This is a genomic window from Candidatus Nanosynbacter sp. TM7-076, assembly GCF_022828325.1.
Taxonomy (GTDB): Bacteria; Patescibacteriota; Saccharimonadia; order Saccharimonadales; family Saccharimonadaceae; genus Nanosynbacter.
The window spans coordinates 1-57671 of record NZ_JAJQJS010000001.1 but is presented as its reverse complement, the minus strand read 5'-3'; the positions used below and the strand labels follow the sequence as shown (position 1 = coordinate 57671).

The 57671-nt window shown below is 43.4% G+C and carries 56 protein-coding genes and 1 tRNA gene (1 of these 57 running past the window's edge); 8 read left to right on the top strand and 49 right to left on the bottom strand.

From position 1 onward, the window contains the following. The 11 genes from LRM47_RS00285 to LRM47_RS00235 all read right to left on the bottom strand — a co-directional run. Positions 1-372, bottom strand: partial view of a type II secretion system protein gene (locus tag LRM47_RS00285; protein WP_243822404.1) — the 5' portion only. It extends 369 nt beyond the left edge of the window; 372 of the gene's 741 nt are visible here — the first part of the coding sequence; it begins with the start codon at positions 370-372; its stop codon lies beyond the left edge, outside the window. Positions 373-404: 32 nt separating this feature from the next. Then, on the bottom strand, positions 405-1286 hold the full coding sequence (locus LRM47_RS00280) for a prepilin peptidase (protein ID WP_243822362.1): 882 nt from the start codon (positions 1284-1286) through the stop codon (positions 405-407). A gap of 72 nt (positions 1287-1358) precedes the next feature. Then, positions 1359-1838 (bottom strand): type II secretion system protein, encoded by a 480-nt coding sequence (locus LRM47_RS00275; RefSeq protein ID WP_129632204.1) that lies wholly within the window; start codon positions 1836-1838, stop codon positions 1359-1361. An 81-nt stretch (positions 1839-1919) separates the two neighbouring features. Continuing rightward, positions 1920-3134 (bottom strand): type II secretion system F family protein, encoded by a 1215-nt coding sequence (locus LRM47_RS00270; RefSeq protein ID WP_243822361.1) that lies wholly within the window; start codon positions 3132-3134, stop codon positions 1920-1922. Between the two features lie 3 nt (positions 3135-3137). Then, complete coding sequence (locus LRM47_RS00265) at positions 3138-4208, bottom strand: type IV pilus twitching motility protein PilT (protein ID WP_243822360.1); 1071 nt, start codon at positions 4206-4208, stop codon at positions 3138-3140. 11 nt (positions 4209-4219) lie between these two features. Continuing rightward, positions 4220-5980, bottom strand: coding sequence for a GspE/PulE family protein (locus LRM47_RS00260; protein ID WP_243822359.1), 1761 nt, complete (start codon positions 5978-5980; stop codon positions 4220-4222). 13 nt (positions 5981-5993) lie between these two features. Beyond that, positions 5994-6224 (bottom strand): hypothetical protein, encoded by a 231-nt coding sequence (locus LRM47_RS00255; RefSeq protein WP_129636905.1) that lies wholly within the window; start codon positions 6222-6224, stop codon positions 5994-5996. Next, the gene (locus tag LRM47_RS00250; RefSeq protein ID WP_243822358.1) at positions 6221-6889 is read right to left on the bottom strand and encodes a hypothetical protein; all 669 of its coding nucleotides are present in this window, start codon (positions 6887-6889) and stop codon (positions 6221-6223) included. The genes LRM47_RS00255 and LRM47_RS00250 overlap by 4 nt, the downstream gene beginning before the upstream one ends. Beyond that, a complete protein-coding gene (locus LRM47_RS00245; protein WP_243818977.1) occupies positions 6889-7614 on the bottom strand; it encodes a PilN domain-containing protein in 726 nt (241 codons plus the stop codon). The genes LRM47_RS00250 and LRM47_RS00245 overlap by 1 nt, the downstream gene beginning before the upstream one ends. Continuing rightward, a complete protein-coding gene (gene pilM / locus LRM47_RS00240) occupies positions 7611-8657 on the bottom strand; it encodes a type IV pilus assembly protein PilM (RefSeq protein WP_243822357.1) in 1047 nt (348 codons plus the stop codon). Before pilM ends, LRM47_RS00245 begins: the two co-directional genes overlap by 4 nt. A gap of 44 nt (positions 8658-8701) precedes the next feature. Next, positions 8702-11677: a hypothetical protein gene (locus LRM47_RS00235; protein ID WP_243822356.1), complete on the bottom strand. Its 2976-nt coding sequence runs from the start codon at positions 11675-11677 to the stop codon at positions 8702-8704. Positions 11678-11721: 44 nt separating this feature from the next. On the opposite strand from LRM47_RS00235, the gene ychF reads away from it, so the two are divergent. Next, positions 11722-12801, top strand: coding sequence for a redox-regulated ATPase YchF (gene ychF / locus LRM47_RS00230; protein ID WP_129634771.1), 1080 nt, complete (start codon positions 11722-11724; stop codon positions 12799-12801). Here ychF and LRM47_RS00225 read toward each other — a convergent pair. The 14 genes from LRM47_RS00225 to pnp form a co-directional block, all read right to left on the bottom strand. Further along, on the bottom strand, positions 12791-13513 hold the full coding sequence (locus tag LRM47_RS00225; RefSeq protein WP_243822355.1) for a TlyA family RNA methyltransferase: 723 nt from the start codon (positions 13511-13513) through the stop codon (positions 12791-12793). The two genes, ychF and LRM47_RS00225, sit on opposite strands and share 11 nt — an antisense overlap. Before the next feature lie 9 nt (positions 13514-13522). Next, positions 13523-14083, bottom strand: a complete 561-nt coding sequence (gene efp / locus LRM47_RS00220; RefSeq protein WP_129632170.1) for an elongation factor P — start codon at positions 14081-14083, stop codon at positions 13523-13525. 73 nt (positions 14084-14156) lie between these two features. Beyond that, positions 14157-14354: a 30S ribosomal protein S18 gene (rpsR, locus tag LRM47_RS00215; RefSeq protein WP_129634767.1), complete on the bottom strand. Its 198-nt coding sequence runs from the start codon at positions 14352-14354 to the stop codon at positions 14157-14159. Between the two features lie 13 nt (positions 14355-14367). Next, positions 14368-14790, bottom strand: a complete 423-nt coding sequence (locus LRM47_RS00210; protein ID WP_129634765.1) for a single-stranded DNA-binding protein — start codon at positions 14788-14790, stop codon at positions 14368-14370. A gap of 35 nt (positions 14791-14825) precedes the next feature. After that, positions 14826-15179, bottom strand: coding sequence for a 30S ribosomal protein S6 (rpsF, locus tag LRM47_RS00205; RefSeq protein WP_164999950.1), 354 nt, complete (start codon positions 15177-15179; stop codon positions 14826-14828). Positions 15180-15251: 72 nt separating this feature from the next. Further along, positions 15252-15869 (bottom strand): hypothetical protein, encoded by a 618-nt coding sequence (locus LRM47_RS00200; RefSeq protein ID WP_129634761.1) that lies wholly within the window; start codon positions 15867-15869, stop codon positions 15252-15254. 22 nt (positions 15870-15891) lie between these two features. Continuing rightward, a complete protein-coding gene (locus LRM47_RS00195; RefSeq protein WP_243822354.1) occupies positions 15892-18105 on the bottom strand; it encodes an FtsK/SpoIIIE family DNA translocase in 2214 nt (737 codons plus the stop codon). Between the two features lie 105 nt (positions 18106-18210). After that, entirely contained in the window at positions 18211-20370 is a 2160-nt protein-coding gene (locus tag LRM47_RS00190; RefSeq protein WP_243822353.1) for a ribonuclease J, read from the bottom strand. 142 nt (positions 20371-20512) lie between these two features. Beyond that, positions 20513-22597 carry a YhgE/Pip family protein gene (locus LRM47_RS00185; RefSeq protein WP_243822352.1) on the bottom strand — a complete coding sequence of 695 codons (2085 nt, stop codon included), beginning with the start codon at positions 22595-22597 and terminating at the stop codon, positions 20513-20515. Further along, complete coding sequence (locus LRM47_RS00180; protein WP_129632149.1) at positions 22590-23024, bottom strand: RrF2 family transcriptional regulator; 435 nt, start codon at positions 23022-23024, stop codon at positions 22590-22592. The genes LRM47_RS00185 and LRM47_RS00180 overlap by 8 nt, the downstream gene beginning before the upstream one ends. 84 nt (positions 23025-23108) lie before the next feature. Continuing rightward, positions 23109-23687, bottom strand: coding sequence for a uracil-DNA glycosylase (locus tag LRM47_RS00175; protein WP_243822351.1), 579 nt, complete (start codon positions 23685-23687; stop codon positions 23109-23111). A 60-nt stretch (positions 23688-23747) separates the two neighbouring features. Continuing rightward, the gene (locus LRM47_RS00170; protein WP_243822350.1) at positions 23748-24674 is read right to left on the bottom strand and encodes a hypothetical protein; all 927 of its coding nucleotides are present in this window, start codon (positions 24672-24674) and stop codon (positions 23748-23750) included. 110 nt (positions 24675-24784) lie between these two features. Further along, positions 24785-25663: a hypothetical protein gene (locus LRM47_RS00165; protein ID WP_243822349.1), complete on the bottom strand. Its 879-nt coding sequence runs from the start codon at positions 25661-25663 to the stop codon at positions 24785-24787. Between the two features lie 39 nt (positions 25664-25702). After that, entirely contained in the window at positions 25703-27820 is a 2118-nt protein-coding gene (gene pnp, locus LRM47_RS00160; protein WP_243822348.1) for a polyribonucleotide nucleotidyltransferase, read from the bottom strand. A 181-nt stretch (positions 27821-28001) separates the two neighbouring features. Between pnp and LRM47_RS00155 the strand changes: the two genes are divergently transcribed. Continuing rightward, entirely contained in the window at positions 28002-28610 is a 609-nt protein-coding gene (locus LRM47_RS00155; protein ID WP_243822347.1) for a sortase, read from the top strand. 58 nt (positions 28611-28668) lie between these two features. On the opposite strand, the gene rpsO is transcribed toward LRM47_RS00155, so the two are convergent. Genes rpsO through LRM47_RS00140 form a run of 3 tightly spaced genes read right to left on the bottom strand, consistent with a single transcriptional unit; the run spans position 28669 to position 31328 of the window. Continuing rightward, positions 28669-28935, bottom strand: a complete 267-nt coding sequence (rpsO, locus tag LRM47_RS00150) for a 30S ribosomal protein S15 (protein ID WP_129632131.1) — start codon at positions 28933-28935, stop codon at positions 28669-28671. A gap of 38 nt (positions 28936-28973) precedes the next feature. Further along, positions 28974-29630, bottom strand: coding sequence for a tRNA pseudouridine(55) synthase TruB (gene truB / locus LRM47_RS00145; RefSeq protein ID WP_243822346.1), 657 nt, complete (start codon positions 29628-29630; stop codon positions 28974-28976). Between the two features lie 3 nt (positions 29631-29633). Beyond that, a complete protein-coding gene (locus tag LRM47_RS00140; RefSeq protein ID WP_243822345.1) occupies positions 29634-31328 on the bottom strand; it encodes a hypothetical protein in 1695 nt (564 codons plus the stop codon). A 159-nt stretch (positions 31329-31487) separates the two neighbouring features. Between LRM47_RS00140 and rpsT the strand changes: the two genes are divergently transcribed. Continuing rightward, complete coding sequence (gene rpsT, locus LRM47_RS00135; RefSeq protein WP_275973388.1) at positions 31488-31838, top strand: 30S ribosomal protein S20; 351 nt, start codon at positions 31488-31490, stop codon at positions 31836-31838. A gap of 46 nt (positions 31839-31884) precedes the next feature. Here the strand turns inward: rpsT and holA are convergent, their stop codons facing one another. The 5 genes from holA to LRM47_RS00110 are packed head-to-tail and all read right to left on the bottom strand — an operon-like array spanning position 31885 to position 37522. Continuing rightward, on the bottom strand, positions 31885-32787 hold the full coding sequence (holA, locus tag LRM47_RS00130) for a DNA polymerase III subunit delta (protein ID WP_243822344.1): 903 nt from the start codon (positions 32785-32787) through the stop codon (positions 31885-31887). Next, positions 32784-33662, bottom strand: a complete 879-nt coding sequence (gene mutM / locus LRM47_RS00125) for a bifunctional DNA-formamidopyrimidine glycosylase/DNA-(apurinic or apyrimidinic site) lyase (protein ID WP_243822343.1) — start codon at positions 33660-33662, stop codon at positions 32784-32786. Before mutM ends, holA begins: the two co-directional genes overlap by 4 nt. A gap of 10 nt (positions 33663-33672) precedes the next feature. After that, a complete protein-coding gene (locus LRM47_RS00120) occupies positions 33673-34320 on the bottom strand; it encodes a hypothetical protein (protein WP_243822342.1) in 648 nt (215 codons plus the stop codon). A 21-nt stretch (positions 34321-34341) separates the two neighbouring features. Further along, the gene (polA, locus tag LRM47_RS00115) at positions 34342-36879 is read right to left on the bottom strand and encodes a DNA polymerase I (protein WP_243822341.1); all 2538 of its coding nucleotides are present in this window, start codon (positions 36877-36879) and stop codon (positions 34342-34344) included. A 16-nt stretch (positions 36880-36895) separates the two neighbouring features. After that, positions 36896-37522, bottom strand: a complete 627-nt coding sequence (locus LRM47_RS00110) for a hypothetical protein (protein ID WP_243822340.1) — start codon at positions 37520-37522, stop codon at positions 36896-36898. Between LRM47_RS00110 and LRM47_RS00105 the strand changes: the two genes are divergently transcribed. Next, positions 37510-38097 (top strand): AAA family ATPase, encoded by a 588-nt coding sequence (locus LRM47_RS00105; RefSeq protein ID WP_129744938.1) that lies wholly within the window; start codon positions 37510-37512, stop codon positions 38095-38097. The two genes, LRM47_RS00110 and LRM47_RS00105, sit on opposite strands and share 13 nt — an antisense overlap. On the opposite strand, the gene rpoD is transcribed toward LRM47_RS00105, so the two are convergent. Together rpoD and dnaG are read right to left on the bottom strand one after the other, a co-directional pair. Next, complete coding sequence (rpoD, locus tag LRM47_RS00100; protein WP_488192372.1) at positions 38098-39048, bottom strand: RNA polymerase sigma factor RpoD; 951 nt, start codon at positions 39046-39048, stop codon at positions 38098-38100. It lies immediately after the preceding gene. Between the two features lie 8 nt (positions 39049-39056). Continuing rightward, complete coding sequence (dnaG, locus tag LRM47_RS00095; RefSeq protein WP_243822339.1) at positions 39057-40790, bottom strand: DNA primase; 1734 nt, start codon at positions 40788-40790, stop codon at positions 39057-39059. A 53-nt stretch (positions 40791-40843) separates the two neighbouring features. Between dnaG and LRM47_RS00090 the strand changes: the two genes are divergently transcribed. Further along, positions 40844-41455 carry a hypothetical protein gene (locus tag LRM47_RS00090; protein WP_243822338.1) on the top strand — a complete coding sequence of 204 codons (612 nt, stop codon included), beginning with the start codon at positions 40844-40846 and terminating at the stop codon, positions 41453-41455. Here the strand turns inward: LRM47_RS00090 and LRM47_RS00085 are convergent. The 4 genes from LRM47_RS00085 to LRM47_RS00070 form a co-directional block, all read right to left on the bottom strand. Next, positions 41452-41790 carry an MmcQ/YjbR family DNA-binding protein gene (locus tag LRM47_RS00085; RefSeq protein WP_243822337.1) on the bottom strand — a complete coding sequence of 113 codons (339 nt, stop codon included), beginning with the start codon at positions 41788-41790 and terminating at the stop codon, positions 41452-41454. The genes LRM47_RS00090 and LRM47_RS00085 overlap by 4 nt on opposite strands. After that, positions 41787-42338: an oligoribonuclease gene (gene orn, locus LRM47_RS00080; protein ID WP_243822336.1), complete on the bottom strand. Its 552-nt coding sequence runs from the start codon at positions 42336-42338 to the stop codon at positions 41787-41789. The genes LRM47_RS00085 and orn overlap by 4 nt, the downstream gene beginning before the upstream one ends. A 12-nt stretch (positions 42339-42350) precedes the next feature. Then, entirely contained in the window at positions 42351-43427 is a 1077-nt protein-coding gene (locus LRM47_RS00075; protein WP_243822335.1) for a hypothetical protein, read from the bottom strand. A gap of 136 nt (positions 43428-43563) precedes the next feature. Continuing rightward, a complete protein-coding gene (locus tag LRM47_RS00070) occupies positions 43564-46110 on the bottom strand; it encodes a helicase-related protein (RefSeq protein WP_243822334.1) in 2547 nt (848 codons plus the stop codon). Between the two features lie 194 nt (positions 46111-46304). Between LRM47_RS00070 and pyrH the strand changes: the two genes are divergently transcribed. Next, positions 46305-47009: a UMP kinase gene (gene pyrH, locus LRM47_RS00065; RefSeq protein WP_243822333.1), complete on the top strand. Its 705-nt coding sequence runs from the start codon at positions 46305-46307 to the stop codon at positions 47007-47009. A gap of 4 nt (positions 47010-47013) precedes the next feature. Here pyrH and LRM47_RS00060 read toward each other — a convergent pair whose 3' ends face one another. The 8 genes from LRM47_RS00060 to LRM47_RS00025 all read right to left on the bottom strand — a co-directional run bounded on the left by LRM47_RS00060 (position 47014) and on the right by LRM47_RS00025 (position 54541). Beyond that, the gene (locus LRM47_RS00060) at positions 47014-47451 is read right to left on the bottom strand and encodes an MscL family protein (protein ID WP_243822332.1); all 438 of its coding nucleotides are present in this window, start codon (positions 47449-47451) and stop codon (positions 47014-47016) included. Positions 47452-47485: 34 nt separating this feature from the next. Further along, positions 47486-49117 carry an arginine--tRNA ligase gene (gene argS / locus LRM47_RS00055; protein ID WP_129632080.1) on the bottom strand — a complete coding sequence of 544 codons (1632 nt, stop codon included), beginning with the start codon at positions 49115-49117 and terminating at the stop codon, positions 47486-47488. A gap of 45 nt (positions 49118-49162) precedes the next feature. Further along, on the bottom strand, positions 49163-49321 hold the full coding sequence (locus LRM47_RS00050; RefSeq protein WP_165000039.1) for a hypothetical protein: 159 nt from the start codon (positions 49319-49321) through the stop codon (positions 49163-49165). Between the two features lie 86 nt (positions 49322-49407). Continuing rightward, positions 49408-50445: a hypothetical protein gene (locus LRM47_RS00045; RefSeq protein WP_243822331.1), complete on the bottom strand. Its 1038-nt coding sequence runs from the start codon at positions 50443-50445 to the stop codon at positions 49408-49410. Between the two features lie 61 nt (positions 50446-50506). After that, on the bottom strand, positions 50507-50680 hold the full coding sequence (locus tag LRM47_RS00040; protein ID WP_165000010.1) for a hypothetical protein: 174 nt from the start codon (positions 50678-50680) through the stop codon (positions 50507-50509). Between the two features lie 57 nt (positions 50681-50737). Next, entirely contained in the window at positions 50738-51133 is a 396-nt protein-coding gene (locus LRM47_RS00035; RefSeq protein WP_243822330.1) for a pyridoxamine 5'-phosphate oxidase family protein, read from the bottom strand. 14 nt (positions 51134-51147) lie between these two features. Then, positions 51148-52125 carry a ribonucleotide-diphosphate reductase subunit beta gene (locus LRM47_RS00030; RefSeq protein WP_039327939.1) on the bottom strand — a complete coding sequence of 326 codons (978 nt, stop codon included), beginning with the start codon at positions 52123-52125 and terminating at the stop codon, positions 51148-51150. Positions 52126-52138: 13 nt separating this feature from the next. Continuing rightward, complete coding sequence (locus LRM47_RS00025; protein ID WP_243822329.1) at positions 52139-54541, bottom strand: ribonucleoside-diphosphate reductase subunit alpha; 2403 nt, start codon at positions 54539-54541, stop codon at positions 52139-52141. 198 nt (positions 54542-54739) lie between these two features. Here LRM47_RS00025 and LRM47_RS00020 point away from each other — a divergent pair, with 198 nt between their 5' ends. Next, on the top strand, positions 54740-55978 hold the full coding sequence (locus LRM47_RS00020) for a bifunctional folylpolyglutamate synthase/dihydrofolate synthase (protein ID WP_243816660.1): 1239 nt from the start codon (positions 54740-54742) through the stop codon (positions 55976-55978). A gap of 4 nt (positions 55979-55982) precedes the next feature. On the opposite strand, the gene LRM47_RS00015 is transcribed toward LRM47_RS00020, so the two are convergent. Beyond that, on the bottom strand, positions 55983-57056 hold the full coding sequence (locus LRM47_RS00015) for a hypothetical protein (RefSeq protein WP_243816661.1): 1074 nt from the start codon (positions 57054-57056) through the stop codon (positions 55983-55985). Positions 57057-57077: 21 nt separating this feature from the next. Further along, a tRNA-Ser gene (locus LRM47_RS00010) sits at positions 57078-57167 on the bottom strand. A gap of 78 nt (positions 57168-57245) precedes the next feature. Between LRM47_RS00010 and LRM47_RS00005 the strand changes: the two genes are divergently transcribed. Further along, a partial coding sequence (locus tag LRM47_RS00005) for an ABC transporter ATP-binding protein (protein WP_243822328.1) occupies positions 57246-57671 on the top strand: 426 nt, incomplete at its 3' end.

Below are 57671 nucleotides of genomic sequence, written 5' to 3'. Positions count from 1 at the left end.
CGCACTACCCTTATCTGGTCTATAGGCATAAACTGGATAAGTTTTGTACAGATTGCCGTCAGTCGAGCCCAAAGAACCTTCAGTGGTAATATAGCGACCGACAATCACACAATCAGATTGGCCGCGTAGAGTTTCAGCTCGACCATCAGAGCCCTCAATTGGACAAGTGCCCTTAGATCGCTCATTCTCAACATTTACCACCTTCGAGTACTCATTTCGCAAAAAACCAGCATATGATTGCACCGAATCGCGATATTGCTGGCGATTAATTGACATACTTACACCGACCATCAGCATAGAGGTCAGCAAGCCAGAAATAGCCACAAACAAAATCACTTCAATTATAGTAAAACCTTTTTGTTTATTGTCCATCACTTCTCCATTATAGCATAAGCGCTTTTTACTTAGACAATAAGAAAGCCCCACTCTAAAATTTGTCGGCTAAAGAACCAAGCGAGTAAAAACCCTACGATAAGCAATGGGCCGAAGCATATCCGTGAAGTTGCTTGCAGTTTTCCTCGCATCATTGATGGCAAGACAAGAAGCGTGCCGATAAGATTTGCGATAAACAACGCAGCAAATGCCAAAAGCCAATTTCCTAAGAACAAACCCAATCCGAGTCCAAGCTTAACATCACCAAAACCGATCCAAGTTTTATCTTCCCCGTAACGATATTTCGAGAATAAATATAGCACCATATATATTCCGCTCAGAATCGCAATCGACCCAAATAACGTCATCAAGCTTTTTGAGAAATCGCCAGATAAACATACTTTTATTCCCGCAAAAATAGCGCCAAGAATGATAAATGGAATATTAATTACATCTGGAAGAAGTAGCCATCTGAGGTCATAGACAAATAAAATCGCCAGTAGCACCAAACTTGCCAACCATAGGACCAGCAACGCGACTTGCCAGATATCCGTCAATGATCCAGGCCAAAAAGCCATAGACGCGACAAACAGTCCAGTCATCACTAGTTCTAGCAAGATTTCCGTCCAACCGATAAATGCTTTGCAATATCTGCACCGCCCCAATCCAGCGACCCAACTTACCACAGGAATCAAATCGTACCACTTAAGCTCATGTCCGCAAGATAAACAGCGAGATCTGTCTTTGGAAATTTTTTTTATCAATGGAGATAATTTCTTTAATTCCTTTTGGTCAACCTTTTCTCCGGCTTTTTTATCTTCCATCAATTGACGAGCTCGCAAGCGCCAAATTTGCGCTCCGGCAAAACTGCCTAAAATAGCCCCTAAAAATCCCACTAGTACAAACTTAATCATACTTCTTATGGTAGCAAAAAACCATAAAAAAATCAGCCCCATACCGAGGCTGATTCGTAATTTATCTATAGATTATACGTCCTGGCAATACAATTGCTTTTGAGAACCGTTATTTTCCAACAGAACTACAACTGCTGCGTTGCGTGAAGATCCGTTTTGCAAAGTTATATTTGCTGGATCGTCAGCAGATGGAGCTGGCGTACTAGAAGGACACTTCTTGCCTCGCATAACCTTGATTTCGTTACTAGCTACTGACATTGAAGCACCAGGTGTAGCAACCTTTAACTCTGAGGACTTGTCGTATTGATCAAGCTTATCGACATACTTGCGTAGAGATTCTTCGTTAAATGTGCCGCCGTTGCGGTTAGCTGAATTCCAATTGGTAATAGCTGCGGCAACTGTTGAAGCGTCGTTCTTCCTTGATTGGTCGCGCTGGCTACGCTGCAAAGCTGGCAATGCGATAAACACCATCGCAAAGATAAGTCCAGCAATAGCCAAGACTAGGACGACCTCGATGATTGTAAATCCTTTTTTATTATCTTTTTTTGTCATTAGATTTCCCACCTTTCTATGGTTTACCTATATTTACGCAAAAATGCTTAAGTTTATAATACACTAAAAATATAAGTCAGTCTAGCGAATATTGATGTTGCCAACCAAACTATAAATTGGAAGCAAGATAGCCGCCACCATCGTACCAGCAACTATAGCTAAGAAGACCATCAGGACTGGCTCTATCATCGTCGACAAAGCGCGAATTTCCTCATCAAGCTCATCTTCGTACACCTGAGCAGTCTTACCCATCATCTCATCAATCTTACCCGATTGCTCACCAATTTTAATCATCTGCGGCACCATTGCTAGGAAATAATCTTCATTAGATAAAGAAGCTGACAAGGCCTTACCGCCCTTTACCTTATCTGACGCACGAAGTATGCTTTCGCTAATAATCACATTATTAACAGCATCAGACGTAATACGAAGCATGTCAAGCATTGGAACGCCAGTACTCAGAAGAACTTGACCAGTCCTGGCAAATCGAGCCATGTACATCTTCCTAAACATCCCTTTGAACATCGGAACGTTAAGCTTAAAGGTGTCTTTAGTCCTAATTCCCTGCTCAGTTTTCAGATATTGTACTATGAAATAACCGCCGATAATCATTGCCAATATAACAAGCCACCAAAGACTACTAAAAAAGTTCGCCACTTTAATCATCATAAGAGTTACAAATGGCAACTCCTTATTTAAGTCACGATACAGACCCTCAACTTGCGGAACAACCGTGAACAACATAAATCCGATAACTAAGATAATCACTACCAAGACAATTGACGGATACATCATAGCACCTCTAATTTTACTCATCATAGCAGCCTCTTTTTCCTGCTGAGCAGCTAACCTCTTAAGCGAATCATCCATCGTACCTGACGTCTCACCAGCCGAAACCAAAGCTACATAAACTTTATTAAAAGCTTCTGGGTGCTTTGCGAACGAATCAGACAAGGATTTACCACCTTCAACGTCAGAGATAATTTCCTGGACTATTTCCTGCATACGCTTATTCGTAGTCTGTTCCTGAACTGTTCGAAGACTTTGCGCCAAAGGCAACCCTGCCCCAATAAGAGTCGCTAGCTGACGAGTAAACACAACCTTATCCTTAGTGGTGATTCTACCAGAAAACCTCGCAAAGAAATTTGTTTTATCGTCTTGTAATTCAATTTTTAACGGCACAAAACCCTGAGCCGTCAAAAGCTTTGCGGCGGCATTTTCGCTATCAGCCTGAACAACCGATTTAACGATTTTATTACTCGCGCTATCTCTGGCTTCGTAATCATATTTTTTCATTTATTACCCCCTCATCAACCTCTCGAATTCCGTCAAATCGACAGCAAATTCACGAGCACTATCATACGTAATCGTACCGTTCTGTACCAAATTGACCAAAGTTCGATCCATCGTCTGCATTCCCTGGTCAGCACCAGTCTGAATCACGGCATCCAATTGGTGAGATTTACCTTCACGAATAATGTTGCGCACCGCTGGATTAGCAATCAAAACCTCTGCCGCCACGACTCGTCCACCACCGATAGATGGAACTAGTCGCTGCGAACAAATTGCCATCAAAATATTACTGAGCTGAGCGCGAATCTGTGGTTGCTGGTGTGGCGGGAACACGTCAATCATACGGTCAATTGATTGTGCTGCGGAGTTCGTGTGCAGCGTTGCAAACACCAAGTGTCCAGTTTCAGCAATCGTAATCGCTGCTGAAATCGTCTCGAGGTCGCGCATCTCACCAATCAACACAACGTCTGGGTCTTGACGAAGACTCGAGCGCAAAGCCGCAGAGAACGAATAGGTATCGTAGTGAACTTCACGCTGAACTACCACTGATTTTTTCGACTTGTGAGTAAACTCGATAGGGTCTTCAATGGTAATAATATGCTGTGAGCGCTCAGAATTGATCTTATCAACCAGCGCCGCCAAAGTCGTTGACTTACCGGAACCAGTTGGACCAGTGACCAACACCAAACCGCGAGGAAAATCCGCAAACGTGTTAACAACTGGTGGCATACCCAGTTCAGACGCCGACTTAATTTCATTTGGAATCAAACGTAGGGCTGCAGCCAAATTGCCACGCTCATGGAAGGCGTTAACTCGGAATCGTCCCAGTGTACCAAACGCAAACGAAAAGTCGAATTCCTTATCTTTTAGCAAAATCTGTCGCTGATCTTCATCAAGAATCTGAAATACCAATCTCTCAACCGCGGGCTCGTCCAATGGTTGAGTTCCGGTAGCCGGCATTAATGAACCGTCAATTCGCAGCATTGGCGGCAAACCAACTTGAATATGAAGGTCCGAAGCTCGCTTCTTAACGACTTCTTCCAGCAAAATCTCAATTCGCAATTCTTGATTATTCATATTTCCTCCTTTTACGCGGTATCCGCCGCTACCCTATTAACTTCTTCTATTGTCGTTATTCCGTTCAACGCCTTCAGATAGCCATCTTGACGCATCGTAATCATACCCTGTTGAATTGCCGTTCGCTGAATTTCCGCTGAGGTCGCGCGCTTAACAATCAAATTCTGAATCTCTTCAGTAATATCCATGACCTCATACAAACCAGCTCGCCCAGCATAACCGCGAGGAGTTTGCGGCGTATCTTTTCCTTTTGCCAAGGCAAACGACGTCTGTGTCGCTAGTGGCAAACTTTCATATCCCAAATCTTGCGCGTATTGAGCGACCTGTTCCCTCGTTTGTGGCAATAATCCACCAACCGCCTCGCGAATTGCCTGCGTTTCCAGTGGTGATGATTGATAAATATCTCGACGACGCGCCACTCGCCTCACCAAACGCTGACCGATGATTGTGTTAACCGTACTAGCGATAAGAAACGGCTCAATTCCCATATCCAACAAACGCGGCAGCACGCCAGCGGCGGAATTTGTGTGAAGTGTCGAGAAAACCAAGTGTCCCGTTAAGGCTGCCTGAATAGCCAAATTTGCTGTTTCGTTATCGCGAATCTCACCAACCATCACAATATCTGGGTCTTGACGTAAAATTGAGCGCAGCCCAGAAGCAAACGTCAAGCCAACTTCCGCGTTCACCTGAATCTGATTGACGCCATCCATCTTATACTCAACCGGATCCTCAAGTGTCACAATATTCACAGTGTCGTCTTTAATCTCCTTAATCAACGCGTACAAACTCGTTGACTTACCAGAACCAGTTGGACCTGACGTCAGAATCATTCCATTTGGTCGCTTAATGCCCTTACGAATCGTCCTTAACGCACGCCCAGCATAGCCCATATCTTCCAGATTAAAAGAACTTCCACTCTTATCAAGCAGACGAATAACCACTTGTTCACCCCAGACAACTGGAGAGATAGCGATACGAAGGTCAACTTCTTTGCCTGCGACGTTAACTGCAAATTGACCGTCCTGAGGAATGCGATGCTCATCAATTTTCAGATTGGAAAGAATCTTAATACGACTGACTAACGCCGGCTCAATGCTCTTTGGGAGCTGCATAATCTCACGCAAAACACCGTCAACACGACAACGAATCTTCAAAGCCTTCTCTAATGGCTCAATATGCACGTCCGATGCGTGACTCTTTACCGCGTATTCCAAAATTGTCGACAGCGCTCGTGATATTGGCGAATCCTGAACAATTGTTTTGATATTGCCAGCTTCCGACAAAGACTCTTCCTGCGAAGCCTGTGCAGCCACATTGACAGATGATAAGTCAGTCTTATATTGATCTAAGACGTGGCGGACACTCTCTTCCGAAGCCATGAATACTTTTATCGGACGCTGGATGCGGTTCGACAAATAGTCTACCGCTTGAACGTTGTTCGCGTCGATCATCGCTACCGCTAATCGGTTCTGAACTTCGGCCAACGGCACAGCCATAAATCTCTCGGCAACGTCGGACGGTAATAGAGATAAAATATCCTGGCTAATAACACTATTCGACAGATTGACATACGGCACGCCCGAAACTTGAGCCACACCATGAACTAATAGTTCATTGTCAAGCAACCCCTCTTCACTAAGCAAACTAAACAGAGGTTTGCCGCTCTCAGAGGCGCGCTTTAAGGCATCATCAATGACAGACTTCTCAATAAGCCCCTCGTTTACGAGCAGCTCGATCAACTTATCTTGGATGTCGTCCGTCAGTAAAGCCATTTACACCCCTTCTCTATTTGGCTGCATCTTGACCTACGAATATTTCAACAGTTGGATTTATTGCATTATTATTAAAAATCGCTGGGTTTGGCTTTTCGACGTCAGGTGATATTTCTCGAATAGTCTGTACTTTTGTACCAGATTCTGGGACTTTTAAGAACGAGATATTAGAAGCGACAATATAGCCGATTGCCACACCCACACCCGCGATCAATATTACCATTGCTATGTCTGTTTTCTTCATGGCTTAACCACCTTATTCTCTAATTGTATTGTTTGTGCTGGCTCGTAATAAGCGACACCTCGAACCACCAAACTCAATCTATCCTCATTTCGCTGGATTTCCACGGTCTTTAGGTCAATGACTCGAATAGACGCCTCTAACTTAGTTAACAATTCTTTCAATTTTTCAGCCGGACCGCTCACTTCCATAGTAAATGATATGGCATTTTCAGACGTTGACTCAGAGCTTTCACTGTCAGATCCAGATTGGGCAACGGTCAGATTTTGAATAGTCACACCAGTAGTCGTGTCAATAAATTTATTCTTCAATGAAGCACCAAGAGCGTCGGCGTTCGCATTATCTGGCAGCGCATCCAGTATCGTCTGAAGAGCATTACTTTCGCTGCTTGATTTTATAGAATTAAGTGCAGTATTCGTGTCTAAAACTCGGATATTCTTTTTTAACTCGTCAACAGACGATAAATTCTTGTCTAAACGAGAAATTGTACTTTGTTTTTCTAAAAGAATCTTTGAATGAAATACAATTTGCTGCACCAAAAATATGCTCACAACAAGCGCAATTCCAGCCAAAAATGCCGCAGAAGCTACAAAAATAAACATAGTCTTTTTTGACGAATCAATCTGTTGACGCTTGCGTATTGCAACTTCTTTATTATCGGTCGCCATTATTTCTTCTCCTGTTTTTTCGAGTTACTCTTAAACAAGCTATCCGGAATTCCCTGACGTGAATCTGTCACATCAACCTTACCAGTCGGCGTCAATACGGAAACTGTGCCGTTATTTGCAGGTGCTAGTAATTCTTCCGCATATTCAAACGAGAACGAGAATTGCAACACCTTTTTACCTTCTGAATTCTCTCCAAAACTAGTATCGCCATCTTTTATCTCCTTAGTCAGACTAACCTCGGAACTTTTATCACCATCAGTAGTCTGAACTTTCGTATTCAAGATGGTTTTCTTTAAAGTCTCTAACGCACTATAGCCATTAACCGCGCTACCCTCCAGAGTAATAGTTTTTGACCCAGGATTGACTTTTATATCCGAAAAACTAACATTATTTGGTGCAACTGGATTAACCGCCGTTACAACATCAAAGATCCTTGAATTAAGCTTCTTTCCAGAGTGCTGCTCATTGATCTTTGTTAATTGATGTTGAATCGTTACAACCTTATTGAGATCTTCGACCGCCATCAATTTATCGTTTCTATCTTTAATAACTCCGTTCTGGACCGCCTCGGCTGCAATTTGGCTGCCCAAAATCAACGCCAAAACAACTACTGCCGCAATCGAAGCACCGCCCACTAAGAACGATATCGAAATAACTCGATTGCGCATAACCCGAGTCTTTAATAGCTCGCGCTTAACGTTTGGGAGAAGATTTATCTCAATCATGATATATTACTCCTTTGTGCCAGACCTACGGCAATAGCGAATTCTGAAGCAATCGGCGCCAATTGCTGTTGATCCGACTGAGAAACTTGAACACGCTGCCACGGATCTGCAGCAATTGACTGGACTCCAGTTTTATTCATCACATATCCATCAAGTTGCGGAATAGCTGAACCAAACCCTGATAACAAAATTCCAGAAACCGCTACGCTTGGGTATCGAGTTTGGAAAAACTTTATAGATTTCACTAGCTCTGAAGAAAAATTGTCGAGAGTTGAATCAATAGCCCTTAACACTTGACCGTCTAATTTATCCGGTGCCAAACCAAATTTCAAAATAAATTGACGAGCTTGATCTTCCTGGACGCTAAGATTCTGAACCGCCGATCGAACCAAAGATGAAAGCCCAGTTGGAATCATACGAATAAGTCGCGGTGCTCCGTTATAAACGACCGCCAAATCCGTTGAATTTTCGCCCATATTGATAATCAAACGCGCATCCTGAGAATCGGTAGCCGATAAAGAGCGAACCATAGCAATAGCGTTTGGCTCTTCGGCAATCACATTGAAGCCAAGATTTTCAACTAATTCCAGACGCTCTTCCGCATAAGACTTCGCTGTACTTGTCAGCAAAATCTCATACTGATTCTGAGCATGCAAACTATCACCCAATAAAGCCCAGTCAACTTCTGCCTCATCCAAAGACATTGGAATATATTGATCAACTTGATATTTCATCATTGCCTTCAATTCCTGCTCAGAAACCTTTGGCACATCAATAATGGTCGAGAATGTCTTATTTGACGGCAACCCAACAGCTACATTAGAGGTTTTAATTCCAGCTTGACCAACAGCAGTCATAATAGCCTCACCCAAGCGTCGCTTAGCCTCTGGAGAATCGCCACTCGTTATCTTAGAATCAACTGGCGTATAACCGTAATGCGACAAACTCCATCCCGTGCCAGTACGAGACAATTGAACCACCCGCACCGCATTCGTATCGATGTCCAGTCCGAAGAATTCGCCCAACCCTTTTGCTAATTTCATAACTAATAGTAATTATATACATTAGCGTTTTAATTTGCAAACTTTTAATATCTTGGCGGCAATTCGCGAACATTCATCGTACTGATCGCGCCAGTGTTTCGATAATTATTGTAAGCCCAAATATAAGTGTCAGCCCTCAAATTGATGATTTCTGCTGGAGTTCCTGGATGCATATTTGGATCATTCTTTGCAGATGAAGCATGCTTTCCACCATATGTTCGCCGCAAGAACAAGCGTCCAGTTTTAATTGGCCCGTTGATTTTCAATTGCTTGCCACAAGAAACATCAGAAACACCACTCAGCCAAGCTACATCGCTAATTACCATGCCACAAGTACTGACATATCCGTCTTTTTGAGTAATCAACCAAGCATTCACTTCCCCAACCGAAGGCTCTATAATAATATTCTTCGCATAGATAATTAGTTGTGGCAATTGGCGCACATCATTCGTGTCTGCGTACAGCAAATCGCCCGAAATCCTGACTACACCCGAGGACTTTATGACTATACTCTTGCCTACACTTAATTTTGACCCCGTTAAGGTTACGTTTCCAGCGTTATATTCACCTGTGGCCAAGCTGTTGACATCCACGTTACCAGAAACACTACCCTTGACGCCACCAACCGACGGTAAAGTAAAATTATCTGGAACTGAACTGGTGCTGCTGAAATTACCAAACTTTGGAATATTGGCAAAAGTTAGCTTATTATAGTCACGCGGCGTCACGCCCGAGCGACCATTAAACGACGATGACAATCCAGCCCCCGAAGCCGAATCCGCCTTGCCATTGGCAATAATTCCATATTCACCCCAAGAACCGTACACATTCTGATTCGTATAGGCCATCTTATACGCCAATGTTATATCCTCGATCAGTAGTCCCATATGTGACGGATTAGATTTTACATAAATATCGATGAAGTTATTATTCTCATATAAAACAGTGCCTGGCTGCGTCTCAGCGGTAAATCGAGAATTTCCAGCATAGCCCGGAAGACCCCAACCAAAATACTGAACTCCTTCAGGTCTGGAGCCGTTATCATTACCCAACGTTTTCATCTCATAACCGTTGATCTTCACCTTAACGAGGTTATCTACAGCTCCACTAAAACCGATCTCCAGACTCTTAGCATCTTTTAACCCTTCTAAATTAATACCCTTCAATCTAAAGACGTATGTATTTGAGCACGGGATAATCTCTACTATAGGACGAGAATTATCATGACAATTTAGATGAGCCGGATCCGGTTTACTATTAGAATGCGTATGTCGACCAAAGCTGTTTATACCAATCCATTTTGCAGAGTCAGATGTTCTCCAAACGCCCCTCTTACAATAATCAGGATTATAGACGAGCGATGCGTCACCAACTATGTCATAATACATGGAATCGGGTTCACACGTAATATAACCATCTTGCAATACATCGCCTCCACCAGGAGCGCGCCACTGTGTCGTTACAATCGTCCTTGCTTGATAGTCGTCTTTTAAGTTGGTCGCATCACCATGACAACTCGGAAGATAATCTGGCTTTCCAGTAGACTTCTTATACGCCCTTTGATTTCCATTACCGCCATACTGATCTTCGGCACAAACTATTGACCAATGTTTATCATCCATATTACCACCCTTATATCCATATTCACCGGGACTAAACGACACTTCATCACCAAGCTTATTACCATCTTTGTCTAAACCTGTACCCCACAGTCCCCTTGCTCGTATAGAGGTCTTATCTAACTCAATGCGACTAAGATTCTCATCAGGAACGTTCACGCTGTTCGATGTCTTGCTAGTAATAACTTCTTTGTCAGTCTTAATATCACCGCCCCAAACCTGAACCTTTGGTCTTTTTGACGACCTAATACACTTAACTGCGTACCTAAAATCCGTAGAAGGAGCCGAACCATTATAATCGCTAACCATAACCACGTAACATAGACTATCGTTAGCACTTAGCTTAACCCTGTCCAAATTATCTATCTGATTTGTAGCCACTGGAGTCTGACCGGTGTTTAATTGACTGCCAGTGTTTTGAACAATTTTTCTACACGCGCCACTATCAATATTTAAGCTATCTCTATATTGTCCTTTAATCAGTCGCACAATTGCGCACGGCCAATCATCATCAGCAGTACCCCCAGGCAACGAAACCACATCGCTCTTACCCGTAAGCCCCGATACTTCAGCCCCTCTTACAACAAACCGAGCAAGTGCATACGAAGAATTTTGAGTCTTTAAAGTCCCTTTGTTATTCAACCCAGCATTTATTCCCTCAATTTTCGTGACATTTTCTGCGTCAATATAATCCGAATTAACACTAACTGAAGGCTCTACGTCATAATCGTACGGAACCTCAGCACAGGCATATGACGAATACACCCAGCCGGTTGGCGCCAAAGAATTACGCCTATCCCAGTAGATTCGCTGACAGATACGCTTACCCATGTCTTCTTTTCGAATAACTCGCGTAAACATAAATTTATTTTCTCCAAGCGGACCACGAACATCCTCTAATCTAGATTTTCCGTTCAATGCCTCCATAGTGGTAGTGTGATAATCCACACCCTCTGGATTGTTCATTCGTTTCCAAGCATAATCCTTCCAATTCGTCATAACGTTAAACCATCGGGATTTTTCATTATGCCAAGCCCCCCTGTCGTTCAGACTGACATCATTATCCATCGGCTGGTTCGATCTAATATCAAATACATCCTGCTGAACGCCAGTTATAACATTATCAGTAGGCCCACCGCTAACAAAAAGACTATGCCACCAGTCAACTGTATCTCCGGGCTTCACATCCTTTAACCTCCCCGGAGCAATAGTCCAGTTAGATCCGAAGTTGGTAGTGTCTTCTCGATTAAATTGCTTAGTAACCCAGGATTTACCAGTTATCGTCCAATTTGGCGAGCTTGGCGCCGCATACGTATAGACAAAAAAAGCTGCTACTGATATAGCCAAAGCCACTACTATTGCCAGCATGCCCACCTTAGGCAATGAGTATTTTCTTCTCATGCTTATAATTATATCAAAGATTACGCAGATGATATAATAAATATATGAGTTTATCTATTGGAATCGTTGGTTTACCAAATGTCGGCAAGTCGACACTTTTTAACGCTTTAACAAATAATGATATTTTAGCGGCTAATTATCCGTTTGCGACAATTGAGCCGAACACAGGAATTGTTCCCGTGCCAGATAATCGCCTGCAAATTTTAGCCGATCTTTATCATGCGCAAAAAATTATTCCAGCCACCGTCACTTTCGTCGATATCGCGGGGCTGGTTGCTGGCGCGTCTAAGGGCGAAGGTTTGGGCAATAAATTTCTACACAATATCAGAGAGTGCGACGCAATTATTCATGTTGTCCGTGCGTTCGAAAATTCAAAAATTTTGCGCCACGATGAAGCGCCAATTGACCCAAAAAAGGATATTGGCATTATCAATACTGAGCTGATTCTGGCTGATCTACAAACTCTTGAAAAACGCCTGCCCCAACTTCAAAAAGAAGCCAAAGCAAACCCAAAAGCTCGCCAAAAAGTTGAATATCTGCAATCTTTAATCGACAATTTACAAAAAGGCGTACCAATTTCCGCCCTGTCAGATGTGGATTTTGAGGCAATTTCCGACCTGCACCTTCTTACCGCCAAGCCAGTAATTTACGCGTTTAATGTCGACGAAGAAGGATTGAACAATTCCGACCTACAGAGTCAATTGACCGAACTCGTAAGTCCCGCAAAAACCGTTTTTGTCTGCGCAAAATTAGAGGAAGAATTGAAGGGCTTATCTGAGAATGACGCCAAAGAGCTATTAGAAAGCTACGGCGTCAAGGAAACTGGACTCGCCAAACTTATTCACGCAGCCTACGATACGCTCGGACTACAAAGCTACTTAACTGCGGGCGAAAAAGAAGTTCGCGCTTGGACAATTCACAAGGGCTGGACTGCACCGCAAGCCGCGGGCGTTATTCATTCGGATTTTGAGCGCGGATTTATTGCCGCACAAATTGTCGATTTTAACGATTTAGTCGCTGCAGGATCAGAAGTTAAGGCTCGTGAAAACGGCAAAATTCGCACCGAAGGAAAAACTTACGTTATGCAACCAAATGACGTCGTTGAATTTAGGTTTAACGTTTAGCTAATTTCAATTTGTAAAATCGCTCGAGATTGCCCTTACTGCCTGCCACTTCACTATCTTTTTTATCTAAGATAACAAAATACTTTTTCGCCCAATCTTCAAAGTCGGATAAAATTTGTCGACGAACTTTATCGTTTTTAATAATTCCCTTATTAACCTGATGCCGTCCCGCCTCAAATTGAGGTTTTGCCATAGCAACCAATATCGTATTTGTATTCATCAAATTTTCTGCCACGTGCGGCAAAATTTCCCTCAGAGATATAAACGACACATCGCCCACAATAATATCAATTGCTTCATCTGCATAAAAATCACGAATATCGGTCTTTTCGTAAAGAACAATTTTTGGATTCGGCCTCAAACTTGGATGAAGTTGATCCGTTCCAACATCAACAGCAAATACCTTTTTGGCGCCATGACGCAACGAATAGTCAGTAAATCCGCCCGTACTCGAGCCAATGTCCAGAACAGTTTTATCCTGAAAATTAAGATGAAAATACTCCGCTACGCTTGCCAACTTTAAGCCAGCTCGCGAAACGTAAGTTTCCTTCTTTTCGAGCTTTATCTCGTCCGAATCAGACACCATAGTCCCTGATTTTTGGACAATTTTCTTATTCAAAAAAACATAGCCCAGACGAATAAAATTATCCGCCTGAGATCTTGTCGTCGCCAAACCGCGCTCTACCAGAGCTTTATCTAACCGCTGTTTCATTAAATATGACTATTTCTTTCGCTCGCGATATTCACCAGTGGATGTGTCAACGCTAATAATATCACCCTGCTTGATAAATGCTGGAACTTTGACAACTAGCCCCGTCTCCAAAGTAGCGTCTTTTAGTACAGATGAAGTCGTATCACCCTTAACCACATCTTCCGTGTAGGTAACTTCCAGATATTTATTCTTTGGCAGTTCAACGTTAATCACTCGACCGTCGAAGAATTGAAGGCTTAATTCGTCGCCTTCTTTCAGGTATTTACTGGCATCGTCCACGATTTCCGCAGCCAGCTCAAATTGCTCAAAGCTAGTCGGATCCATGAAATAGAACTTGTCGCCATCGTTATACAAATATTGCGCAGTTTTATTATTTACTTCCGCAGCTTCGATTCGCTCTTGACCCTTGAAAGTCTTTGGGATGACACTTCCGTCAATTAGGTTTTTCAATTTCACGTTAACAATCGAACCGCCACGACCCATAACTTTTTGGCCGTATTCTACGACGCGATATGGTTTGCCGTCAATTTGACAAACTACGCCTTTTTTCAAATCAGTTGGCTGATACATACTTTCTCCTTTCCAATAAAATATCTCGCTGCCAAATATGTAATAGCAACGAGATATTGCGCATTAAACGTTCCTAGTTGCTGCTAACAAATGGCAACAAAGCCAAGTGGCGAGCACGCTTAATTGCTACTGCCAAGCTTCGCTGTTGCTTTTCGCTCAAACCAGTCTTACTGATTGGCTCGATTTGACCGTAAACATTGATGTAACGTTGCAAAGTTTTTACATCTTTATAGTCAAAAATAATCGGTGGATTTTTCTTCAATTGTGCCATTTTAATCTCCTTATTAGAATGGAATTTCGCTTAGGTCAATTGGCTTATCGTCAATTTCCGTTACGACTTCCTCTTTTTTAGTAGTCTTTGGTGCTGCAGAACCTGAATTGTCGCCGCTTGGACCATCTAAGAACGTTACATCCGAAGCAGTGACTTCAATTCGACTCTGTCTTTTACCGGTATCCTTATCTTCCCAGCTATCCTGTCGCAGTCGTCCTTGGATCAAAACCCGACGACCCTTGCTTAGATATTGCATTACCAAATCACCAAGTTTATCCCAGGCTGTGATATTGAAAAAGTCAGCCTGATCGTCTTGAGATTGTCGATCAACAGCAATGCTGAAACTAACTACGTTCTTGCCAGAAGCGGTTGTTCGCTGTTCTGGATCGCGTGTCAATCTACCCAATAAAATCACTTGATTGATACTTCGTGCCATATTCTATCCCCTCTTTTACCTTACGGCAGTTAGGCTTATTTACTTGATTCGCTTGAATCAGATTCTTCGTTGCGTGCTTTTTGCTCGCTTAATGCTTGACGAGTTTTTTCATCAGTTTTTACCAATAGGTAACGCAAAACTTCATCAGTAATATTAAGTGTGTTTGAAATCTTCAATAAAGCTGGTGCTGGCAATTTAACCTCAAAACAAACGTAAACTGCAAAGTCTTCACGCTTGATTGTGTAGGCCAATTTTTTCTTGCCCCAGTTATCTTCTTTGATAATTTCACCACCGTTAGTAGTGATTAAACCACGTACCTTATCCAACGCTGAATCTAGATTAGCCTCTAAATCCGGGTGAATAAGAACAGTTAGTTCGTATTCGTTCATGTTTCCTCCTCTGGAATCCATTTACGGATGCTTACGCTGTCTCACGTAAGCTTAGGTTAATATTCGCCTATATTATACCCCATTCTGCGATATCATGTCAATGAGCTTATAGATAGTGTCTATATCATCAACACTGAGGGATTGAGCATTATTTCTTATGTCGGTGATTAATCTTCTGGTGTCTTCAGGGTTTCTCAAATCCAGACTTTCTAGATCAAGATTACTTGGACTTATTCGTTGTTCATTTACGGAATATTCGACATTATATTCTCCCTCAAGAGATTTCCCTTTCCAACCTCTAATATTCCAGCTATGTTCTATATAAAGCGGCGGTAAGACACCTGAACGACTTACCACCTCAGTAACGTACAAACCTAATTCAGCAGAACATTGTGCGCCATCTTCCAACATAGATTCTGGTAAATAGCTTATTTCACACTCCTCCGCATGACCGTCCGAAGAAACATGAATGGCTTCTGGTGGAATTGAAAAAATATGATGTACTATTTCTGGCGATAGCTTATATGTAAAAATGTTCGCAGCAGCACTACTATCGTCTATTTTATAGCGACCATTCTCTAGGCCTTCAGCACCCCTCTCCTCAAGAACTTTACCAGCCGCCTGTACTATAGCGACAAGAGTCTCCTGATCAGGAGCTAAGTCATAGTTACCAAGAAAATACTCGCTCATAATGTTTGGTCAATCTTTTATACTATTCCGCCAGCAACTCATCAAGCTCTTCTAGACTAGAAATCAAAACATCACGTGGCTTAGATCCGTTCTGCGGACCAATAATTCCCCGCTCTTCCATCTCTTCAATAATTCGCGCTGCTCGCTGATAACCAATTCCCAGGCGCGTTTGCAGCATACTCGTTGAGGCTTTGCGACGCTCAACCACCACACGAACCGCGTCCTTAAACTTATCGTCACCACCTTCCGACAAGTCCATCACGACACCACCCTTGCCATCCAATTGAACCGGCTGAGCCACCACTTCATCGTTGTATTGCGGAGCCATCTGCATACGCAAATGATCGGCAATTTTATTCACCTCATCATCTGTCACCCAGGCACCCTGAATACGCCTTGGCTTGCTCATACTCGTTACGTAAAATAGCATATCTCCTTGACCCAATAATTTCTCAGCGCCAGATTGGTCTAAGATCGTAATACTATCAACTTGACTAGCCACCGTAAAGGCAATTCGCGCTGGAACGTTCGCCTTAATCAAACCAGTAATCACGTTCACGCTAGGACGCTGCGTTGCCAATACCAAGTGAATACCAACCGCTCGAGACTTCTGTGCCAAGCGAACAATTAACGTCTCAACATCCTTTTTAGCCATCATCATAAGATCAGACATCTCGTCCACCACAATCACGATATATGGCATTGATCCGTCTTCATGCTCCTGAACATTACCATTTTCATCAGCAATCGCAATCTTCTTAGCGCGCGACTGCAGCCTCTTGTTGTATTCCTTAATATTACGGATTTTCTCGCCCGCCAACAACTTATAGCGTCGCTCCATCTCATTCACCGCCCACTTCAAAGCTGAAATGGTCTTTTCCGGCTCGTTAATCACCGGCGTAAGAAGGTGCGGAATATCAGCATACGGTGCCATTTCAACTTGCTTCGGGTCAACCAAAATCAACTTCATATCACTCGGACTATTGCGATACAGCAAGCTACACAGCAAAGTATTAATCATCACAGACTTACCAGAACCCGTTTGTCCAGCAATCAACAAATGCGGCATCTTCCCCAGCTCGCCCACAACAACTTGACCAGATATATCTTTACCAATTCCAAAACTCAAAGGATCACGAGCAGCAGCCCACTGTTTCGACGACAACGTACTTCGTAGGCGAACTTCAGCAGCCTTACGGTTAGGCACTTCAATACCAACTGCTCGCTGACCAGGAATTGGCGCCTCAATCCTTAAACTTTGTGCTGCCAAATTAAGCGCAATGTTAGTTTCCAGCGCCGTAATTCGCGTCAATTTAACCCCACTTGGTGGTCTTAGGGTGTATTGCGTAACTTTTGGACCAACATTAATGTCGCCCATCGCCGCCTCAATATTAAATTCAGCCAGCGTATCGTGAATTATTTGGGCGTTCTGACGTGTATCTCCAGCATCAGCACCGCTTTCGTTCTTCTCTAATAGATCCAAGCTTGGCGCCTCCCAATTTGGATCACGAGTTGCCACCAAAGCCTGCTCTTCATTGACCTTCTCTGGCTTCTCTACTTTCTTTAATAAGCTCTTTTTCTCTTTGGCTGTATCAATTATTGGCACACCAGCGTTTAGTTTAATTTCTCCCAAGTCGGTCTTTTTCTCTTCTTCTGCTGACTGAGCAATTGACGCCTTCTTCATAACAGAACGATTATCATCGTCCTCCTTGGTATTACTCTTAATCATCTCCCAGAGTTTACTGAAAACCGTAAACGGTGACGTTTGAGTAATAAATAGAACTGTTATAAACGCCAAAACCAGATAAATAATCACCGCAATTGCCGAATCTACCATTTTCAGGGTAGCTGTATTCAATATATCGCCCACAAATCCACCAGAATTCGGATGCGAAGCCGTCTTCATTAACCCAAACAATCCAGAAAACCACACAATTTCCAGAATTGCCGCAAATTTCACTACTGCAGGCAATTGATTCTCTTCTGCTCGGAAAGTCTCAACCGCCAAATAAATCAGCAATATCGGCAAGGCGTACGCCGTATAACCAATCGTTTTTACAGTCGCCATATCAATCCATTGTAAAACCGGACCACCGACACCAAACCACGACACGACAAGCAGTAGCGACAAAAGAATAAGCATCACCGCGCCAACTTGCGACCAAAAACCCACCGGCAAACTATGCTGCGGCTTGGCTGGTGCGGATTTTTTCGTGCTCTTTCGTTTTTTTGCCATAATCGTTTTTATTATACACTGATTTTACACTTATTAACAGATGTAAAAATCAATTTAACACGCTTCTATTATAGCACAATTTACCAGTAAAATCAATCCAAAACTCTAGTACGGGCGTACGTTCTGTCGCTCTCTGGCTTTTGTGTCGTTTGCTTCCGTATCTGGTACTTGGCGTTGAGGAAAACGACGACGCGGCGCAGTTGGAAGGGTCATTTTTGACTCACCCGAGGCGGGTCTCTTACCGCGCGCTGGCGATTTTGAAACAGAATGAGCTGACGTAGCTTCCGACTTTACAGACTTCAAGCCACCAACTTCGTTTATCACCGGAATAACAATTGGTGTTCGGCGAGTCTGATCATATAATATGTGCGTAATCTCATCTTTAATTTCTTTTTTGATCACATCCAAATCATATTTGCCAGAAAAACTACGTGCCGCTTTTTGCTTCAAGTATTGGCGAATCATATTCATCAATTCTTCAGAGTCGCGCAAGTAAATAAATCCACGAGAAATAATGTCTGGGCTGGTCAATAATCGGCCCGTACCACGCTGCACCGTCAGCACCACAACAAACATTCCCTCTTGCGACATGTGAATGCGATCTTTCAGTACAACCTCAGAAACAATCGCACCAGTATCATCATACATAACGCCACCAACATGAATTCGCCCAGCTTTCTTTGCTTGCCTTTCAATATCAATTTCAATAATATCTCCAGCATCACACACAAAAATATTCTTACGAGGAATTCCACATTCCTTTTCCGCCAACCGAGCATTATGCACCAACATATGGAATTCGCCGTGAATTGGCATGTAATAAGTTGGGTTAAGCGCGTTGATCAATTTAACGTGATCGTCATAATAGCCGTGACCTGACAAGTGCAACGGACCGATTCCCGTCAAGTGAGTCTTTCCGTTCTGAATAACATCAGAACCCTCACGCATCAGACCGTCAACCGTTCGCACCACGCTTTTTTCATTGCCGGGAATTGGATTTGAGCTAAACACCACAACATCCGAACCCTTAATTTTCATATATTTATGAGCGCCCGTCGCCATGCGATTTAAGACGGCGTTAAATTCACCTTGCGAGCCAGTACAAACTACGGCAATTTGATTATCTGGTAATTTAACAATATCTTCCATCTTCATGATGGTGTCTTTAGGAATCTTAATCGTCCCCGAACGCAACGCCACCTCTAGGTTCTGAATCATCGAGAATCCAGCAAACGCCACCTTACGTCCGTGCTTATGCGCTTCTTCCAAGATTAATTGCAAGCGATGCACCTGCGACGAGAAACAGCTCAAAATTACTCTACTATTACTAAACTTGTCCATCACCTGACCGATGGAATACTGAATATCAAACTCCGTATGTGTGTGCGTACCGGCCGACTCACAGTTGGTCGATTCATTCATAAACATCAAAATGCCTTCTTTTGAAGCCACTTCCGTAAGTCGCTCAAGGTCAAACTTCTGACCGTCAACTGGACTTTCTTCAAATCGCCAGTCACCAGAATCGACAATCACACCCATTGGGGTTCGAATAATCACCGCCGTAGAATCAGGAATTGAGTGGTTAACTCGCACTAACTCGACCGAGAAATGCTTAGAAACTTGAACAATTTCATGACTCAGCGGATCCATCACTCGATAATCCGGCTTAAAATCCACTTCTGAATCGTCCATCGTTCGATCAAGCATGCCAATCGTAAACTTAGAGCCATAAACTGGCGCTGGAATACGATGAATGAAGTGACGGAACGAACCGATGTGATCAAGGTGCCCGTGCGTAAATACGTGCGCCTTAATCTTATGCTTATTCTCTTCCAGCCAAGTAATATCTGGCGTGATGTAATTGATGCCTGGATAATCACTGCCTGGGAACAAAAAGCCCATATCTACGATGATAATCTCATCATCATATTCGATGGCGTTCATATTCTTACCAATTCCCATTTCGCCCACACCACCAATCGGAATAATCCGAAGTTTCGGCTGACCACCGCGAACGGGTTTTGGTTGCATTTTGGCGCTAAATTGCTCACCGCCGTATCCGTTGTAAACTGACTTGTTTACCGGAATATCAATCAAGTGCTGCGAAGCCCTGAGGTTAACGTTCTCGCTTGTTCGTCGCTGAGCTCGGAAAACCTCACCCTTACGAGTAGTTGTGCTATTCAAAACTGCATTGTTGCTTTTCTTTGACTGCGGACGCTTATTGGCGTCGTCTTTTTGCGGTGTTGCTAGTCGCCGCTGACCCATATTGTTATACTCCTTTTTTATTACAATATAATTCAAAAACCAGGTATAGAGGTAAACTGACGTAAATCCCTCTAGTTAGTACTCTTATATTAGCAAACCGCTCATTTTTTGTCAAAGAACAATATTTTATAACAGAGGTCAATTAATCGTCGCCATCCACCGACGTGTGTGCGAATTTACGCTTGCCACGATAAGCGAAGAAGCCGATTGTTAATAAATTAGCCACCAACAAGAATCCAGCCAAAACCCACATACTGCCGCCGTAAAATGCGTTATCTAGCCCGCCCGAAATAGCCTGGCGCAATGCACGAATTGAGTAAGTCATCGGCACTAGCGGATTAATTGCTTGGAAAAATCCGTTGGCAGTTTGGATTGGGAATGTTCCCTCGCTGGAACCCAATTGAAGCACCAAAAGAACCATCGCTAGGAATCGTCCTGGATTGTCCAAAACAATCACCAAAAGCGACACAATCGACATATACGCAAACGACGTCAGATAAATTGCCCCGATAAAATGCGCTGGATGTTCTGGAGTTAGCCCTAAGAAAAACACCATCACCAACATCAAAATCGTTGCTTGCATAAAGGCCGCCACGCCAGCCACCGAAGCTTTGGATAGCCACCAACGAATCGCACTTTCCTGCTCAGAAAAAGTTTTGCGAATCGGATAAATAACATTCAGAACGAGTGCTCCAACGAACAAACTTAGCGACAAAACATACGGCGACAAAGCGTAGCCATAATTCGGAACATTACCCTTTTCGGTCATTTCCGACTTCACTGGATTTGCAATTTGCTGCTGAGTCGTAGTGCCAGTTGGTTGAATTTTTATACGATTAGAAGCGTCCGCCAATTTATTCGCCAGCGTATCTGCGCCGCTTGTTAGTTGTGAAGTTCCATCAATTAACGCGCCCGAGCGACTCTCTAATAAACTCGCGCCATTCGCCAATTTTTGACTGCCCGATTTTGCTTCGCTTAAGCCGTTTGTTAAGCTTGCCGAGCCCGCCAATAATTGATTATTCGCAAATCGCACGCTGTTGTAGCCGTTAAATGCGGTGATCGCGTTTGGTGTCAATTGATTCACGCCGTTATTCAATGCAGAAACTCCAACCTGAAGTTGCGTTTGTTGCGCTGATAATTGTTGAATTAGCGTTTGAAGGTCTTCACGTAGCGTCCCCGTCTGCGCGATAATTGCCTTAGTTTTTGTGAATGCTTGAGAAATATTGCTAATTTGCGACGAACTTATCGTCGTAGAATCGCTACCAGAAGCGGCTGCTTGCGTGCTCAAAGCCTGCAAAGTGCCACCCGCCGTCAACAAGTCGGACTCCGAAGCTCGCATTGTTTGCACCAAAGTTTGCGCGGTCGTTTCTACCTTGTTTTGTTGAGCCACGAGCACTGGCGATGGATTACTCACGCTGGCATTTAACTGATTTATGCCCGATTGCAATTGTTTCATGCCGTCAGATAATTGTGACAATTGCGATTCGGTCGGCAAATTGTTCGACAATTGCCCCAATCCCGCCTGTAGTTTACGAGAACCGTCGCTGAGTTGTGCCAGTCCGCCAGTCAAGGATTGCTGATTTACCGCTAATTGCTTAACGCCGCCAACGTATGCTTGTGTGCCAGATTGCAATCGCCCTAATCCGTCGTGCAAAGTTGACGCGCCGTTAGCTGCCGCATCCAGCCCTATTCCAAGCTTATCCAAATTCTCCAAAATTCCCTTAGCGTACGCCTGAGTGATTTGCTCAGACACCGAAGATTTGACCTTGGCGGCAGCTTGATTGCTGACTAGCGAACCGATATAGTTTTTTGCTGGCGTGGTCGTAAAATTAATAACCGCCTGCTGAGGTTCAGATTTGGTAATTGACGCCGCTTTCTGTGAAAAGTCGGACGGAATAGTTACCACTGCATAAAAATGCCCGCTATTCACGCCTTCGTCTGCTTGTTGTTTGCTGACAAACTCCCAGCCCAAATCGTGATTATCCTTCAGTTTTTTCTCTACAGATTCGCCGACATTCAGCACTTTACCGTTTAAGCTGGCGCCCTTATCTTCGTTCACAAACGCCACCGGCAAGTTTTTTGTCTGCCCGTACGGATCCCAAATTGAGCCTAGGAAAAATCCACTATACAAAATCGGGATAAACGAAATCACAGCCATGGATATCAGCAATATTTTATTATTAAACAAATGCTTCCACTCGGCTTGTAACATCTTATTTTTAATCATGTGCGACCTCCTTTGCGACATCTTCCAACGTCACAGTTTTCAAATATTCACTCCACTTTTCCTGCGCTTCAGAAAAAACCTTTTCTATCATATTCATGCCAATTTCCACCTGGCGAGGACGTGATTGAAAAACTCTCTCAACAATTCCCTGAGGTTGGAAAAATGGCGATTCTCCTTCAATTGCAAGGACAACATCATGCAACGTAACTTCGTTCATTTTTCTCGCTAAAATAAATCCGCCGCCAGTTCCCTGCGTTGAAGTGATCAGCTTTGCTATTACCAATTTCCGACTAATTTTCTTCAAGTACGTCGGCGAAACCAGCATCTTTTCCGCCAGCGCATCATTAGTTACCGGCGTCGTCCTTTTCGGATCCGCCAGAATTGCCATAATACAGCACGCCTGTTCAACAGCTCCCGATAATCTCATACAAATCCTTTCTTGACTTAGATATAATAGATATCGACTATCCACTATACTACGTCTGATAAACTTTTGCAAGTAATCACCTGATTAAGCGCCGCTATTTTTCACAAATTCTACAGCCTGAATAAAATCGTCAATTAAAGTCTGACGCATGCCGCCGTTATAAAGCGCAGCCGCCGGATGATATAACGGAATCACTACGAATTCGAGCTCGTGCAGACGCACTTTACGTGGACGACCGTGTTCTTTACTGATCTGCAATCCCGGAATAAATCCGCCGCCACTGTGCCGCCCTAAGGTCAAAATGGCCTTTGGCTGAATGATTTCTAATTGCCTGAGTAAATATGGCCAAAATTGTCGCTTTTCCTCTGGCAATGGGTCACGATTGTTCGGTGGTCGATATTTAACAATGTTGGTAATATATACATCTGACCGTTGTAAATTGGCAGACTTTAGCATTTCATCAAGGAATTTTCCCGCAGCACCGACAAACGGCTTGCCCTGCAAATCTTCATTCTTCCCTGGCGCTTCGCCAATAAAAACGATATCAGCATCAGGATTTCCATCGCCCATAACTAACTGCGTCGCCTGATCCGCCAAATCCGAACAAATCCTCTCTTTTACAATTTCTTCCGCCAACGCGTCCAATTTAGCTTGCTTGTCCATATATTTATTCTATCAAAAAACGCCCCGTAAGAAACGAGGCGCTTCTGATATTTAGTAAAACTATTTATTTACCTTGTTTACCAGTATAGTTCCTAGGTTATTTAATTCATCGCGAATTTCACCCTCTTCTGCCAACTTCTGTATTCCTGATGTCCATTCATTAATAGGCTTCTGAATCGCAGTAAGACTGTCATAAAATTCACTCATGTAATTGGAGTCATACTTTTTATAATCACTCTTCATTTCTACAACCTTCGGTAGCATCTCTTCGACTTTTTCTAGCTTGGTAGTGAAATCTCTAATAAACTTTTTATTAGTTTCGTTCTTAGCGTCAACATTCTTAAGATTCTGTCGAGCCTTCCTAATTGTGCTTTCTACGCTAGAAAAGTTAGAGCTATTTCTGCCGTCAGAAAATTCAATTATCACCGGCATAATCTTCTCGTATACTTCTCCAAAAGCATCTACGGCTGTATTGAACTTTTCTAGTTTGCTCTTTAGAGCCTCATACTTTTCGCGAACCTCTTTGTCACCAGTGACGGCCTTCATCTTACCTATCTCTGTCAATCTGTCATTAATTTCGCTCTTTGTTTTAGTGAGCTTATCACGATTGGATTTCAATGAAGTCTCAGTTTCTGAAGTGGAGATGTACGAAAGCGACGAGGCTGCCTTATTGTATATCTCGATTGTATCGTTCACTTTGTCTACAGCAGCTTTATAATCTGCCTTACTTGGACCACTTAGCAACAAGACAGCTAGGACTACACCAAGGATAATTACAACTAGTCCAATTATTCCGCCGATGATTCCCCACTTGGCACCTTTACTCATTTTCTTTTTTGGCGGCATTTGGTATGGAGTTCCCATGACTGGTTGTTGTGGGAATTGTTGTTGTGGCTGAGGCTGCTGAGCCTGAGGTTGTTGTGGAGCCTGCTGGAATTGTGGCTGGGGCGGCACTTGAGGCTGTGGTTTATTGTTGTTGTCGTCCATAAATAGTAGTCTCCTGACTTTTATACTTTTTGTCATTATATCGCTATAGCTTAGTTATAGTCAAATAAAAACACCCCGATTTCTCAGGGTGCTTTATTTTTAGCTACAGATTATTTATTAGCTTTTTCTTCCAAAACCTTCTCAAAATCATCAATAGCCTTTTTCCATTTTTCTACAGCGTCAGTATTGAAATCTGTCTTTGGAGTCTTTGGTGCTTTTGGTAGCGATGATCTTGATTTTGTATTTTTAGCATATTCTACAATTGCCACATAATACTGCTTCATTTCTGTGTAATAATTCTTCCAGTCCTTACCATATTTGGAGGCTAGCTTATTTTCAGATTTTGACATCTTATCCAAATAATCTATACAGTCTTTTGTCTCGGAATCCAGACGCTTCTCGAAATTTTCTTTAGATTCTCGGAGGTATTTACTTATATCAGGAGATTTGCACTTTTCATAAGTCTTGTCTTCTGTAAGAATAACCAGAAACTCTAGATACTCTCTCGCGCCATTATTCCAACTATCCACATACCTATCATACGCCGCCTTCACATCCTTATCGCGAAGCGCTTTATGAGAGCTCATTTTCTTATTAAGATTATTGATTTTATCGATGGCTTTATATATTTTATCTTTTGTGTTTTTAGTGCCAGCACCATTCTCACTTATAAAAGCATCTCCTATGTCAAGACCAGTAAATTGTGAAAGCAAGTCTTTATAATCCGCCTTGCTTGGACCACTTAGCAGTAAGACAGCCAGGACTACACCAACGATAATTACGACTAGTCCAATTATTCCGCCGATTATTCCCCATAAAGCACCTTTACTCATTTTCTTTTTTGGTGGCATTTGGTATGGAGTTCCCATAACTGGCCGTTGTGGGAATTGTTGTTGTGGCTGAGGCTGCTGAGCCTGAGGTTGTTGTGGAGCCTGCTGGAATTGTGGCTGGGGCGGTGTTTGAGGTTTATTGTTGTTACTATTGTCCATAAATTTTCCTCCTAAAATTACGCTTTCGCTATTATATATTTACAAACCAATCATCGTCAAATTGATCTTACCGCGCTCGTCAATTCCAGTAATTTTCACGCGAACAGTTTGCCCTTCTTTCACGACATCAGTCACTTTTTCAACTCGACGTTCTGCCAATTTCGAAATATGAACCATTCCGTCAATGCCAGGAAGTATATTCACAAACGCGCCAAAATCTTTAATACCGACAACTTTGCCTTCGTAAATCTTGCCAACTTCTGGCTCCTCAACCAGACCCTTAATCCAGTTCATAGCCTTTTCAATCGACGCGCCGTCTGGGCTAGCCACAGTAATCAAACCATCTTCCTTAATATCAATTTCAGCACCAGTTTCTGAAGTAATCTTATTGATCGTCTCGCCGCCCTTACCAATAATCACGCCAATCTTATCTGGGTCAATCTTAATCTTCTCAATTCGTGGCGCATACGGACTGAGCGACTCACGAGGTCCTGGAAGCACACTAAGCATATGTTCCAAAATGTGCGCACGCCCCGCCTTACTCTGCTCAATCGCTTGACGCAATACCGCCACTGGCAAACCATGAACCTTCATATCCATTTGAAGAGCCGTAATACCCTTTGAAGTTCCAGTTACCTTAAAGTCCATATCACCAGCAAAGTCCTCGGCATCAGCGATATCGCTCAACACATACGGAGTATCGCCGTCCATCATTAGACCCATCGCAATTCCACTCACGGGAGCCGAAATTGGCACGCCAGCATCCATCAACGCCAAGCAGCTAGAACAAGTCGCCGCCATTGAAGTTGAACCGTTCTGACTCATAATTTCTGTCACCGAGCGAATAGCGTATGGAAAATCTTCTTCAGTTGGCAAAACTGGAAGCAAAGCGCGTTCCGCCAAGTATCCGTGACCAATTTCACGTCGACCTGGACTGCCCATTCGCTTGACCTCACCAACCGTATAGCCCGGCGCATTGTAATGATGCATATAACGTCGCTCACCATCGGTAATTTCCATAGTGTCAATCAATTGCGAATAACTAAGCGGTGCCAAAGTTACAATATTCATACCCTGAGTCACGCCACGCGTAAACAAGCTGGAGCCGTGAGCACGCGGCAAGAATCCAACTTCCGAACTGAGCGGACGAATCTCGGTCAATTGTCGACCGTCGGGACGAACTCGTTCGGTGACAATTCCCCGACGAACATCTTTATGCAAAGCCAAAGTGAACGCTTCATCATAATCGCTACGAACTTCGCTATATTCTTCCTCGTCCAGTCCCAATTTTTCCGCCATCGCCTCATGGAACTCGGCGCGAATTTCGCTTATCATTTCATTGCGCTCTGGATATGGTCGACGGATTTTCTCACCAAATTTCCCATCAACCCACGCGTTAACTGTTTGCTGAATTGATTCGTCTGGCAAAATTAGATCATATTCCTGCTGCGCTGGCGCAACTTTTTCTGCCAATTCGCGTTGCAAGGCAATTGCTGGCTGCATCATCTGGTGAGCCCACGCCATCGCATCAACAATAATGTCCTCCGAAACTTCTTTGGCGCCAGCCTCGACCATTGTTATACCACTTTCAATACCAGCCACGACCAAATCGAGATCTGACTTTTCGCGTTCTTCCGGAGTCAAAAACGCCTTAAATTCGCCGTTCACTCGACCCACGCGCAAACCAGCCACTGGACCATCAAACGGCGTGCCAGTTAACATTAACGCACTAGACGCAGCGATCATCGCAATTACATCTGGACGGAAACTCGGATCCATACTCAAAACAGTCGCGACGACTTGAATTTCCTGTCGATAGCCTTTCGGAAAAAGCGGACGAATCGGACGGTCAATCAATCGACCAATCAGCACAGCTTCATCGCTCGGGCGACCTTCGCGCTTGATAAATCGGCTGCCAGAAATCTTACCTGCAGCATAAAACTTTTCTTCGTAATCAATCGACAATGGAAAATAATCCAATTGTACCGGACGCGGACTAACCTGAGCACTGCCCAAAACTACAGTGTCGCCATAACACACCAAAACACTACCAGTCGTCCTAAAGCCGACGCGATTCACTTCTAAAGTCAGCGGCCGACCACAAAAATCAGTGGTAACACTAAAAATCTCCTTGCCGCTTGGATTGATAATACTCATAAAGAGCTCCTTTCTTGCGGTAGTAACAGGGATGAAATTACTTGGCAACTTAGTCGTCTCATCTCTATCACTTCCGCGTTACAAATTGCTCCTTATATTATACTAAAACCTCAGCCCAAACACCAGCCGCGAGCGCGCTTAGCATGACCTTATTAACAGACGAGTGTGCTATAATTTATTCATGTCACTTCAGCTAGATTCAGTAAAAAATCGCCAGAAAAGCTGGAAAAGCTATATCTTAACTATAATCGCATTCTTAATGATTCTTGGCGGAGTTTATTTGCTTGTTCTCATCAGCACGCCCCTTATTTTATCGCAAAACATCAACCCAAAAGATAACCACACCACTCAGCTCATCACTAAAACTGAGAATAAAATTACCGAAAATCGACTTTACATACCAAAAATCGACATAAATTTGCCTTATAGTACTGGCGGCGCCGAGACAATGGAACATGGTGCGTGGTGGCGCAAACCAGAAAACGGCAACCCAAAGGATGGTGGCAATTTTGTCTTATCTGCGCACCGTTTTATTATGGGATTAACTCCTCAGCAGACGCTTAGAAAATCACCTTTTTATAATATCGATAAATTGACTGTCGGCGATGAAATTATCATTGATTATAACGGCGCGCGTTACAATTACGTCATCAGCGAAAAACAAAGCGTTAAACCAGATGCCGTGAAAATCGAACAGCGCACAGATCAGCCGCAATTAACTCTTTATTCCTGCACTTTGGGCGGCGCAAATGACGGACGAGATGTGATTATCGCCAAATTGAAAAAATAGCCAGAACAACAAAAATCCCCTTTTCGTCAAAGGGGATTTAAGCAGTTTCTAACGTAAATTATTTACGCAAACCTAACTTGGCAACAACTGCTTTGTAACTCTCAAAATCAGTTCGCTCCAAATATTTCAGCAAACGCTTGCGCTTACCAACCATTTGGATCAAGCCGCGACGAGCCATGAAATCGTGCTTATTCGCCTTCAAATGCTCCGTGACTTCTTTGATACGAGCCGTCAAAACTGACACCTGAGCTTGTGGGCTACCGACGTCGTTTTTATTGACCTGAGTCAAAGCAATTGCTTTCGCTTTATTTTCTTTGCTAATCATAGCTCTGTAATTATACCAAGCTTCTCTGTTTTTTGCAATTAACTAGTAATTCCAAAGTCCGCCAGAGTCTTTGCCTGATCAATAGAATAGTCGGCAATTTTCGTACGACGCAAATTCTCACAATACGCGCCCGTCCCTAATTTCTCGCCAATATCCACCGCCAATGTTCGAATATAAGTTCCGCTTGAAACGTGAGTTCTGATCTTTAATTTGGGATATTCGTATGCCAATAATTCCAATGAGTAAATTTCTATCACACGCTTAGGAATCTCAACTTGTTTACCTTCGCGCGCCAATTTATACGCTCTTTCACCGTTAATTTTTATTGCGCTAAAAATCGGCGGCGTCTGCTCAATTTTTCCCACAAATTGACTAATCACCCGCTGAACTTCTTCCAAACTCGGTTCATGATCAGACACATCAGTAATTTCGCCTTCTGGGTCGCCCGTCGAGCTATTCTTGCCCAGAATAATTTCCGCCTCGTACCACTTATCTAACTTAGTGAAAGTTTCAGCTTCGCGACATTTCTTTCCAGTCACAATAATCATTAGCCCCGTAGCGAACGGATCAAGCGTACCCGTGTGACCAACCTTCACTTTCTTTCCCGCCTGATTAGATAAAACTCGTCGCAAGCGCGCTACCACTCCAAAGCTAGTCATTCCCTGAGGCTTGTCTATGAGAATTACTTCGTCCATCAACTATTGTCCTGGAATGTGGAATTGCGCTGGATTGAAATCTGCGTTTTGAGCTGGCTGAGTTGGCATCGCGGTGATCGGCGCAGGCGCTGGAGCTTGCGGAGCAGCTGCTGGTTCAGGAGCCACTCCTAGCGGTGCAATCTGTGGCAATCCATTTACATCAACACCTGTAGGCGCTGGCGGCATTGGTGGCAAAGCGCCGAAATCTGGCATCGCTGGTGGCATTGGCAAATCAAAACCTGGAATGCTATTCTCAGGATTTGTTATTGCTGGCTCAATTGGCACAATCGGCTGACTCGGAGCTGGCGCTACTGGATTATTCAATTGATTTGTGTCGTTGGTAATTGCCGAAATAATTGACTCTTCAGATTGCGGCGCAACAGGTATCGTCGACAATTTTTGCTCAGCGGCGTTAGTTGTCGCGAACGGATCAATCTTTGGTGGTTCATCAGACGCGCCCATAGCTGCATTTAACGGAGTATCGCCAAACGACGGCGTGTTATCACCCACATATTTACCGTGCGTTAAGATGGTTTTATTTTGATCGCTAGCCAATTCCCTAATCTTATCCTCGGCAGCCTGTGTAGTCGTTGCGTTCAGAGTGCCACCCATCAGCGGAGTTTCCTCAAAAGAAAGTTCGCCCTTTGAAACTATTTTTTCACTCGGCTTTTCTTCCTCGACTTGCAGTTCTTCCTTTATCGGCTCAATTTTAGCCAATTTCTCTTCGGCAATCCTAGCAGATTCTTCTTGCTTTTCCTTTGCTGTTTGTTCGGCTACTTCATCAACATCGCCCTTCTTTTCGTGACTAATTGACAAAGTTCCGTCTGCGTGTACAGCTTCCTCATCTTTCTCCGCTTCTTCAGTTTTATCCTCTGAAGCTTCTTCTTTTTCTGGAGATTTTTCTTCGATCTTTTCAATCTTCTGCGGCTCATCTTCTACTTCGCTCTCTGCGATCTTTGAAACCACCAATTGCTGATTTGCGCCCGCCGCCATAAGTTCTGCAGCTGTAGTCATAACCTTTGATGACGTATTGCCGTTACTAAACCTCTCAGTTACCGCCACAATTCCCGTAAGCAAAGCCGTCGCCATCTGCTCGTCCAACGTCACCTTTGGCGTTTTCAGGTCGTCAAGCAATTCCACAACCATTTCACTCACGCCACTAGCATTAGATTCGTGCCAATCAACAGAACCCAGACCGCTCTTTACATCGCCCGCTGTTATAGACACAACCGTAGCATCGTGCAAAATCTTACCGTGCGCAGTCAAAGCCGTGTCAATACTTTCACTATTTTCAACATTTAGCGCCAAAACTAGCTCAACGTTATAATCGCCCTGTGAAAATTCCAAATCTTTATCGGTAATTGTCGTACGATATGGCGTAATAAAAATCTTCACCGCGTCATCAACAACTTTATAGCGCAAATGATCAGCCTTTTCTTTATCCAAGGCGATAATAAAATCACGTAAAGAATCTGCGGTCTGCTCAAACGTTTTATCAGGGTTCAAGAACGTAATTGCTGGCGGAATGTCGCCGCTAAACACAGCCGTAGCGTGCTTCCCTAGTTTATTGAGGAAAATCGTCAACCCTAATGCTGCCGACAATTCGTCGACTGACGGACTAGAACTCACCGTCACTAAAATATTAGTTACATCCTTGATGCTCTGGATTACTTTTTGCTTTGCTGATCCGTTTGACATGATTTTTCCTATGTTTGTTTTTTGTAATTACGCTTGGCATCACTATACCATAAGCAGTACCATAAAGTCAATATCTAAGCCACCTCTTTACAATTTATGCTATTTTCTGTATAATTCTTCCTGATTAGCGATACAAATCTATAGAGGTAAAGGAGAAACATGCCAATCATCAAATCCGCCATCAAGCGTGCTAAACAAACTCTAAAGCGCCGCGAGCGAAACATCAGCATTAAAAAAGACATTAAGACTGCTGTTAAAGCTTTCTCTGCAGAACCAAGCGCAAAAACTCTTGCTGCAGCACAAAGCGAAATTGACACCGCTGTTAAAAAAGGCTTGATTAAGAAAAACACTGCCGCTCGCCGAAAGAGCGTATTGAGCAAAATTGCTAAAAAAGCAGGCGTTACATTAGAAGCCGCTGCTAAAAAACCAGCTGCAAAGCCAGCAGCTAAGAAAACTGCCACTAAAAAAGCCCCGGCAAAGAAACCAGCTGCTAAAAAAGCTGAAAAATAATCCATAAAGATTACTAGAAAATACCCCGGAATTAACTGGGGTATTTTTATTTTCCAATTCCAACCAGCACCGCCTCCACAAGCAGCCACGGGTTTACAGAGGTTGTTTTCATTTGCAAGTCCGCCCGAAGTAGCGCATCATTTATCCTCTTCAGTTTTTCCTTATCGACACCTTTTGCTGAAGACGCCATTTTTCGTAAAACATACGGATTAGCCGAAAAATCCGAAGCCACCAACTTACTGTCGCCGTCAGCTAAAACCAACGCCGTCAAGTTAGTAGCCTGCGAAGCAAGCAACCCCATTGTCTGGTAAGCTCCGTCAACGCCACTTTCCGACTCCAAATAGTTAATTATATCGTGAACCTTATCATAATCACCCGCCAGCGCCGAAATAAACAAATCAAACACATTCTCCGTCCTAGCCAGAGGTATGAAGTTGTCAATTAAATCATCCGTCACTTTTTCCGCCAGCGCCAATTGATCCAAAAAGTTGCTCAGCCGCAACTGATCAAATCCCAAACGATCAACAATTATCTCTGCTTGACGATTCGTTAATTCACACCCGCGAACCTTCGCCTCCGCCACGCACCACTTTAAAAGCTGCGGTTTTTGACGATCGCTAAGCGGAGAAAATTCCTGAACTTTGGCATTTTTCTGCAGCCACTTATACGTTTTCGTTCGCTTATCAATTTTATCTTCCACCAGAATAATTGTCCTGTCATCGTCAAACTTCATATCTGGAAGTTGCGACCAAACCTCAGAATTTTCGCCTAGTTTTGAAATCAAATACACCGACGAGTTCATAAACAGCGTCTGCCCAATTGCTATTTCCTGCATTCCAGCCAGCGTCAAATCTTCGCCATCATGTCGCGCCGCTTTTTCATTGCCGATCAGCTTAGCAATTGCTTGCCGTTTCTCGAATTCATTTTCGCCGTAAAAAAGATAGATCACTTCGCCTCCACTTGGCAAACTGGACAAATATGCGTACCGCGTCCAGAAACCTTCATCTTTACAATCTCTTGGTCAGGATGCCGATAGCACGGCTGACCTTCCCGACGAAATACGTGCGCAAACGACAGATAATTACCTTTTCTGCCTTCAGCGTCAACATAATTTTTATCCGTCGAGCCTCCCTGATCAATGCTCAATTGCAAAATCTGACGCAGTTCGTTAAACAAATCTTCCAATTGGTCATCACTAACATTTCTAACGCGCGTCTGAGGGTGGATTTTTGCAGCCCACAGAGCTTCATCGGCATAAATATTACCAACTCCAGCGATCACCGACTGATCAAGAAACGCCGGCTTTATCATCGAATTTTGCCGACGACGAATTCGCTTAATAAAGTCACCCGCCTCAGTTTTTTTATCGAGCGGTTCCGGACCAACTTTCTGCATAAATGGCAAATTTTCTATCTCATCGGTCGGCATCAATTTCATCCATCCAAACTTACGCTGATCATTGAAAAATAAGTGCGAACCATCCGCAAAATCAATTTGCACTCGTGTCGATCTATCTGGCAATTCACCAATCAAACTATCATTCGGATGACCACCGGCAAAACTATTAGCCCCACGAAAAATCAATTGACCAGTCATCTTAAGATGTATCACCAGCGAATAACGCGTATCAAGATCAATCATCAGCACTTTTGCGCGACGTCGCACCGCCGTTACATGCGCACCATATAAAAATTGCTGAACATCTGTGGGTGAATTCGGAAAGCTTTTTGGCGAATCAAATACCGTTGCTCGCACAACAGCCTGACCTGGCAGCAAATCCGCCAAACCTCGGCGAACTGTCTCAACTTCAGGTAGTTCTGGCATTCGGCAAGTCCTACAGCTTAAACAAAGCTTCTTCTTGACTTAGGCCAATTCCAGCCGCCATTTTCTTGCCGTCAGGAATTTGCTTCAAAAACATATCCAAAATCTCGTTCACGTTAGCTTGTGCCGAGCCTTTAGAACCGCTACAATCCGATGTCCACAAACTCTTCACAACGGAATTGTCCTTCAAAGTTTCGAATTTGTAAATTTTACCGCTAGCACAAATTCCCCGCAAATCGTTTTGCTGCTCAGTTAGCGGCGTACCTTCCATCATTTTTCGCTTATCAAGCGCATAAACCAGCTCCGTATAAGCCCTGCTGTTATTGTCCAATTTTTTCTCTGCAATCGGCTTATCCAAATATCCCTCGTACGTTGTCATCTCGCGAGATTCTGGCGAAATAGTGATGCTATATGAGCGGAAATTCTCGTTCGCTACAATCGGTCCACGCACCGTCAATCGAACCGCACTTCCCACGTCCGTCGACAACAAAGCAACTTGCCCTACGTTAACATTCTGATCCGTTGTTTGACCTGAATCGTTTTTGCCAAATAATGCTCGACCAATCGCAATAACCGCCGCTACTGCCACAACCGTGATAATAATAACCAGCAAAATTGGTACAAATCGAGAAAATGAATTTCGTCGTTGAGTGTATTTCATGGCGTAATTATACCATATTTTCTACACTTCACCCCAATTTGCGCCCGTACCGACATCTACTTTCAATTTAATCGGCAATTCTGGACAAACGCCTTCCATTTCCGCTTTCATAATCTCGCTAACTTTCTGGACGTCTTCAGGCTTACATTCCACCAAAATCGAATCGTGAACTTGTAGAATTGCGTCAGCCAAGCCCGACAACTTGTCCTCCAGCCGAATCATTGCCAATTTCATCAAATCCGCTTCCGTGCCTTGAATTGGCATATTCATCGCAGCCCTTTCCGCCGAAGATCGCACCATAAAATTGCTCGATTTTACATCAGGCGTTGGTCGTCGCCTGCCAAAATACGTTTCAACAAAACCCTGTTCCCGCGCTTGAGTTAGAATTTTATCCAAATACTGACGAATCGGCTTTCGCACCTCAAAATAATGATCAATAAACTTTTTCGCCTCTGTAAATGACATTCCCGTAGCCGCCGCCAAACCGTGCGGGCTCATTCCGTAAAGTACACCAAAATTGATCACTTTTGCTGCTCGACGCTGAGATTTGATCACTTCGTCAATTGATATTCCGTATGTTTCCGCCGCCGTTTTTGCATGAATATCAACATCGCTATTAAAGTCTTCAATCAACTTCTCGTCGCCCGCCAACACAGCCGCCAGCCTCAACTCAAATTGCGAATAATCTGCACCAACAAAAACTTTGCCGTCACTCGGAACAAACGCCTGGCGAATTTTTCTACCCAGTTCAGTTCGCACTGGAATATTCTGTAAATTCGGATTTGTACTGCTCAGCCGCCCCGTGCTGGTTACGTCCTGGTTGAGTGTAGTGTGAATTCGCCCATCAGTCGCCATCAACTTTGGTAGCGCCTCAATGTACGTGCTGATCAATTTGGTCAATTCTCGATATCGCTCAATCAACTCAATAATCGGATGCTGCCCTCGTAATTTATCCAACTCTTTCTGGCCTGTTGAATATCCAGTTTTACCCTTTTTTATGCCCGCAGTTGGTAATTGCAATTTAGTAAACAAAACCTCAGAAAGTTGCGCTGGACTAGACGCGTTAAACTCGTATCCAGCCATGGAATACATTTGTTGTTCAAGCTCACGAACTTCCGCCGCCAGCTCATCGCCCATCTGTTTTAATAGCGTATCATCCAACTTCATCCCACGTTTTTCCATCTGGAATAGCGCCCAAATTACTGGAAAATCAAACTCGTAAGCTACACGCGCAATTTGCGAATTGTTCGACATGTAAACTTTTTGTTCACGATAAATTTTATGCAAGCGAGCCAATTGATAAGACACGGAATTGTCGTCAGAAAAATCACCAGACAGCGCATTCAAGCTACGATCACGCTTCAGCGGATCAATCAAAAACGCCGCCTGCCCAACGTCCCAAACCTCATGAAAACGCACCGCCACGCCATGATTATCCAGCGCATGATACAACTGCTTAACATCCGCCGCGACCACAATTCCCTGCGCCAATAATTGCCACATAGATTGACTAATTTCATCAATTTTCGCCGTCCACGCTGACTCAGGGTTCGAGCTTATGTAAATTACGTCAGGCTCCGACGAATCGATATATATTATATTTTCCGCCTCAAACATCGGCATATCGGGTAATTTTTCAATTCGTGGAACATCCAACTTCGGTTCTTCTTTTTTCTCATTTTCTGCCATTTGCATTGTTTTTGGCAATCGTCCAATTAGCGAATTAAACTCCAACTTCTGCAGAATTTCCGTTACTCGCACAAAATCGCAATCATTAACATCCGCCACATCCCAATCCAGCTCAATCGGCGCGTCCGTCCAAATTTCCGCCACTTGCTTGGTCAAATATGCCGACTCACGACCATTTTCCAACTTCGTTCGCAAAGCTCCTTTTTGCTCGTCCAGATGCTTGTAAACTCCGTCTAATGTTTCATATTCTTGCAATAATTTCACCGCTGTTTTCTCACCAATTCCCGGCACTCCCGGCAAATTGTCACTTGAATCACCCTTTAGTGCTTTCAAATCTAAGAATTGTTCTGTCCGAATTCCATATTTTTCTTCAAAATGTTCCGCCGTGAATTCCTCGATATTCCTTAAGCCATTTTTCATGGCGTAAACTTTGGTCATCGGTGATATCAATTGCAATGCGTCCAAGTCCGACGTTATCAAGCACGTTTCAATTCCGTGAGATTCCGCTTGCCTGGCAAACGCGCCCATAATATCGTCCGCCTCGTAATCATCAATTTCATAAAGCGGCCAGCCAAACGCATCAAGCAGTTCGTGTAAAATCGGGATTTGCTGATAAAAATCATCTGGCGCTGGCTTGCGACCAGCTTTATATTCTGGATACAATTCCCGCCGCTTGCGAATGTTCGTGCCTCGTTTATCCCAAGCTACCGCCACATAATCCGGATCCAATTTCTTAATTAGCTCAATTGCCAAACTTACAAATCCGTACACTCCGCCAGTCGGAGTTCCGTCAGCCATCGACAATCCTGGCATGGCATAATAACCTCGGTAAAACACCGACTTTCCATCAATAACCACTAGACGCTTCATAGTTCTATTGTAGCATTTAAGCGGCTGTCGTTAGAGAATCGATTATTGACGCTTCAGCAAGTTTCTTCTGGGCTCTTTCGTGCTTCTCATATAACCTCTTACGCTCCTCCGGATAGCTATAACAATGAACATACTCAATCACTCCATCGTCATTAAAGAACACGGTTATAGTCTCATCTCTACCGTCATCTGGTCCAACAAAAAACTCGTAAGAGGTTTTGTGGTGTCCAGGGTAACGATCAACCTCAAGCTCTTTTATGAAAGCATATCTAAACTCATCTTCATCCTTGGGTATCTTATATATTTGGTATCGATCTTTCGGACTAGATGATGAAGCGGCAGGATTTTTCCAAATCATCCAAATCTGCCCATATTGATCCTCTATAGGCTCGCTAATAAGCCTCTGCCATTTCTCGCTACCGTCTGGATTATGATCAAATTTCGACTCCAGCTCTTCAATCTGAGCCATTATCTTATAGTTCTCTGTCAGATTTTCTTGACCCTTAATATCAAGGTCAGAAGGAGAATTCTGAGGTAACTCTTCAGCACGTCCATGAAGCGTTTCCATAATACTTATCACAAACATACTCTCTATTTGGAAGAATGTCAACAAATTGTTAAAATTAGTACATGACACAACCATATGCAAAAATTATCGCCCTGGTTGGATTGGCGGGCAGCGGCAAAAGTTCGGCTGTCGAATATTTGACAGAAAAAGGATTTCCAAAAATTTACTTCGGTGGCGTTATTTATAAAGCCATGGACGAGGCTGGAATTGAAAAAACTTGGGACAATCAACAGCAATTCCGCGAAGAAATTCGTCGCCGTGAGGGCAAAGATTTTGTAATCAAACGCGTCATAAAAAACATCCACGATTTAATAAACGCTGGGCAAAATAAAATCGTTTTGGATGGATTATACACTTGGAGCGAATATAAATTCCTTAAGCACGAATTCCCTGGACAAGTTGTCGTTATTGCTATTGTTACACCAAAATACCTCCGTTATCAACGAATGGCTAAGCGCATAGAGCGCCCAATGCAACCGCACGAAGTTGATCAGCGCGACTGGTCAGAAATCGAAAATTTGGAAAAAGGTGGTCCAATTGCTATTGCTGATTATTTCATCATTAACGACGGCAGTCTCGAGCAATTACATCAAAAAATAGACGCCGCAACCCACGACGCCCATTTTTGTAAATCGCCCGAACAGTGTTAATTAGTCCAGATATTCGTAAAGTTTTTTCGCATCTTTGTGTTTGCGAAGTTTTGCTAGTGCCTTAGCTTCAATCTGGCGGATTCGCTCACGCGTAACCGCAAATTCCTGACCAACCTCTTCCAAAGTGTGATTTTTCCCATTATCCAAGCCAAAACGCATTCGAACAATTTTCTGCTCGCGATCACTCAAACTTGATAGAATTTCCTGAACTTGCTCTTTTAATAATTGATTTGAAGCGGAATCTTCCGGTGAAACCGTATCTTCGTCAACGATAAAATCTTGCAATACAGAATCATCATCTTCACCATCACGACCAACACCAGCATCCAAAGAAGAAATATCCTGCTTAATCTTAATGACGTATTCAATTTTCTCTGGCTCCATGTCCAATTCTTTAGACAATTCTTCAATTGTCGGCTCACGGTTCAATTCCTGTGTCATTCGTCGCTGAGTACGCAGCAATTTATTGATCGTTTCCACCATGTGAACTGGAATACGAATCGTTCGCGCCTGATCAGCAATCGCACGCGTAATTGCCTGACGAATCCACCAAGTTGCATAAGTCGAAAACTTAAACCCCTTATCTGGATCAAACTTCTCAACCGCACGTAAAAGTCCAGTATTTCCTTCTTGAATCAGATCCAAAAAGTCCAAACCGCGACCAGAATAACGCTTAGCAATTGACACCACCAAACGCATATTCGCCTCAGCCATCTTGTCCTTAGCCTTTTTATCGCCTTCAACAATTCGGCGCGCCAAGTCCATTTCCTCTTCAGCGCTAAGTAGTGGGATTTTACCAATTTCCCGCAGGTACAGCCTGACCGAGTCATCCGACACGTCGTCCAAATATTGCCCAGTTGTCAACGAATCCAAGTCTTCCGATTCTTCTTCGTCTATAAGCGTTGGATCAAAATCATCATCTTCATTTAAGTTTATTGGCTTCGTCGTGATATCGTCGCTCACATTTTCTCCTTAATCAGATTATTTAAGCTCTGGCGCAAATTCTGAGACAAAACCTCATCGCCCGACGCCTCGGCCTCTCTAAGCTGCGTTAATAATTGATTCTTTTTGTTTTCGCGATGTTTGATTGTTATCTGTCTGACTAGCCGAGCCATCTCTTCGTCCAAGCTTTTTTGCTCCCAATTGGCGTAACGACTTTCACTTTTCAACTGTACTATTTTCACATACTGTTCGATTTTTTGCAAGTCCAGCGGAACCTCGCCCAAATCCGCGTCGGGGTTCTTCCGCAAATAACCAATCAATTGCCGTGCGTTGTCATCATCCAACATTTCGCCAGAAACCGCCGCCAACCAACGCCGCACAGATTTTTCACTCGCTGCCAACCCCGCCAGCATATCCTCAGTTTCATCCTGAACCGGAGTCGGTTTTTCTTTCTCAATTTTTGCCTTTTTCAATTGATGTTCAGCAACTTTTTCATTCGACAATTTCGCCTTCAGCGCGGTAATTGACGCGCCAGTTTTTTCAGAAATCACTGACAAATAATGCTCTTGTTCCACCGGATCTTTCAAACCTCGGACAATCCTCAACGCAATAGTCGAAAATCGCCGCTTGCCTTCCGCCGACTTCAAATTCTCCATTTCCGCGTATCTGGCAATCACCCAATCCACCGCTGGCTGAGATTGGTCAATCGCCGCTTGCCAAAGCGCTGAATCTTTTTGGATCAATTCGTCTGGATCTTTGACGCCATCAGGCAAACTCACGACCTCCAGCTCCACGCCGACTTCCTGCGCCAAATTGATAGCGCGTTCCGTTGCATTAACTCCCGCTTGATCGCCATCAAACGCCAAGCGAATCCGCCCCGCCAATCGACTAAGCGACTTCAAATGTTGCGTCGTCATCGCTGTACCAGAGGTCGCAACTACGTTTTTGACGCCCGCTTGATGACTGCTAATTACATCCAGATTGCCCTCAACAATCACCGCCACATCGCTTTTTCGAATCGCCTCCTTGGCTTGATGCAAACCAAAAATATGTCGTGACTTATCGAATAACAGCGTTTGTGGCGTGTTCAGATATTTTGGCGCGCGCGGATCGTCACGAATAATCCTGCCCGTAAATCCCACAACTTCGCCATTACCATCGCTCAAAGCCACCATCATTCGCCCGCGGAATAAATCGCCACCAAACCGATTCGACAAGCCAGCGTCCGCCAATTCCTGCCTAGAAAATCCTCTTTTTTCCAACGCTTTCGTCAATGTGTCGCCATTCTCCGGCGCATAGCCAATCAAAAAATCACCAATCGTCTGACGATTTAATCGCCGTTTTTTAACCACATAATTTAACGCTGTCGAATTTTTTACCAAATTCTGCTGATAAAAATTAGCTGCTAATTTAAGAGCTTCCCTAGCCCTGGCGCGGCGCTTGGCTGTTCGTCCGTCGCCGTTAGAAAACAAAGTCAGATCAACGCCCGCCTTCCGAGCCAAATGTTCCAGCGATTGACGAAAATCCATTCCTTCCACCATCATCACAAACGTAAAAATATCGCCACCTTTTCCAGAAGAAAAATCGTGCCAAATCTGCTTTTCTGGGCTAACCATAAAGCTTGGGGTTCGCTCGTCGGTAAACGGACTTAAACCCTTCAAGTTGCGCCCCGCTCGCTTCAACTGAATATACTCACCAATCACATCCTCGATGTTCAGTCGCGCCCGCACTTCTTCTTTGGCATCATTCATATTTTTATTATATCACTCTTTACCTCTGTTATTGTTTGTGGTTAAATAGAAATATGTATCCTGACAATTTGAACAACCAACCTCAAGGTATCGATTATCTGAATCAAATTGCCACACCTCCGCCAGCGGAAGGTTTTGATAAAAAAACCAAAATCATCATCGCTATTTTGAGTTTTATCGGCTTGATAACCCTGATTGCGATATTTGTTTTTTCACAAGATTCCATGCCAAACGCCAACCCGTCACAAGTTGCGGCGCGCGTTAATAAACTGCTCACTATTTCCAAAAAATACAATAATAAATTCCGCTCGACCAGTTTACAAACCACCAATAGTTCTCTGGTTGCAGTGCTGACCACTGCGAATACCTCAATGGGCGAAGCGCTTCAAGCAACCGGCGTCAATTATAAGGAAAAACAGAAAGACATCCTCGCCTTAGATCCGTCGGAAAAATTAGAGAAAAAATTGGACGAAGCTCTTCTGAACACGCAATTGGATATTACCTATGCTCATGAGATGAATGTGCAAATAACAGATACAATCAACATGATGAAAAAGGTATACAAGTCCACCAAGTCAAAAAAGATGCGCGAATGGCTAGTAAAAACTGCTGGCGATTTAGAGAATATTCAGAAGCAGATCAATCAAATTATTAAGGCAGATTAGGCTTCCGAGACTAATCGATAGCTCAACCTAGCCAAATCAAAGACCTCTTCGTCAGTCAATTGACCCGAACAAATAATTGTATTCCAATGTTTCTTGTTCAAGTGATAGCCTGGTAAAACCGTTTCGTATTTTTCTCGTAAATTCTGCGCCAACAACGGATCGCATTTTAGGCTTACTCTGAGCGGCTTTGAGCCTTCCCTCACCAACGCCACCATTTTCCCTGCACCGTCATTATCTTTACCAAACTTATATACCGCAACATCCTCGCCAAATGGATAATCCAGCCATACGCCCGGCAAACTCAGGATAAATTCTTCAAATTGTTTATGTGTCATACCTTTACCTTTTTCAAATAATATTCAAGTTCCATAATACTGCCGCGGATATCTTCCAGTGCTCGATGATCTTCTGGCTTGGCGAATCTCTTACCGTATTTACCTTCAAACACCACCTTCCATGCACTCACATCCAACACACGATAATGTAGTTTTTTTGACAACGTCGGCCACCATTGGTCAATAAATCGACGATCCTGATGGATTGAATTGCCCGCTAACAAAATCTTCGTTTCACCCGCAAAATGCTCATCGCAAAACGCCAACAATTCGCGTTCTATTTCCGCCAAAGGCTTGCCCGATTCATTCTGCTCCTCCAGCCCGCGTCGCGCTTCCGGATGCTCATTCCAAAAACCAGCATTTCGGTCCAACAACTTAGCCAGCTTTTCCGAATCGTGGCGCACAATTCCTTCGTACGTCGCAATTTCCTTAAAATTCCAATCCGTCACAATTGCCGCCACTTCCAAAATCTCATCACGCACTGGATTTAGTCCAGTCATCTCCAAATCCACCCACAAAATCTTTTTCGGCTTAAAACTTGCTTTCATATCTTTATTATACTACTTTTTGGCATCGTAGTAATCTCGAGAAAACCGCTCTGGCACCTGTCTTAATAGCCTTTCAACAACGTCATCAAACTTTGCCGCACCACCAAGCTTCAGGCGATTTTCTCTTTCAGTCCGAAGGGATTCAAGCACGCCATCAGACGGGACAAAATCCGTCTCATTCACTAGATAATAATACATCTCAATAGCACTCATATCTTCACAACCATATGGTATCATTCCATAAAACTTTAGATTTTCCACATAGCGTTCGGCCAATTCGTCGCTGACTTCTAACGCCTTACCTAGCTGTAGCGCTTGCATGAAATAATCACCCCTTGGATCACCATAAATATCATCTGGCAATTGAACACTCTTGATGGTTGCATAGTCAATCCCCTGAACTTGCATATCAGACAGAAGCCTCACTGCCTTGAGGGCTAATTTATTGCCAATTCGATAGCCATAATCAATGTCGTGTTCAAAAACTGTCGGTCTAATAATATGCTCAGCAGTATCCAACACTGCTTGAGTGCTAGCCAATAGCCTCCAAGCACCGTTGTTCTTGTGTATGAGCACTTGATTGATTGTAAAATCATGCCGCCTCATAAACTCGGCAGTAGATTGTACAGACTCCGCGCCATAGCCATTCATTGCATCACGTGGCGAAAAACGCATTGAAAGATCGCTCGCTACCGCCCGAATCTCATCTGGATCATAATCGCCACCAGCAATAACTTCTTCTAAAATTACCAAATCGACATCGCGAGGAGGCGGTAACTGACGGTCGCTATGAACTAGAGACTCCAAAACCTGACGAGCCGCCCCACCCTTTACACCAATAAATGGCGGTAGTTCGTCTAGACCAAAACCCAAATTAGCCCGCTTAATAGCATCGGCAGGTAATTTATATTCATATATTTCATTGCAGCGAGCTTCCGGGTTGCCAGGCTGCTCGCAATCATAATATTTCAGCTGGCAGCTAATTCCTCCAAATTCTACGCAGCGCTCGCCGCTATCAAGCACTTGCAAGGCGCAAGGTTGATGCATCTTCGCCTCTATATCACTCGGAGTCGGGCTTAATTTTTCCATGCTCGCTATTATAACATAAACGATTTAAAAAGTCAATCAAAGAAGTCCTCTCATCACGCACTGGATCTAGTCCAGTCATCTCCAGGTCGATCCATAATATTTTTTCGCCTTACTCATACTATCTATTATACACTCGTTATCTGTTTATCTGACCATAAAAAGCTTCTTGCTGCTCGCTCGTTAACACATTCTGCACTTCAGCCCAAATCTTAGCCTCCGCCTCATGGACATTGTGACTATTTACCGCAGACCCGTCTAGGACCTGATGCAATTGACCCTTGGTGATAACTCGCTGATGTTGTAAATCAAACAATACTCTTACTTGTTTATTAGCCTTGTTTTTCATTGCGTCCACTATCAGCGCGATTTGCTCATCTGTTATGGCGGGGATTTTTTGCTGCCGCTCTGGACCGAGTATCAGCGAGCCGACTTTCGGCCGCGTCACACGAACCAAGTCACCATTAGGAGCAACTCTATCACCAAGGGATTCAGACACAGCGCTGCTACTCAAGGCTTGAGCAACTTGATTCTTGGTTACTGGTAAAATTGTGTTGAGTGTGTATCGACGACCATCACGCGCATCATACCACCACGGTAAAGCCAGGGCCAACTTCAACGCCTCCGAGCCCATACGTCGCACTAAGCTGTGCGAACTAATTTCATACTCAGAAATACCACGTTCGCCAGTATGAACATTCTTGTATTGATTAACCATTGTTCGTCCAATGCGCCGACTACCAGTTTTGGCATACAATAATTCCTGAAACCCGCGCACCAAAGCCACCGATATATTGTGTTTTTCCTCGCTGTTTAGTTCACCCATGTCGATATCGTTTGGATTAACCGACAGGCGCCGACATATTTTACTAAATTGATAGTGAATATTATCCGCCTTATTGGGATCAATACCATTAGTCAGGTAGACGTCATTGTCAGTACGACAGCCGTCATAAATCTCTCTGGTTTTCAAAAAAGCATCGTATTCGGCAAAAAAGTCATCTGTTGTATCGGGGCTGACAAATTCCTGGAACAATTCCTTTGGTTGATGCCAGGCGGCAAAGCCACCACCCGAGACGGAGGCTGCCATGGCCGATAATGCCAACACTTCACGTAAGCTTCCCCCATTCTTAATCATTTCTGCTAATGCCCGAGACAACTCTGGTGACAATGGCAAATTATCCATAAACTCACCAATTTTTGTGATCTGCCCCTCTCCATCAATTGCTTCCAGGGTTTCCAGCAAATCGTACGACTCTTGAATAACTTTTTTACTAGCAACAGGATGCATCAGGTATCGGTTCAGATCCTCAAAATCACCATTCAGATGGATAGCCGACAAAACGTTGCGCACAATATTCGTGTGATATATCTCCGGTGGAATATGCTGTTCACGGGACGCAATATCATAAAATCCTTTCAGCTCATCTGGCAAATAAATCTTATCGTAAGATATCGGACGGGCCAATACAAACTTAGCGCCATCAATATCACGACCGCCCCGCCCCGCCTGCTGCATCAGCTCTGCTTGAGTACACAATCGAGGCGGTAGCCCTTCTGCACCTTCTTCGCCAATCTCCTTACTCTTCGTCAGTCCATTCGATAGCACCAAATCAACCTCAGGGATAGTGATTCCAGACTGTCCAGCCGAGGTCGAAACGATGACAAACGACTCATCTTCTGCTGGTTTGGCAGTAAAAATCTCTCGGCGCGCAGCTTCTGATATGCCAGAATGTAGTTTGAAAAATCGTATTTTCCCGGATTGATGGAGAGTATGACGTTTGATTGACGCAATGGTCTCATCAATACTCCTCACGCCTTCAACAAAGATTAGTGATTTTTTCGAGTCCTTACCATATTCAAGGTAGGCTTCGGATGCGGTATTCACCTTATCTTCTTCAATATCAATATCATGCGGCCGACCCTTAATGGTTACGACTGGTAGTTCTGACCCATTAATATCTTCGTACATCGCCTGAGAAACTTCTGTATCAGGCGTGGCACTAGAAAAAGCCATATGCCATTTGCCGGTATTCTCTATCGATTTTGCCGCCAGAGCGGTAGCAAATTCCATCTCCAAATTGGCTTCATGTATTTCATCAACCAGGATAAGCGTCTTCTCGTCCTGCCAGTCGCTAGAAAATTGTTCCAGCTTTTTCGTAAACGTTGCTGGAGTCATGAAACAGAGCCTAGTGTCCGGCGTCGCTTCAGTGGCACGTCCGTGAATCTTGCCCACCAAGTGATTAGGATATTGTTCGCCAAGCTGTTCACGCAAACTCTTCTCGACATATTCAGTAACATTATCGACGATAACCCGCCGCGGCATCAACACCACGACACGATCAAACCGCTCCAGTGCATACTGAGCGGTTTGTGTCGTTTTACCACTACCCGTCGGTCCGCACAGCCAGGATATTTTACTTTCCGATAATGTGTCTAATATCTCTGCTTTGTGCTTATATGCAGGTAGTTTTTTGTCACCAAGATCATAGTCAGCAAAAGGAGTTTCCGGTAGTTTACTGTACCGTTCCCGCAATTCTTTTAAACGCTGTCGCCTCTGTTCGGGCGGTTCACCATAACTATACGACGGTTGACTGGGTCTTTCAATATTTCGACTCAATAAATGACTACTGCTAGGTTCTTGCGATCTACGTAAATAGCTCGGACGCCGAACTCCATCTTTCACACTACTCTCTCCTTTATACTCACATTGTAGATAGGAGAAAGTAAAATAGCAAACGTAAGCGTCTTAGCTTTTTCTTGTCTAGTTTGTCTAACTTAAAAAACGAATATTTGTATAGCAAATCGCAATTCGTATTACACTGCCGCCTCCCTTTTGCATTTATGTTACTTTCAAGCGCGCTATGATACACTGGTGTCATGACAAAACGCATCCTACTCAAATTATCAGGTGAACAACTTCAAGGCGAATTCGCCAGCGGCTTTGACCCAAAACGCGCTCGCTGGATTGCTGAACAAATTCGACCAGCTATGGACGACGGAGCTGAGATTGTAATTATGGTTGGCGGCGGCAATTACGTTCGCGGCAATCAAATCATCGGTCAAGGAATTCAACCTGTTTCTGCTCATAACATCGGGATGCTTTCTACACTTATGAATGCCATTGCGCTGGCTGACGTATTGAATGACGCGGGGCTGCCAACTCGCGCATTGTCCACAGTCGAAGTCAATCAATTTATCGACCACTATACTTTCCGACGCGCCATTAGCCATATTAAGAAAAACCGCATCGTAATCGTGGCTTGCGGCACTGGCAGACCATTCCTGACTACTGATACCGCAGCGTTAAATCTAGCACTGGAAATGCAGTGTGATGCCGTGGTTAAAACAACGAAAGTCGACGGAGTTTATGATAAAGATCCCATGAAATTCCCTGACGCCGTAAAAATTGATCATTTATCTTACCAAGAAGCCCTAACAAATCCTAACATTGCCGTTATGGATAAGGCGGCAATTGGACTAGCCATGGACGAACACATTCCAGTTGTAATTTGTGATTTGCTTACAGACGGAAATATTCTCCGCGCAACCCGCAGAGAATCGGTAGGTACACTTATTAGTTAAGTGCTTAGTCCTTTTTCTTGTCTAATTTATCGAGTTTCAAGAAGTGAACAATTGCATATACAACAAATGCAACGGCTATCAACGTAATTAACGAGCTAACGAACGCGCCGTATAAAAACTCACCCCTACGTCCAGCAATTTCAACCGTGAATGAAGCTGATTGCAATCCTTGTTGAGAGCCAACAATCAACTGTACTAACGGATCAATAAATGCCGTCACCAACTTTTTAACCGTATCGCCAGCTGCAGTACCGATTGCCAAACCTACGGCCAAACCAACAACACCCTGTTCACGGATAAAGTTTACAAACCCACCCATATGAGTGTCTTTTATAGCTGCACTTACAATTTTCTTTTCTTTGATGGCGGCAATTTTTTTAGCAGCTTTAATGCTCTTAGGGGTCAATTTTTTAGCCGATTTATCAACACTAGGTTTTGTCATAATAAATTCTCCTTTTATTATTTATTATTGGATATTATATCTTATTTGGTGCCACGATTCCCAAAATAGCCAGTCCAGCCTTAAGAATGTCGGCATAAATTGCCACGATTCCTACACGATGTGCCTCTTTGTCGCTACCAATAACCTGATTTTTCTCGTAGTAACGATTAAATTCCTGCGCCAATTCAAACAAATATGTACAGATATGATGAGGCTCCAAACTTTCCTTAGCACGATCAACCACATCCACGTACTCACTCAATTTTCTGACCAGCATTTTATCCTCGTCAAACAACTCTGTTGGAAAGGCAATTTCTTTATCGGATTTAGCTAAAATACCTCGCGCTCGGGCATGGGCGTATTGCAAGTAGCTTCCCGTATTTCCCGTCAAACTTACCGCGTCATTAATATCAAATATGACGTCGCCGCCGATCTTCACTTTCAAGAATTGATAACGAAGCGCGCCAGCGATCACATCGTCAGTTGGTTCACCGCCAGCATTTTCAATTGCCTTCTTAAACTCATCGAACAGCCAGCCAATTGTAACAACCTCACCTGTTCGCGAACTCATTTTTCCAGTCGTCAATTTAACCAAGCCAGTTGCGTAATTGAACAATTTTCCTTTCAAGGCTGGAATCGACAATTCACTAGCCGCAATCACGCCACGGAAGTATGCCGCTTGTTCTTCGCCGTTTACTGTAATTGACAAGTCCAGATTCGGGTAGTCCTTATACTTCAACTGAATCAATCCCATATCATGCGCCCCATAAAGACCATTGCCATGAGATCCAATAAACACGTTGTCGAATGCGCCGTATTTGCTGCCCTTAAAGACATATGCACCGTCAGATTTGGTAAACACCTCTGGAGTTTTCTCTTTAATCAGAGATTTTCCCAATTCTTCAGTTTCGCTCTCAACGTAACGTCGCTCAATCGGCACGTTTCCAAGTCGCCCAACATTAGAATCGATTTCGTCAAAACTCCAACTTTTACAGATTTCGTAAACTTGTTTATATAGCGGATCATCCAGAACGAATGATTGCTTAGCTAGTTCATCAATTTCCGCCTTTGCCTCTGGAGATTCTTTCGCCGCACGCGCACCTTCAACGTACATGCGACTCATAAATTCATTTCGCTTATCAGCTGGGATTTCGTTCAATTTATTTACATCGCCGTCAATCTCACGCAAAATCGCCCACATACTTTTACCGACATGCGTTCCGACATCACCGTGATAACTCACTCGATGTACAATTGCGCCATCAACCGCCAACAAATTAGCCATCGTGTCTGCCAAAATCGCATTCAAAGCGTGTCCGATGTGCATAGCCTTAAATGGATTCGGGCAATTGGTTTCAATTACAACCGTCTGACCAGCGCGCTTCGTTGTTGGCTCTTTTTTCAAAGAATTTAGAACGGATTGATCGCTCAGTTTTACATTGATAAAACCTGGACCAGCCACGCTTACTTCACTAAACTCTTCTTCTTTACGCAGATTCTCAGCAATCATCTCCGCAATTTCGCGCGGATTCTTCCCCAGTGGCTTAGCCAATTGCAATGCCACATTTGTAGCAAAGTCACCAAACTTCGGATCAGGACGCGTCAATTGTACCGATATATCTTGATCAAAAAGTTGCTTCACTACTTGAGAAATAATCTGTTCCATACTGTCCAGTATACAACAGAGGTGGATTATTATCTAGCTAAATCCCTACGCTGTTTCGTCAAGTTCTTCCAGTTCCAGGCTTAATTTTGTCGCCGAACTAGGACTGGCACCCTTAACGTGTTGCAACACATATGTCAACGCCGACATATCGTCTCGACTCAATACACCTTCGGTAAGTCCGTGAATATCTTTTTCTTCAGCCATTTTATTCCTTTTTGTTTTAATTTTTTATACAGTAAAATGATATCACATTATTTTTATTTTGTCAATAACTAGAACCTTGCGACCACTTACTTGGCTTTATTTTTGTCCGATCGGCGCTTATATTCTTCTGCTATAACCCTACCTATTTCGCTGTCTTTTAAGTACTCTTTACATGACGACAATAAACACGATAATAAACGCTCGGATGCATCAGAATCCTCCATCTTTGGTTGCGGCTTTTCGTCAATCGCTTCAGATAATAAACGATCGGATACATCAGAGTCCTTCATCTTTAGCGCCTTCCTGTATGAATTGCTAAACGCCGCAAACATACTGTCTTCATCTTTCATGATTCTAATAGTAAGTTTCTTGTCCTCTGACGATACGTAAACAAATATCAAGTCTGCGCCAGATTTCAATGCCGTATGAATCGCTGCAGAGCCCATTTCACTGCGAGGCTTTGAGCCTACTGAGTCATCCGCTGAATATCCAGCCAAAACCAAAGACCCACCATCCTCAACAAACTTAACCGCTTCTTCGTAATGGTCTGTTGAAAAGTGAACTGGTTTTTTACTCTTTTTATCTACCCATTCATATGGCACACCAAAAAAGTTTTTAGCGCCAAACGCAAGATACTGTATAGCCTCTAGGTTGATTCCGCCAACGCCCTTCTTAATCCAATCTCTATTAGTCGACGCTACGCCAATATTAATTTTGTTCAACAAAGACGCCAAATAACTAGCCGTAGGAACATCCTCTCCATTGAAATGCGTTGGCGCTATAACACTTCCTTTACCTTCTTCTTTAACCCTTTTAGCGGCTTCAATTAAGATATCTTCGCCAATTATTTCAACTTCCTTTTTGCCATGCATTAAGCCCATTAGTAGCTTAAGTCCAGAGGAAAGCCGAACGTCTGTTTCTGGCAGTCCCAACTCTTCTCCAGCTGCCTCAAGTTTTTCTACCGCCGAATTGTTAGTTAGTCCAAAAGGTTTGCTGTGCTTTTCTCGTTTACCGCACACCCATTTCTTAAGAGAACCAAGCGCAACCGACAGAGAAAAACCCTCTCTCTGTGGCTCAGTTTCTTTCATAGCCTCAGATCCTGAAAAAGTCTCAATTGTTTTCATGATACTCTTAATTATACAACATAATTGGCTATGTTGTCAATAGTAAACGCTGCTCGAAACTCTATTCGCAACCGTCACAAATAGTCAAACTTGCTGGGTCAACTGGTGCCGCAACAGTGCCATTCGACTTTGCTTGATCATCAGCCGCTTCTTGCGCCGCTTTAAGAGCTGCGTCAATGGCACTCAATTTTTCTTCCAAAGTCATGTCATCAGTAATAATCTGATTTGCGTTCATTTTCATTTTCCCCTATATTTAGTAGTTACTTAACTAATTTTACGCTAGATATAGTGCTTATGCAATAAAATGCAGCCAATTGCCCGTTGTAGTTTTTTCATCAAGTTCACCAATTGGCGCAACGTATATTTGCGGATTTTGGCAACGTGGCATAAAATCAGCCAACTTCTCTTTATAAGCCGCCATTGCCGCCTCTTTCTCAGATTCTGGGAGTTCAGTCACGTTAGTTTTTAAGAAAACTGCTCGCTTTTTATCATCCCAAACCACAAATTCCGCCTTACCGTTTCGAAACGCATTTTCTGAATGGCGCGCAGTCGGCTCTGATATCCAAATTATCGAATTACCAAAACGCGCAAAGTGCAGCGGCGTTACCAGAGGCGTTCTATCAACATTCACCGTTGCCAACACACCAACTTCGACTGTATCTAATATTTCTTTCGCTAATTCGTTCATATCATCAACTCCCATTACTTCGTGGTATTAACTTCGTAACTAGTGTTTGTGCTTTCAAAGAAATTCACCAATTCCAGAGTATCATTGGCAGCTGCCATCCATTTGGCTGGATTTGGCACGTTATATTCAGGCTCAAAACCTAATTCTTGCAAGCGACGGTCAGTCATATGCATAACGTATTGGTTCACATAATCAGCATTCAATCCCAAAATTCCCTTTGGCAACATATCCTTATTGTAAGCCTTCTCAAGCTCCACCGCCTGCAAAATCAAGCCGCGGATTTCTTCTGCGAATTCCTGTGTTTGCAATTCTGGATTTTCGTCCAAAATTGTCAAAAGCAAATTGATACCAAACGTCAAGTGAAGATTTTCGTCGCGAGTAATCCAGTCTAGCAGCGAGCCAACATTGCGCAACAAATTACGCTGACGGAAGCTCATGCCGACCATAAAGCCTGAATAGAACCAAATTCCCTCCAGCACGATGTTATATGCCACCAAAGACCTAACAAAGTCCTTCTTGCCTTCCAGAGAATAAATATCCAAATTCGGATCAAGCATCACGTCCAAATGCTTATTCTGGAAGTCAGCCTTATCAGCCAATGATTTTTTACCAAATCCCGCAGCGTAAATCTCCTCGCGATCAAACGGAAATGTCTCAATAATGTATTCAAACGTCATGAAGTGATTAGCTTCTTCCCACATCTGTTTTGACAAATATAGTTGAGCTTCCGCCGCGTTCACGTATGGATAAATACCAAACGCCAATGATTTATTGATCAATAACTCGTTTGGGTTCAAATAGCTAATAACTGTTTTCAATGCGTGTTTTTCATCGTCAGACAATTTTTCAAAATCTGCCAAATCCTGAACTAATTGGACTTCGTTTGGAAACCACGTGTTAGCCACTGCTTGATTATAAAGATCATACGCCCAAGGGTAACGAATTGGGTGAAGTGATAATCCATCGCGTAATCCTGAACCTAAAATTCCCATCTTAATTTCCTCCTTATTTATTAATTTTCGCAAATCCAAATCCGCGCACTTTACTATTTGTGCGGACTTTTTGTTCTGCAATTTTATCAACTGAAACCGTCGTTTGCTCCGACTGATGACGCGGCTTAACGTGTAGATAATATGTCGTCTTCAAGCCACGCTTCCACGCTTCCGAATAAATCTTCACATATTCATCAATATCTCGCGTCTCCAGGTACATATTTCGAGAAATCGCCTGATCGACCCATTTCTGAGCCCTAGCCGCCACCTCAATAAACGCGTACGGACTGAGCTGAAAACTTGTTTTATAAACATCCTTGATATTCTGAGGAATACCGTCAATATCTTGAATATCGCCTTGCGCCGCAAAAATCTCATCTTTCAAATTGTCCCACAAACCAAGCTTCTTCAAATCGCGAACTAAATTATGGTTCACTTCCAAAAACTTACCGTTCAAAGTCGAGCGACTGAAAATCTGCGCAAATTGCGGATCAATTCCAGGAGTCGTTCCCGCCACGTGACCAATGTTAGCCGTCGGCGCAATTGCCATAAGAGTCGCATTTCGCATTCCCTTCTTCACTTTCTTTCGCAAGCTATCCCAGTCCAGTCGCGTCTTTTGGTCTATTTTCACCTTCACGCCGCGATCTTTCGACAGCTTATCAACCGTATCAATTGGAAGGGTTCCCTTGCTCCAACCACTGCCCGCGAATGTTGGATAGCTGCCCAATTTTTCTGCCAAATCAGCCGATTGATCAATGGCGTGATAGCTAATGAACTCCGTCAATTGATCAACCAAATCGTACGCTTCTTTCGATTCATAACAATAGCCCAACTTCTCCAACACGTCAGAAAGACCCATAATCCCGAGGCCAATCGCTCGAGTTTGCTGATTCGAATGCATCGCTTCTGGAATTGGCGTTTGAGTGATGTCGCACAAATTGTCCAATTGTCGCACCGCCGCACGGGCCGCCTCTTTCAATCTATCCCAATCCCAGGTCTTATCCTCACCAAGAAATGCCGACAAATTAATACTCACCAAATTACACGTCGCAATGTTGTTTTTATCCTGCGGCAATGTAATTTCCGTGCACAAGTTACTGAGGTGAATCGTACCCGTATTGTTATTTAATGCTCGCACGTTAATCGTATCTTTCCAAGTCAGCCACGGATGTGATGTCGCCTGTAAGCTGGTCAAAATGCGCTTGAATTGCTGACGAGCTGGAACTTTATCAAATGTTCGCAACTTCCCAGCTTCCGCCATCTTGATATATTCTTTATATCGCGCCGAAAACGTCTCGCCATATAATTCCGTCAAATCTGGAGTTTCCGCTGGATCAAACAAATACCAATCTTGATCTTTTTCTACTCGCTTCATAAATTCGTCAGAGATAAATACCGCGGTATTTGCAAATCTGGTTCTTAGATATGGATCGCCAGAGTTTTGACGAAGATCGACAAATTGATCAAAATTCAGGTGCCAGTTTTCCATGTAAATTGCAGCCGCACCAGCCTTCTTCCCCTTACGAGAAACCGCAAAAAGCGCCGTATCAATCATCTTCATAAATGGAATTGGTCCAGTCGATTCAGTGTTGGTGGTTTTAACTGGACTACCTGCCGCACGTAACTTTGTAAAGCCAATGCCAATTCCGCCCGTACCTTTAGCAATCCACATTGTGTCGCGAACAGCCTTAGCAATTGACTCCATATCATCATCGACATTAAGCAAAAAGCAGTTACTGAGTTGTGGAAACGAGCCGCCAGCATTAACTCGCGTTGAGCCACCCGGAACGTACTCCAAATTACTCATGTGATTATAAAACTCAATCGCCGCAGTTGTTGGGTCAGATTCGTTATAACTAAGTCCCATAGCAATACGCATGTGCGTAAACTGAGGTGTTTCAATTGGTGAACCGTTTTGCTTACGAAGAGCGTAGCGGTTTTTATTGGTAACCACACCCAAATATTTACTCAAATCATCACGCGCTGGATCAAGTTCCGCCGCCAGCTTTTTCAAATCAAATCGACCGTCGGCCATGCGCTTATCTAGCAAACCTTCTTTTACCGCCGCCTTAACGAACTTCGGAAATTCGCGCGCATGAAGCTTTTTCAATTCTTCCGCCGTTTCATAATCGCCCAAAATCTGCTTATAGACAGTTTTCAGTAATAATCGTGCCGCGATTTTATCGTAATCTGGGTCGTCCTTAACGTTTTGCAAAACTGTTTGAATGACAGCCTCGTCCAATTGCTCGGTCGTAATTCCATCAAATAATGTCAATTGCAATTCAGTCGCAACTTGAACAACTTTAGAAATTTGGTCCGGCAAACCTTCGCACGCTTTTAAAATAGCCGTGTTAATTTTATTAGCATCAAACGGCTCTTTCGTTCCGTCGCGTTTGACTACGTTAATTTCTTTCACATACCCTCCTTAATTTCCCCTCTTAAAAACAAACCACCAACACCTCATCTGGTGGCTTATCTTCGTAGCTTGTGTTTTTGTTTATTTATGGGCTCGCTATATATATAGCGTACAATAATAACTATAGCCGCTATATCTAGTGTTTTGCAAGCTATTTAGTAAAAATTACAACCTATTTTTGCTATAATCAGATACGGTATGAAATTTGTCTCAATGCGCGACGCCACTTATTTTTTGGACGAGTTAATCACCCATCCGCCCGAAAAACATAATCGGCTGGTATATGTAGCGCACATTTTGGAAACCCTTGGTAGTCCGCAAAATCAAATTCCCGCCATCCACATCGCTGGCACCTCCGGCAAGGGTTCGACTGCTTATTATGCTACCAGTTTACTGAACCGGGCTGGTTATACCACCGGTACATTAGTGTCGCCGCATATTGCCAGCGTCGCCGAGCGCTCGCTTATCAACGGGCAGCCGCTGCCTAAACAAGAATATTTGCATTATTTTCAAGCGTTTGCCAATCTTTACACAGTACACAACCTGCATCTATCGTATTTTGAATTTTTGACGATTTTTAGTTTTTGGCTATTTAAGAAAATAGACGTTGATTATATCATAATTGAGGTTGGGATTGGCGGTCGGCTAGATACAACCAACGTGATTTTCCGTTCGCCAACTGTACGCGTCATCACTGATATCGGACTAGACCATACGGAATTATTAGGCAATACTCTGACAGAGATCGCCCAAGAAAAAGCTGGTATTATCCATCAAAGCGATTCAGTCGTGATGAACCGACAAACTTCTGAAATTGAAACGATTATTCGGCAACATGCAGAGTCACAGCACTCACAGTTCTCTATTGCTTCGCCAATTATTGACGATTTTCTGAAAATACTGCCGGATTTTCAGCAGCGGAATTGGACATTGGCGTACCGCGCCGTTGAAAAGCTGCTGGCGCTAGATAAAAAGCCGCCTCTGCCAAAAGAGGCTCTGAAAAAATCTGTACATATCACTATTCCCGGACGGTTAGAGAAGCACAATGTTGATGGAGTTGACATCATATTTGATGTTGCGCATAATCCCCAGAAAATCCGCGCCTTGATTGATTCATTACGAAAAATATATCCAGAGAAAAAGCCTGTTTTCGTGGCAGCATTCGGGCAGAATAAGCAGTTGTCGTTGGCGAAATCACTCTCCATGATTGACAACTTGGCACAGCTGACTTACGCCACCACGTTCAGTACCGATTACGGTAAAAACCACCGCAACGTACCGCCAGAAGCCATCCGCCGTGTTATGAAATCTGCAGTCGAGATTGAATACAATCCAGACAGAGCTCTCACAAAAGCCATCAAGAAAGCCCAACAGCTTGATACGTACGTCGTTGTTACCGGGTCGTTTTATTTGGTGAGTGAATTTGCGGCAAGGTAGATCATTATAATGTTCGGAAGAATTTAACAAAAACATCTTCTAGCTTTTCCTGCTGAGCCGCACCGCTTGCCATAAATTGTTTGGCACCAGGCGTTGCGTTTACCTCTATTACGCCGTATTCGCTATCTGATTGCGTAATATCCTTACACGCCAAATCAACCCCACATATTCGTAAATCAAAGATTCTTGCCACCCTGACAGCTAGATCTCGCCACCGCTGATGCATAACTTCACCGACATCAACTGGCGTTCCTCCTGCTGATAAATTTGATATATCCATCAAACGAACATCTGCGCCTTCCGGTATAATATCGGTCATAGACAGACCCATTTTCCCTAATTTATTCATAATTATAGGTAGCTGCCTTTCAAAATGTATATCTCTACCAGAATCTACTAAGGTCTTATGTTTCAAATCAATTAGCTGTTCTAAATTACTTACTCCATCACCCTCAACAGAAAAAGGTCGTCTCTCATAGGCATTAACTACCTCATCATCAAAAACCAATATGCGATAGTCAGGCATTTTTAATTCTTCTTCAATGACAGCTACTTTAACACGTTCCTCGTTATACTGATTAAGAAGCTTATCAAGTTCTTCGGCGGTTTCAACTCTAGCTACACCAACTCCTTGAGAACCTCTGCTAGGTTTAACATAGACAGGAAATCCTAAAGATTTATCAATATAGCCAAGGGCTTCTTTTGTGTCACGCATAGAGTGATTAAACTGCTGACGGTCTGATTGACGCAGCATATCCGCCCACCAAGGTAAAAGAAATTCAGAACCTCTTGCACAATTTATGCCATTTTCTCTAAGCAAAAACTTTGTATACCCCTTATCATTAGCTAATTGCTCTGCACTTCCTGAATTAAACCCAGGATCATGTCCATATAAAACTCTGTGTTCTCCAGAATTATACTCAATTGACGCCACATACCCATATTCAGGTTCGATAATAATATCTTTTATCTCTGGTAACTTACCAGCATTATATGCGTCTATCAAAATATTGATTAAGTACGTATAATGTTCTCTTGGTTCTATACGCTTTTCTGTATGATGCTCGTATATTTCCATAATACCCCCTCAAATATCTCTTGGCGGAAGGAGAGGGATTCGAACCCTCGAACAGATTGCTCCGTTACACGCGTTCCAGGCGTGCCAGTTCAACCACTCCTGCACCCTTCCTTGTTGATAATTATACCACAACTTTATTGCCCCTTATGGTTGCACTTACTGATGTTCATTCTCTATAATAAGTCAAAGATGAAAGAAACTATTCCACCACGCATTAGGCTTGTTAATGTCACCAAAAAATTTGGCTTTGGTGATGCTGAGATTCGTGCCTTAGATAACGTCGATTTAACCGTTAAAAAGGGCGAATTTATTGCTATTATGGGCCCAAGTGGTTGCGGAAAAACTACTTTATTAAACACCCTTGGACTATTAGACCAGCCATCAGAAGGTGAATACTATCTGGACGATGTTGCTGTCGATAATCTCAGCTCACGACGACGCGCCAAAATTCGCTCCAAGCACATCGGCTTCGTTTTTCAGAATTTCAATCTTATTCCTCGCCTGACTGTAATTGAAAACGTAGCGTTGCCGTTAACGTATAAAGGGCTTGGGAAAGTCAAACGACTCCAAGAAGCTAGCCGCATTCTAAAAACTTTTCATCTGGGACAGCGCGAA

What these genes read in the sequence shown, in the direction of transcription:
- LRM47_RS00090 (WP_243822338.1), top strand. Translation starts at nt 40,844, where the DNA reads ATGTATCCTGACAATTTGAACAACCAACCTCAAGGTATCGATTATCTG.
- LRM47_RS00235 (WP_243822356.1), bottom strand. Translation starts at nt 11,677, where the DNA reads ATGAGAAGAAAATACTCATTGCCTAAGGTGGGCATGCTGGCAATAGTA.
- dnaG (WP_243822339.1), bottom strand. Translation starts at nt 40,790, where the DNA reads ATGAATGATGCCAAAGAAGAAGTGCGGGCGCGACTGAACATCGAGGAT.
- LRM47_RS00120 (WP_243822342.1), bottom strand. Translation starts at nt 34,320, where the DNA reads ATGAAATACACTCAACGACGAAATTCATTTTCTCGATTTGTACCAATT.
- LRM47_RS00060 (WP_243822332.1), bottom strand. Translation starts at nt 47,451, where the DNA reads ATGACAAAACCTAGTGTTGATAAATCGGCTAAAAAATTGACCCCTAAG.
- LRM47_RS00105 (WP_129744938.1), top strand. Translation starts at nt 37,510, where the DNA reads ATGACACAACCATATGCAAAAATTATCGCCCTGGTTGGATTGGCGGGC.
- LRM47_RS00280 (WP_243822362.1), bottom strand. Translation starts at nt 1,286, where the DNA reads ATGATTAAGTTTGTACTAGTGGGATTTTTAGGGGCTATTTTAGGCAGT.
- rpsO (WP_129632131.1), bottom strand. Translation starts at nt 28,935, where the DNA reads ATGATTAGCAAAGAAAATAAAGCGAAAGCAATTGCTTTGACTCAGGTC.
- rpsR (WP_129634767.1), bottom strand. Translation starts at nt 14,354, where the DNA reads ATGGCACAATTGAAGAAAAATCCACCGATTATTTTTGACTATAAAGAT.
- LRM47_RS00185 (WP_243822352.1), bottom strand. Translation starts at nt 22,597, where the DNA reads ATGATTAAAAATAAGATGTTACAAGCCGAGTGGAAGCATTTGTTTAAT.
- LRM47_RS00040 (WP_165000010.1), bottom strand. Translation starts at nt 50,680, where the DNA reads ATGAACGCAAATCAGATTATTACTGATGACATGACTTTGGAAGAAAAA.
- LRM47_RS00045 (WP_243822331.1), bottom strand. Translation starts at nt 50,445, where the DNA reads ATGAAAACAATTGAGACTTTTTCAGGATCTGAGGCTATGAAAGAAACT.
- truB (WP_243822346.1), bottom strand. Translation starts at nt 29,630, where the DNA reads ATGGACGAAGTAATTCTCATAGACAAGCCTCAGGGAATGACTAGCTTT.
- rpsT (WP_275973388.1), top strand. Translation starts at nt 31,488, where the DNA reads ATGCCAATCATCAAATCCGCCATCAAGCGTGCTAAACAAACTCTAAAG.
- LRM47_RS00245 (WP_243818977.1), bottom strand. Translation starts at nt 7,614, where the DNA reads ATGATTGAGATAAATCTTCTCCCAAACGTTAAGCGCGAGCTATTAAAG.
- pnp (WP_243822348.1), bottom strand. Translation starts at nt 27,820, where the DNA reads ATGAGTATTATCAATCCAAGCGGCAAGGAGATTTTTAGTGTTACCACT.
- LRM47_RS00250 (WP_243822358.1), bottom strand. Translation starts at nt 6,889, where the DNA reads ATGGCGACCGATAATAAAGAAGTTGCAATACGCAAGCGTCAACAGATT.
- LRM47_RS00140 (WP_243822345.1), bottom strand. Translation starts at nt 31,328, where the DNA reads ATGTCAAACGGATCAGCAAAGCAAAAAGTAATCCAGAGCATCAAGGAT.
- LRM47_RS00275 (WP_129632204.1), bottom strand. Translation starts at nt 1,838, where the DNA reads ATGACAAAAAAAGATAATAAAAAAGGATTTACAATCATCGAGGTCGTC.
- mutM (WP_243822343.1), bottom strand. Translation starts at nt 33,662, where the DNA reads ATGCCAGAACTACCTGAAGTTGAGACAGTTCGCCGAGGTTTGGCGGAT.
- LRM47_RS00195 (WP_243822354.1), bottom strand. Translation starts at nt 18,105, where the DNA reads ATGGCAAAAAAACGAAAGAGCACGAAAAAATCCGCACCAGCCAAGCCG.
- LRM47_RS00165 (WP_243822349.1), bottom strand. Translation starts at nt 25,663, where the DNA reads ATGGACAATAGTAACAACAATAAACCTCAAACACCGCCCCAGCCACAA.
- pilM (WP_243822357.1), bottom strand. Translation starts at nt 8,657, where the DNA reads ATGAAATTAGCAAAAGGGTTGGGCGAATTCTTCGGACTGGACATCGAT.
- ychF (WP_129634771.1), top strand. Translation starts at nt 11,722, where the DNA reads ATGAGTTTATCTATTGGAATCGTTGGTTTACCAAATGTCGGCAAGTCG.
- LRM47_RS00270 (WP_243822361.1), bottom strand. Translation starts at nt 3,134, where the DNA reads ATGAAAAAATATGATTACGAAGCCAGAGATAGCGCGAGTAATAAAATC.
- LRM47_RS00190 (WP_243822353.1), bottom strand. Translation starts at nt 20,370, where the DNA reads ATGGGTCAGCGGCGACTAGCAACACCGCAAAAAGACGACGCCAATAAG.
- LRM47_RS00180 (WP_129632149.1), bottom strand. Translation starts at nt 23,024, where the DNA reads ATGAGATTATCGGGAGCTGTTGAACAGGCGTGCTGTATTATGGCAATT.
- LRM47_RS00175 (WP_243822351.1), bottom strand. Translation starts at nt 23,687, where the DNA reads ATGGACAAGCAAGCTAAATTGGACGCGTTGGCGGAAGAAATTGTAAAA.
- LRM47_RS00075 (WP_243822335.1), bottom strand. Translation starts at nt 43,427, where the DNA reads ATGGAAAAATTAAGCCCGACTCCGAGTGATATAGAGGCGAAGATGCAT.
- LRM47_RS00030 (WP_039327939.1), bottom strand. Translation starts at nt 52,125, where the DNA reads ATGGGAATTTTAGGTTCAGGATTACGCGATGGATTATCACTTCACCCA.
- efp (WP_129632170.1), bottom strand. Translation starts at nt 14,083, where the DNA reads ATGTATCAGCCAACTGATTTGAAAAAAGGCGTAGTTTGTCAAATTGAC.
- LRM47_RS00225 (WP_243822355.1), bottom strand. Translation starts at nt 13,513, where the DNA reads ATGAAACAGCGGTTAGATAAAGCTCTGGTAGAGCGCGGTTTGGCGACG.
- LRM47_RS00260 (WP_243822359.1), bottom strand. Translation starts at nt 5,980, where the DNA reads ATGGCTTTACTGACGGACGACATCCAAGATAAGTTGATCGAGCTGCTC.
- LRM47_RS00015 (WP_243816661.1), bottom strand. Translation starts at nt 57,056, where the DNA reads ATGGAAATATACGAGCATCATACAGAAAAGCGTATAGAACCAAGAGAA.
- LRM47_RS00170 (WP_243822350.1), bottom strand. Translation starts at nt 24,674, where the DNA reads ATGGACGACAACAACAATAAACCACAGCCTCAAGTGCCGCCCCAGCCA.
- LRM47_RS00035 (WP_243822330.1), bottom strand. Translation starts at nt 51,133, where the DNA reads ATGAACGAATTAGCGAAAGAAATATTAGATACAGTCGAAGTTGGTGTG.
- LRM47_RS00265 (WP_243822360.1), bottom strand. Translation starts at nt 4,208, where the DNA reads ATGAATAATCAAGAATTGCGAATTGAGATTTTGCTGGAAGAAGTCGTT.
- LRM47_RS00085 (WP_243822337.1), bottom strand. Translation starts at nt 41,790, where the DNA reads ATGACACATAAACAATTTGAAGAATTTATCCTGAGTTTGCCGGGCGTA.
- polA (WP_243822341.1), bottom strand. Translation starts at nt 36,879, where the DNA reads ATGAAGCGTCTAGTGGTTATTGATGGAAAGTCGGTGTTTTACCGAGGT.
- rpsF (WP_164999950.1), bottom strand. Translation starts at nt 15,179, where the DNA reads ATGAACGAATACGAACTAACTGTTCTTATTCACCCGGATTTAGAGGCT.
- LRM47_RS00050 (WP_165000039.1), bottom strand. Translation starts at nt 49,321, where the DNA reads ATGGCTGAAGAAAAAGATATTCACGGACTTACCGAAGGTGTATTGAGT.
- argS (WP_129632080.1), bottom strand. Translation starts at nt 49,117, where the DNA reads ATGGAACAGATTATTTCTCAAGTAGTGAAGCAACTTTTTGATCAAGAT.
- orn (WP_243822336.1), bottom strand. Translation starts at nt 42,338, where the DNA reads ATGAAAGCAAGTTTTAAGCCGAAAAAGATTTTGTGGGTGGATTTGGAG.
- LRM47_RS00110 (WP_243822340.1), bottom strand. Translation starts at nt 37,522, where the DNA reads ATGGTTGTGTCATGTACTAATTTTAACAATTTGTTGACATTCTTCCAA.
- LRM47_RS00255 (WP_129636905.1), bottom strand. Translation starts at nt 6,224, where the DNA reads ATGAAGAAAACAGACATAGCAATGGTAATATTGATCGCGGGTGTGGGT.
- LRM47_RS00210 (WP_129634765.1), bottom strand. Translation starts at nt 14,790, where the DNA reads ATGGCACGAAGTATCAATCAAGTGATTTTATTGGGTAGATTGACACGC.
- pyrH (WP_243822333.1), top strand. Translation starts at nt 46,305, where the DNA reads ATGACAAAACGCATCCTACTCAAATTATCAGGTGAACAACTTCAAGGC.
- LRM47_RS00200 (WP_129634761.1), bottom strand. Translation starts at nt 15,869, where the DNA reads ATGAGCGAGTATTTTCTTGGTAACTATGACTTAGCTCCTGATCAGGAG.
- LRM47_RS00155 (WP_243822347.1), top strand. Translation starts at nt 28,002, where the DNA reads ATGTCACTTCAGCTAGATTCAGTAAAAAATCGCCAGAAAAGCTGGAAA.
- LRM47_RS00020 (WP_243816660.1), top strand. Translation starts at nt 54,740, where the DNA reads ATGAAATTTGTCTCAATGCGCGACGCCACTTATTTTTTGGACGAGTTA.